The following is a 40,468-nucleotide window of genomic DNA, read 5'->3' on the forward strand; positions in this document are numbered from 1 at the left end:
TATTTGCAGAGCACCAACCGATGACGGCGATTGTTGATGCCGCCCGGAATCTATTCGCTGGACGAATCGTTGGCGCGACCATTTGGCAAGCAGGCGTGTGGTTGATCGGATTAATCCTAGTTTTTGGGTTGATGTCACGCCAACGTTATCATAAAATATTCCTGAATCAGTAGCCGCCACGAAGATTTGGTTCGATGAGATGAACGGCGAGACTTGCGTAAAATTGGGGTTCGCTGGTAGATTTTGATTGCGGCCGCTGTTCATTATAAAATGACCGTGCAATCAAAAAGACGACCTTCAAGAAATTAATCTTGAGGATCGTCTTTTTGATTGCAAATTTATACATCTAATAATTGTTGATGGGTACCAGTTCCCGTAAAACAAGGAAAGGATGACTGTCTGGACTAACAAATGTTCTCCTTGAAGAGACAATTTGTTAAAATTTCTCAGCTTTCAATTCAAAGCAGCATCTTCAACTGAATGACTAACTATTTTTCAACTTTTAATCTAGATTTTTTCCCAATCCTTACCCCAAATCAAAGCCATTGCGCCTTCACCGGTATGAACACCAACAACTGGACCGATGATGCTGCCTTCGAAGGTTACATTAGGATAGCGCTTGGACAAATCAGCAATCCATTCTTGTTTAGCCTCTGGTGCGTTGGCGTCAAAAACGGTCGCACGAATTGGATACGTCTTATCTTTAATAGCGTCGCCAAAGTGCGTTGCAATCCATTCATAGGCCCGTTTTGTTTGTCGTTCTTTAGCAATTGCAGAAATAACACCTTTACCAGTGTGATCGACATCCATGTCAAGAATCGGTTTAATTTTCAATAAACCGGCTACGAAACTGGAAGCATTATTCAAACGGCCAGTTCGCTTCAAGTGGTTGATATCATCAACCATGAACAAAACATGAGTCGTTTCCCGCAAGTCATAAAGTGCCTGCATGATTTCATTAGGTTGTGCGCCAGCAAACGCCATTTTACCAGCAAGCAGGGCCGCATAAGCGGTACCAGCACAAGTAATATGTGTGTCAAATGGATAAACTTTAATCCGCTTTTCTCGTTCGGCATACGCGGCCAAGTTATCATAATAAGAACTAATCCCACTAGAAATTGACGGCACAATCACAGCCTCATAGCCATCTGCCACAAGTTCTGTCACCTTTTGTTCGAGTTCACCAATCGATGGTTGAGAAGTCGTTGGCAATGTTTTCTCAGTTCGTAAGCGTTCGTAGAACTGTTGTGAATTAATGTCGATCATGTCGCGCAATGTTTCATTGCCCCAGAGAATGGGGATCGGCAAAACCTGAATTTTGTATTGCGCTGCTTGTTCAGGCGTTAAATAAGCAGCACTATCTGTAACAACCGCAACTTTCATTTTAAGTAAAACCCCTTTATAATCTGATCAAATAAATTTTACCATATCTTACCACAAACAAGTACACTTGCCAAAAACGATGCTGAAATTGATGGTGGTGATCTGTAATGTTTAGCTAAGTTAAAAATTTCTTTTTGAGTACTAGGATCTAAAACTGTTATTCTGTGGTTCTCCACTGTCACTAAATTAACATGCTGGTAACTAAAACTATTATGTCGAGGTTCTTCGTGCCTACGGAAAATGCGCTGGTGGAACGCTGCGAGCATTGGTTTGAGCCGAATGAAACCCAATTCGTCTCAAACTCAAGCTTTCTTGTAAATGGTAAACCATTAACAAGAATTCCGCGGCTGACCGCGATTTTCCTCCGGCATTGATAAAAAAGATGATATGGCGTGATTTAATAGTGGCTTTGTGCTCCTGAAATTAGAAGGCAGCTCAACCACTCGTCAATTCAGCGCTTGCGCAAAGGTTGCCATCTTGTTAAATTAGTGGCGGCGAAAGGATACCGCTCAGTAGTGACATTATTGTTGCAACTTTAGTTGTTACAATAAGGCTTGTCTTGGAGACAATTTTGTAAAAATTGGCTTCAAGCAATGCCCACTACGTTCCAGCGCTAAGTATTCTTTCGCCGCCACGGCAACGCGCACGTTCCATCTGCAACCTTTGCACAGGCACGAAGAATCGCAACACAACAGTTCTAGATCTTGTCATTTCATCAATTCACGCAGGCACGCGATCTAACAGTTTTAGTTGCCACTGATCATCGTTGATAAATGGCCTGTCGTGCCAACTGATGTGCGGCGCGGTTAGCATTATCGTTAACCATTTTAACTAGAAACAATGGGAATTGATCGGTCACTGCTAAAATCGCAGCCGTTTCCAAGCCGTAGTGCTTCGCATAACGTTTCTCCAGACTATCCTTGACAATCTTACTATCTGTTTGCAAAACGACTGTAGCGGCTTGTTGGGCATATCTGGCCGCGATCAATTGAACCCCTTGCAAAACCGCCTGAAATTCGGCGTGATGATTATCTTGATAGGGCAATGCCAATCCTAGTTGTTCATCGATCGTTTTTTCAGAATTGTACAAGTGAATGCCAATTCCCGTCAATTGCTTAGCGTCATCAACTGAAGCATCTGTTGCTAACCACAGCATTGTTTCACCACCTAATCTTGAAACTTACATTAAATTTCTCGATGATATTTTCATGATACTATTTTTTTCGTTATACTGTCATTATATCGCAATATCCCACGATTATTTCGTGAATGCGAACATTAGCGCCAGTCTATGCTAAAATATTCAAGTGAGGAAAGTTATGTCTAAAAATAAAAAATTCTATTGTCAACCGTTAACTTTGAACCGACTTAACTTATGGCTGTGGGTTACTTGCTTGTTATTGTTGGGAATTATTTTACAACTGGAACAGACTGACACCATTAACTGGCTCAGCCTTGTTTTGGCTGGGGCTTTTGTTGTCCTTGCGGTTCATCTGGTGCTCAGCAGTTTCATCACAGTTAGCGCGGGAAAAATGCAATTACATTTCCCATTTAGTCGCCAAGCTTTGGTATTAAGCAAGCAACAAGTCGCGCAACTAACGACGACGCCCCACACCATTGAAATCGAATTAAGTCACCATAAATTTTCTTATCGTTATTTAATGACGGCTAAACGTCAGACCGCGTTACTTAAATTGTGGAAGGAGCAATCATAAAGATGGAAGATATCGCTATTGCCCAACAGAACGTCCCAGAACCGATTGAAAAAATTGCCGAGAAAATCGGCTTAACGACTCAAGAAATCGAACCTTACGGCCACGACAAGGCTAAATTACCCTTGGCTGCCTTAACTAAACTAAATCAAAATCCTGCCGGCAAATTGGTACTGGTGACTTCAATCAACCCCACACCAGCAGGCGAGGGGAAATCAACGGTTCTAGTTGGTTTGGCTGATGCGTTACGCCAGCGCCACCAAAAGGCTGTGATTGCGTTACGTGAACCATCGCTGGGTCCAGTGATGGGAATGAAAGGCGGTGCTACTGGTGGTGGTTATGCCCAAGTGATGCCAATGGCCGATATTAATTTGCACTTTACTGGTGATATGCACGCCTTAACTGCCACAGTCAATACTTTGGCCGCTTTAATTGACAATCACATTCATCAGGGGAACGCCCTGCAGATTGATCCTAAGCGAATCATCTGGAAGCGCGCCTTAGATATTAATGATCGAGCATTGCGCGAGATTGTGATTGGCTTAGGGAAGCCAGCTAACGGTGAAATGCGGCAAGATGGCTTTGATATTACGGTTGCCAGCGAAATGATGGCCGTTTTATGTTTAGCCACTAGTTTAGCTGATTTGAAACAGCGAATTGCTAAAATTTTAATTGGTTATACTTATGATCGTGAACCAGTTTATGTGGGTGATTTAAAAGTCGCCGGTGCATTGACCGTGCTTTTGAAAGATGCGATTAAACCTAACTTAGTGCAAACTTTGGAACATACACCGGCAATTATTCACGGTGGACCTTTCGCTAATATCGCCCATGGTTGCAATAGTATTTTAGCTACGGAAGCTGCGATTCATGCTGGTGATTATGCGATTACTGAAGCCGGATTTGGTGCAGATCTTGGTGCAGAGAAGTTCCTTGATATTGTCACACCTAAGTTATCGAAAACACCCGATGTCATCGTCGTTGTAGCCACTGTCCGCGCTTTGAAATATAATGGCGGTCAACCGCTCGCTGAACTTAAAGAAGAAAGTGTCAAGGCCTTAGAACGGGGCTACGAGAACTTGCATCGTCATCTACAAAACATGCAACGCTACGGGATTCCTGTTGTGGTAAGCATTAATCATTTCACATCTGATTCTGAGAACGAATTAGCAGTGCTTCAAGATTTAATCAGTCAAGAAGGATTGGTCAGTGCGATTACTGACGTTCATGAAGAAGGTGGCCGTGGTGGTTTAGCCTTAGCTGATTTAGTGATGGAAGCTGCTGAAGATGAAGTACCAGATTACAAGCGTTTATATGATGATGGCGAAGCAGTAACAACTAAAATTCGCACGATTGCGCAGAAAATTTATGGCGCCGCTGATATCGAATTAACTGGTCCGGCTAAAACCCAATTACGTCAAATTAAACGGCATGGCTGGGATAAATTACCAGTTTGTATTGCCAAAACACAATATTCATTTTCAGATCAACCTAAACTTTTGGGCGCACCAACTGGGTTCACATTAACCATTCGCGAATTAATACCAAAGTTAGGTGCAGGTTTTATCGTGGCAATGGCGGGGAGCGTTTTAACCATGCCTGGTTTGCCGACACACCCAGCTGCTGAAAAAATCGATATTGATGCAGATGGAAAAATTAGCGGCTTGTTCTAACACAAATAAAATGTAGGGGCAAATGATGTACACACTTATTCTAATTATCGGGGCCGCTGTTGTCGGCGCCGATCAACTTTTAAAAACTTGGATCACCAATCATATCGCCTTTGGTCACGCAGAAACAATTGTGCCTGGTTTATTATCCATGACCAAGATTCATAACACTGGTGCGGCTTGGAGTAGCTTTGAAGGCAAAACTTGGTTCTTTTACATCGTGACGTTAATTGCTGTGGCCATTATTTTACCGTTATTGATTAAGGCTTGGCTTCAAAAAACTAGTCTCGTTTACTATACGGGCCTAGTTTTGATGTTGGCTGGCACAATTGGCAATTTTATCGACCGCGCGCGCCAAGGTTTTGTCGTTGACATGTTCCAATTAGACTTCATTAATTTTCCTATTTTCAACATTGCTGATTTGGCGTTAACGGTTGGTGTGGTGCTACTATTTATCTTCGTTATTTTCCTTGATCGAGATGAGGAGGATACTAATGCCTGAATACACGGCAAGAATTGACCAAGAGACTGGTCGAATTGATAAGGTGGCCGCTGAATTATTTTCAGAAGTCAGCCGTTCTCAAGTTCAAACGGCGATTAAAAATCAACGACTACAAGTTAACGGTCAAGTCGTTAAAGCCAAGTATCAAGTGCAGCCGGCTGACGTGATCACGTTAGTTTTACCTGAGCCAGAACCGATTGCCGCGCAACCGGAACCAATGGATCTGGATATTGTCTATGAAGATGATCAAGTCATTGTCGTCAATAAGTCACAAGGCATGGTCGTTCATCCAGCACCGGGGCATTTGCATGGCACGTTAGTTAATGGCTTGTTGGCGCATGGCCAACTTTCGTCCATTAATGGCAAGATTCGTCCCGGAATCGTTCACCGCATCGATCGCGATACTTCGGGTTTGTTAATGATTGCCAAAACCGACGTTGCCCACAAGTCATTAACGGAACAATTAAGGCAAAAAACTAATTTGCGTGAATATGTAGCTCTAGTTCATGGTGTGATTTCGGAAGAGACGGGGACAATTAATGCACCGCTAGCCCGTGATCCGAAGAATCGCAAACGTCAAGCGATCGTTACCGGCGGCCGCAATGCCGTCACTCATTTCAAAGTAGTCGAACGTTTTGCGGATTATACCTTAATTCGTTGTCGTTTAGAAACCGGGCGCACACACCAAATCCGTGTTCATTTACAGTATATTAAACATCCCGTCGCCGGCGATCCTTTGTATGGACCGAAGAAAACTTTACCCGGTCACGGACAATTCCTGCACGCTGCCAAACTAGGTTTTATTCATCCAACGACAGGCAAGTGGCTCGAGTTTGAAGCACCGTTACCAGATATTTTCGCAGAAACTTTAGCACAATTACGCTCGGGTGAACCGATTAGATTAGTACCGAATAACGGTCGTTAAACAGCAATAAATAGTTGGATAGCAACTGTTTGTGTCTACAGCGTTCTTACTACAGTGTCAATTTTAGTATTGGCTCGAACTGGTAGTCACCAACAATTATTAGGTATTTAGTTCGCGCAATGCGTGCTTAATTGACAATGAATCATCACAAAAAGAAGTCGAGAAAAAATCTCGGCTTCCTTTTATTTTAGATTATTGTGACACCAAGACCTGATTTAAAATAACTCGCTATGCTGTTCTGATCAAAACGCTGGTTCTCAGAACTTTTCTTTTTGCGGCAACGATTATGTTGCCACTTAGATGATTTGAAGACATGCCCTAGTTTTAGTCAGCATTTTTATTTAACCGCTAATTATTGCCGTAATTTAAACTTTAGGACGGCCGGATTGTGATCTGAATATTGAAATTGTGTATCGGCAATGTGTACTGACTGCGCTGAAACATTAGGGGAGAGAATGAAGCCGTCGACTAAGGTTATAAAAGTGCGCCCCTTTTTGTAAGGCTGATCCATTCCCCGAACAGACGGCACAGCGGCCGCGGCTAGACCAGCAGTAGGAACTGTAAAACCTTGAGGTAACTCACTAAACGGAAATAAGTGGGTCCAAGTTAAACCCGACTTTTGTGAATTAAAAATTTGGGCGCTATTTTTCAATAAGCGGTGATTGTAGTCACCGCCAATAATAACGTAGTCACCGTTTTGATAGGCGTTTTCTGCATAAGCAAATAACTTTTTGAACTGTGCTTTTTGAATACTTTGATCCTTCGTGAAAGCTGATAAGTGGACGTTGATGAGTTGTAATTTACGGCCATTGACAACTGGTACTTGTGTCACAGTGAAGCAGCGATCCAGATCAGTCAGTTTGGTCACATTCGTCGCAATTGGCAGCGAGTAGCGTTGTGCCTGCACTACTTTTTTATTACTTAATGTTACCAGACCAGATTTAGCGGCACCAATCGGATCGTTGAAAGGGTAAAAAAGATAGGGAGTATCATAATTTTGACCATAAACGCGTGCATGACTCTTTCGAAAGGCATTTGTTAACAAGTTGACTTCATCCACGTTACGAGAACGTTGACCCCAACGATCAACCTCCTGAAAGAACGCAAAATCGGGTTGGTTGGCCCTCGTCGTCTTGATCACACCGGCAAGATTACCCTTAACTGCCGCAGTACTACGCGCTTTAGATTCTGTGCCGCCATCCATGAAGAAACTGTCTTTAGGCGTGTACGCACCATAGCCAATATTATAAGTTTGCACCGTATAATTAGTGCCAGTTTTAACCTGCGCGGTTTGATTAGCGACTGGTTTAAGCACCATTTTTGCCGGCAAACGATAGTAAGTAGCAAACACGTAAACTAAGTAGCCCGCCACCACAACTAAAAACACACCAAGAATTCTCAATAACCATTTCAACCAACGTTTCATGTTCTAACTCCCTTTGCCCAAAAATCGATTAACGTTGGTAATCGTATAATAATGCCGGATTGATGTCAAAAATATCGCTATGAGTATTACTTTAAGCCGGATGAAAACTGATTCGTCTCAAACTTGGTTATGAATGTTAAGATCTAAAACTGTTATGTTGCGGTTCTTCGTGCCTGCGGAAAATACGCTGGTGGAACGCTGTGGGCTCGACTTTAAGCCAATCTACGATTGTCTTAAAGCTCGGCCTTGTCGTAAATGGTAAACCATTAACGACAATATCACAGCTGACCGCGATTTCCCTCCGGCACTGAGTAAAGAGATGATATGGTGTGATTTAACTGCAAGTTTGTACTTCTCAAAATTTTATGAGGAAATTCAACCACTCGTCAATTCAGCGCTTGCGCAAAGGTTGCCCTCTCGCTTGTTTAGTGGTGGAAAATAAATACCGCTCAGTAGTGACATTAATGTTAGCAATTTATTGCTTACATTAAGGCTCGCATTTGAGACGATTTGTCCTGCAATCGACTCAAATCGATGCCCACTACGTTCCAGCGACTAGTATTTATTTTCCACCACGATACTCGCACGTTCTATACGCAACCTTTGCGCAAGCGCGAAGAACCGCAACAAAACAGTTTTAGTGTTCGCCGTCACGCTAGCGCACTATATTTCATGACGTCTTTTTGCAAAAGTACAAAAGCAACTGCTACGACAAATATTTCGCAAGTGTACTTGCGAGATACAGTTGAACACTTTTGGGACTTGACATTCAAAAAGTAAACCTTTACACTTAGTTTCAATTAAGTCCTTTAATTTAGTCCCGTGAGGCTGAGAAGGAATTCGACTTTTTTAGGTAATCATTGTCTAATTCTGAAAGTTTAATCATGCCTCATGACTAGTTATTGGTCATGGGGCTTTTATTATGCATCGAAATAGGAGGAATGATTGTGGCAAAGGTTGTGATGGATCAGGCGGCGCTGCGCCGGGTACTAACGCGAATGACTTACGAAATAATTGAGCAGAACCGGGGTCTAGGCGATTTAATGATTGTGGGGATTGAAACGCGGGGAGCGTATTTGGCTCAGCGGATCGGCCAGCAAATTGAACAACTTGAAGGTAAACAGGTACCTGTGATCAATTTAGATATTACGAATTACCGTGATGATCGTCCTATTGATGCGACAGTTGCCAAACCAAAACTAGATTTGGGCGTTGAGCAGAAGAATCTCGTTTTAGTCGACGATGTCCTTTATACTGGTCGGACAATCCGCGCGGCCTTAGATGCGTTGATGAGTAACGGCTGCCCGCAAAAAATTGCCTTAGCCGTTTTAATCGATCGTGGGCATCGTGAACTGCCGATTCGGCCTGATTTTGTGGGGAAGAATATTCCGACTGCTCATGATGAATCAATTAGTGTGCAGATGACTGAAGTTGATGCTAGTGATCAAGTTGTTTTGAATTAAATTACCACAAATTATAATGATATTTTGGAGGAAATAATATGCCAGCTAATCAACATCATGATGAAATTGTTTTAGACATTGAAGATCGGCCTAAATTCGGACCCTGGGTCGCGTTATCCATTCAACATTTGTTCGCGATGTTCGGCTCGACGGTCCTAGTGCCAATTTTAGTCGGGTTAGATCCCGGGATTGCGTTGTTCAGTTCGGGTGTGGGGACGTTGTTGCATATTCTGATCACTAAACGTAAAATTCCCGCTTATATGGGTTCTAGTTTTGCTTTTATTATCCCAATGCAATCCTTAATGAAAACAGTTGGCTATCCGGGAATTTCTCAAGGGATTATCTCGGTTGGCTTGGTCTATGTGATCGTCGCGGCTATTATTTCCCGAATTGGCTCTGATTGGATTGATAAAGCTTTGCCACCAATCGTTGTCGGTCCGATTGTCATGACGATTGGCTTGTCCTTAGCAACTTCTGCGGCTAACAACGCGACATTAGACGCTCATGGTCACTACAATGGCAAAATTTTACTCGTTGCGTTACTCACATTGTTAATCACGATCGTTTTCAACATGTACTTGAAAGGTTTCTGGGGTGAAATTGCCATTCTTCTTGGGATTATTGTCGGTTATCTTTTAGCCTTGGCCTTTGGTCTGGTGGATTTAACTCCAGTTGTTGAAGCTCATTGGTTCAAAGCACCAAATTTTGAATTGCCATTCGTTAATTACAAGCCGAAGTTTTACTGGGGTTCGATTGCCATGATGGCGCCGATTGCTTTCGTCACCATGACTGAACATATGGGCCATTTGATGGTTTTAAACGGGCTAACTGGGCGCAACTTTTTCAAAGATCCCGGCTTAAATAAGACCTTGACTGGTGATGGGACCGCGTCAATCTTTGCCGGTTTAGTTGGTGGCCCGGCGATTACCAGTTACGGTGAAAATATCGGGGTCATGGCCATTAACCGAATTTATAGCGTCTGGGTCATTATTGGTGCCGCCACTTTCGCCGTTTTATTTAGTTTTATTGGCAAACTCAGTGCCTTAATTCAAAGTATTCCTGGTGCCGTTCTCGGCGGTATTAGCTTCTTGCTCTTCGGCGTCATCGCCTCGAGTGGCTTACGCATTCTAATTGAAGAACATATCGACTTCAATAAGCGTCGCAACTTAATGATAGCGTCTAGTATTTTGATTATTGGCGTCGGCAACGTTACTTTGCAATTAGGGACTTACCAATTCACCGGTGTCGCCTTGGCAACTATTATTGGCATTATTTTGAATTTAATCTTGCCTCAAGAAGCAGCCAGTGAAAAATAAAGCAGATCGTTGATTCCGAGATGTTGAGCTTCTTCGTGCCTACGGGAAATGCGCTAGTGGAACACTGCGAGTATTGATTGGGGCCGAATAAAAAACTGATTTGTCTCAAATGCAAGCTTTGTTGTAAGTGGTAAACCCTAAAACTGTCATGTTGAAGCTTCTTCGTGCCTACGGGAAATGCGCTGGTGGAACGCTGCGAGCTTGATTTGAGCCAAATCAAAAACCGATTTGTCTCAAATACAAACTTTCTTGTAAGTGGTAAACCACTAACAAGAATGCCGCGGCTGACCGCGATTTTCCTCCGGCACTGACAAAAGTGTGTTAGTGCCGTCCTAACTACAATTTTGCGTCTTAAAAAAATTGGAAGTGATTTAAACACTTGTCAGTTCAGCGCTTGCGCAAAGGTTGCCATCTTACTCGATTAGTGGCGGCGAAGAAATACCGCTCAGTAGTGACATTATTGTTGACGATTTATCGGCTACAATAAGGCTCGTATTTGAGACGATTCGTCCTTTAATCGGCTCAAATCGACGCCCACTACGTTCCAGCGTTACGTATTTCTTCGCCGCCACGGCAACGCGCACGTTACATGAGCAACCTTTGCGCAAGCGCGAAGAATGACAACATAACAGTTCTAGTTGACACTAACTTAATCAGCAATGAACACGCCACATTCCCTGAGGTACAAAGAACCACAAGTTCAACGACCAGTTCACTTTTTTACGATCACTAAGTTAGCAAGCGACTGATCAGAGCAAGTAGGTTATAATAGAGATAATTTAAAACGTGACAATCAATTGATTGTCCGTTTTTGTGTGCCTAGCTATGATCAGTGCCGGACGCGATGAAATTTTAACCATAACTGCTCATATAGGGGAGTTGGATAATTTGAAACGATATTTAATTTTAGAAGATGGGACAGTTTTTCCCGGAGAAGCGTTTGGTGCCACAACCAATACGACAGGAATGTTGACGATTTATACCGGCGCAACTGGTTATCAAGAGGCCATTACGAATTACGCTTTTACAGGCCAAATTTTAGCCTTTGCGGCGCCACAACAGGGAGCTACTGGCATTAATCGTGATGATTATGAAGCAATCGGTTCGGCAATCAAGGCTGTCGTGATCGGTGAGAATTACGATTTGAACACACACTGGCATTCACAAATGACGTTGAACGATTTTCTCACTGAGCAGCGTATTCCCGGCCTAATGAATGTGGATACGCGTCGTCTGTACCGTCACATTGCTAAGTTTGGCAATATGAAAGCTAGTATTATGGACACTCATGATGAACACGCGCATGATCAAATTAAGGCGTTAGTTGTTGCCAATAATCAAGTGAGCCAGGTCTCGACCAAACAACCATATCCGAGCCCCAACATTGGCAAAAATGTCGTGGTCATCGACTTAGGGCTGAAAAATACTTTACTGCGGGAATTGTCAAAACGGCAGTGTAACGTGACGGTTGTGCCTTATGATACCAGTGATGCCATCATTAATAGCTTAGCACCAGATGGCGTCTTAATTAGTAATGGCCCCGGTAAACCTGAGGCGCTAGCTAAAACGATTGCGACCGTTAAAACGATTCAAAATCGTTATCCTATTTTTGCAATTGGTTTAGGTTTCGCAATTGTTGTCTTAGCCAATGACGTTGCGGTGAGAACGCGCACATTTTCCCGGCATCGCCTTAATCTGGCTGTTCAAGAAAAGATTACGCAAGATATTAATCTAGTTTCGCAAAATAGTAATTTTTATTTAACGACGACGGATGCTATTGGTGATTTATTGAGTACTTATGTCGCCATTAATAGCGATGAAATCGTGGGAATTCGCCATCGTTATTTGCCAATTTACGCGGTGAATTTCGATCCAGAAGCTGCTCCTGGTCCTAAAGATGGCCTGCATTTCTTCGATGACTTTCTGGAATTAATGGAGGCGAACATTGCCCGCAGAAAGAGGGAATTCTAATGGTCAAACGCACAGATATTAATAAGATTTTAGTGATTGGCTCTGGCCCTTTTGTCGTCGGTCAAGATAGTGAATTTGATTACTTAGGTACTGAAACTGTCACGACTTTGGCCGCTGCTGGTTATCAAGTGATTCTGGTTAACTCTAATCCCGCCACTAGCATGACTAATAGTTATCCGAATTTACGCGTTTACTTGGAACCGTTGACGGAGAAATTCCTTTCAGAAATTATCCGCAAAGAACTGCCAGATGCGATTTTAGCTAATGCCGGCGGCCAAACAACGGTTAACTTATTAACGCAATTACAGCACAACGGTGTTTTGAAACGACTACAAATTAAAATCATCGGTCCCAGTCTGCATACCTTTCAACAGGCAACGAGTAGCAAGGATTTCCATCAGTTACTGCAACAAGCTGATTTACCGACAAATCCCACGCTGACACTCACACCAGACGACGATATCACGCACCAAGTTACGCAATTAGGGTGGCCAATTATGATTCGGCCCATTAATTCAATTGGCGGTACCGGCGGCGGTATTGCTGAGAACCAAAGTGAACTAGTGGAGATTTTTGAACGTGCCTTGGCTATTTCACCGATTCATCGCGTTACTGTGACCCATAGCTTGGCTGGTTTAAAAGAAATCGAATTTGAGATTTTACGCGATCACGCCGATCAAGTCAGCGCGTTATTTAATTGTGAGCAATTAAATCCGGTTGGGATTCATTCTGGCGACTCCATTACTTTTGCGCCGATTCAAACCTTGACCGATCGCGAGGTTCAACAATTACGCAATGCTGCCATCAAAATCACCCGCCAATTGCAAGTGATTGGTAGTTGCAATGTTCAGTTTGCTATAGATCCCAAGAATGGTAAATTTTGGATTTTAAAAGCAACACCACGACTGGGACGAACGAGTGCCTTTGCCGCCAAAGCACTAAATTATCCACTTGCTAAGGTGGCTGCCTTATTAGCGGTTGGTTATCGGTTAGATGAAATTGATCATCCGTTCGAAAAAGGTGCGACGGCGTTAGTTGAGCCAGCTTTTGATTACTTAGCCGTCAAAATGCCGCGTTGGCCCTTCGATCGTATTTCTGGAGCCGATCGTGCGTTAGGTGCAGAAATGAAGTCTACCGGAGAAGTAATGATCTTAGAGCGTAGCATTGAAGCTGCGATTCTCAGAGGTATTCGTGCTTTAGATATGCGCACTGATCATTTGGTTCAAGGCAAGATCACAATGCTTTCTGATGAAGAGTTGACCGCTGGTTTAATCTATCCGACCGATGAGGAAATCTTTTACCTCGCTGAAGCACTGCGTCGTGGTTATACCGTGGAAGATTTAAGCCATCTTTCAAAGATCGATGCCTTTTTCATCGCCAAGATTCAGCATATCATTGAATTAGAACGACAATTAGTCGAGCAAAAGGCCGATTTGACCGTGTTGAAAAATGCTAAACGCTATGGCTTTTCTGATTTAGAAATAAGTCAACTATGGGAAGTCACGGTTGATCAATTGGTCGCCTTGCGCCAAGAAGCTGGTATCACGATTGGTTTTCAAGAAATAAACGCCATTGCCGGCAGTCCTTTAGTTCATTCTCAATATTATTTCTCAACTTACGGCACCGAAAATGAAGTCGTGTGTGAACAAAGTGGCGATAAAGTTCTAATTATTGGTTCTGGCCCATTTGAAGTTGGGCAGGGGAGTGAAGTTGATTATGTCACGGTGCAAAGTTTATTGACGATGCGGCGACTAGGCTTCCAGACGATTTTATTGAACAATAATCCTGATGCCTACTCAACTAGTATCGGTGTGGCCGATCGAGTTTATAATGCCCCCATCAATTTAGAGGCAGCGATCAATATCGCTCAAGTTGAACAACCACGTTATGTCATTACCCAACTTGGTGGTAAATCCGCTAGTAAATTAACGAGTGGACTGACTGCGGCCGGCTTTAATGTTTTAGGCGCTTCTGCAGCCGCCTTAAATAATGTCCACCAACCGGCGAAATTACAAGATTTATTGCAGCAATTAGATTTCAGGGGACCAATCGTTAAGGAGATCCAATCACCGGCTGAATTTACGACTTATTTGGCTGACCCAGCAGCGATTCCTTTTCCAATTTTAATTCACCCTAATCCAGCCCATATTTTTTCGCCAACTGAAGTGCTCAACAATCATCATGATTTACAACGGTACGCGCAACAATTCCAGCGTGATCCGGAGAACTTTCCTTTTACCACACGGGCATTTCTCAGTGGCAACAAGTATGAAGTTGATGGAATTTATGATGGTCAGCAAATTCTGATTACCGGGGTGTTAGAACATTTAGAACATTCGAGTTTGCATTCCGGCGATGTGATGACGATTACGCCGGCGCAGAATTTAACCGCCGAAATGTTGCAGCGCATGCAAGATGTTTTCATTAAAGTTGGGGCGACTTTGGGGACAATCGGCTTTATGAACATTCGCTTCTTAGTGAAACAAGATCAACTTTATGTCTTAGCGATAGATTTGAAAGGAAGTCGTAATTTAGCCTTTCTTGATAAAACAGTTCCCGAAAAAATCATCGCCCTGGGTGTCCGTGTCTTAATGGGCACGACTTTGCAAGAATTGGGCTTTGCATCTGCGGCGACACTAGTTCCTCAAGGAGTTCACGTGAAGATGCCTGTTTTCTCATTTACGAAATTAAACAAACGGGAAAAACTAGCAGAAACACAAATGAAAACAACTGGCGAGGCAATTGGTACTGACTTCACCTTTGAAAAGGCCCTTTATAAGGCGCTAGAAGCCTCTCGACAACCATTGCCAGGGTTTGGTCGAATCCTGTTTTCAATTGCCTCACATGACATGACAGTCGGTTTAGAGATGGCCCAACATTTCAAGCGACTAGGATATCAAATCGTTGCTACAGCCAAAACTGCTGCTGCCTTTCAAGCGGCTGGCTTGGTCACTGATTTGGTTAATGAAATTGGTGAAACGCAACCCAATATCGACACCGAAATTAGTACGGGTAAAATTCAAATGGTTATCAACACCGCTGAATGGCGAGGACCGGTTAGTGTGCTCGGAGCAATACTCCGTGAAGTCGCCGTCATGCATCATGTGCCACTAATTACAACGATGGATGAAGCACAGGCTATTTTAACCGTCCTAGAATCGCGGGCATTCGCCATTGAACCTTTAGTTGAAAAAGAAGACTGATCGGCTTTTTGTGGAGTATTCTTCGCACCTTTTCAAAAGCTGTGAGGCGCCGTGATATGGAAACTAAAACTGTTTTGTTGTGGTTCTTCGCGCTGGCGCAAAGGTTGCTCATGTAACATGCGCGTTGCCGTGGCGGCGAAAGAATACTTAGCGCTGGAACGTAGTGGGCGTTGCTTGAAGCCAATTTTTTGCAAAATTGTCTCCAAGACAAGCCTTCTTGTAACAGCCAAGGCTGCAACAAGAATCTCACTACTGAGCGGTATTCTTTCGCCGCCACTTAGCCAGCAAGAGGGCAACCTTTGTGCAAGCACTGAATTGACTAGTGGTTGAACTGCTTTTGATTTTTAGAAGCGCAGATTCGCTGTTAAATCACACCATATTATCTCTTTCATCAGTGCCGGAGGGAAATCGCGGTCATCCGTGGCCTTCTCGTTAGCGATTTATCGCTTACGAGAAGGCCGAGCTTTAAGACAATCGTGGATTGGTTTAAAGTCGAGCCCACAGCGTTCCACCAACGTATTTCCCGTAGGCACGAAGAAGCACAAGATAACAGTTCTAGGTCTTAGTGTTTATAATAAGGTTTGTATTTGAACCGAATTATTTTTCATTCGGCTCAGACCAATGCTCGCAGCGTTCCACCAGCGTATTTCCCGTAGGCACGAAGAAGCTCAACCTAACAATTCGACGAGCCAGCCAATTTTGCTAGCTATAGTCAAATCTAAGCGCCAAGTCAAAAAAGGTTCTGATTCAATTTTCACTGAATCAGAACCTTTAATTTACACTTATTTTTGATGCCGCATTTGCTCAACTAATTCACGTTCTGGCGTGACGTACAAGGTTTTTTGCCCGGTGAAAATGACAAAGCCTGGCTTGGCGCCATTGGGTTTATGAATTTGTTTCACCTTGACATAGTCAACTGGTACCTGGCTCGATGCGCGGGCCTTGGAGAAGTAAGCGGCTAGTTTAGCTGCCTCTAAAATTGTCGCCTCACTGGGATCGTCAGATTGGATGATCACATGTGAACCTGGAATATTCTTAGTATGCAACCATAAGTCAGTTTTACGCGCCTTTTTCAACGTTAATTGATCGTTCTGGAGATTATTCTTACCAACGAGAATTGATGTTCCATCACTGGCGTAGAATTGTTCAGCGGGGTTGATTTTAACTTTGGCTTTCTTTTTCTTCTTGTCGGCGCGAATAATTCCTTGCTGCTCCAATTCAACGCGAATATCTTCAATATCTTTCGGTTCGCCAACTTCAACTTGAGCTAAAACACCCGTCAAATAATCAAGTTCAGCTTGCGTTTCCTCTAGTTGTGTCTTAACGTAAATGATCGCGTTCTTATCCTTTTGATAGCGGGTGAAATATTTCTGCGCATTTTTGGCCGGGGTTAGGGCAGGGGACAATCCGATTGTCAGTGGCCGATTGTCGTCATAAAAATTCGGTAGCGTCACTTGCTTAGCATGTTCAGGTACCTCGCGCAAATAAGTCATTAAGATCTCGCCTTTAATTCGAACTTCATCGGAATTTTGTGCGCTAGCCATTGTTTGTTGTAATTTTTTTAACTTTTTTTGATTTCGTTTAATCACGGTATTCAAACGTTGTAACAAGTTGCTAGCCAGTTGGTGTTTCCGGTCAGATTCGGCTTTCTGTCCAAAGAAACGATCCAACATGCCACTTAAGGTTGTAAAATTGCTAGTAACTGAATCAGTAAACGTTTGATAGGAAATCGCCGCGAACTGTAACTTGTGATTTTGTTGACCGATGGTTGGTTGAACGTGGTCAAAAGTTTGCCAGAAATTTTGGACAATGGCAATCATTTCGGTTGCCGAACGCGCAGTTTTCGTACGGTCAGCTAATTCCGTGGCGGTGTCTGTTCCTAAACCTTGGAAGAAATTCTGCCAAACGCGGGCCGGCTTGTTCTTCAAGTCGTGAAGTTGTAACCAGACTTGATCCCAATCGGCGGTCGCAATCTCGTTAGCAAAAGGATCGAATCCGCTGGATAATTCAGGTTGTAGATACTGAGCACCAGGCATTAACAGGCGATAACGGTTTTGATCAGGCGAAACGTGTTTGATTAATTCAATCACCCGATTAGTTGCTTGTTCAATTAAAAAGATATTGCTGTGCCGTCCCATCATTTCCACAACTAATAACAAATCTTCTTGATCACCAAGTTCGTCACGAGAACGCAGTGAAATTCTTAAAATTCGATCATTTTCAACTTGTTCAATGGATTCAACACTCGCATTTTCTAAATATTTACGCAGTGTCATGACAAAATTAGGCGCAGTTTTAGGATTAGCATAAGGAATCTCGGTAATTTGAGCGCGGGCAAGACTAGGATTAGCCGAGAGTAGTAGGGGATAATTATGACGGTGGCTGCGAATCGTGACGATAATCTCTAGCGGATAAGGTTGTTGAATTTTAACAACTTTACCACCAACAAAAGTCGTCACGAGTTCTGCAGTCATCGCATGTAGAAACGTTCCATCAAATGACATGTTAAATTCCTTTCGAGTTGTAAGTCTAGGAAGTACGAGTTTTACGGTTAAGTAATTTTACTGTATAATCATACTATTCAAGTAAAATTTGGTAGCTATTATCTACAAACTAGCTTTGAAAATTTCTGAATTAATATGTGATTAAAGGCTTTATAAATAAAACCGAACCTATCATATTCTATCATAAAGTCACGTCAGTACCCAGTCACACTAACTAGGAATGTTGCACAGCCATTTAGGAAGAAAAAATATTCGGATGCACAAGTTTATTTTCGAAGATACTGAAAGAATTTACAAGATCTGCGGCTATTTAAATATTGACCTTGGCATCTTCAACGGTTTTGTCTGAGCCGACTTTTTATTGATGATGGCTTCAATGATTGGCATTGGCTTAATTCTGTTCGCACTAATGCCATAGACTAATCGCAGAATGCCGATTAACTCAATGCTACAAAAGCGGCCGTAATAACTCGCACCATCGCTTCAAGGGGGAATTTCTAGATTGAAAATTGCAATTGTTACCGATAGCTCGGCTTATTTACCAGCCGAAGAAGTTACTAAATACCAAATTAAAGTCGTGCCAATTCCAGTAATCATTGATAATCAGGTTTATGAAGAAGGCGCCGATTTGACGACGGCCGAATTTTACGACAAGTTACGCAATGCTAAAAGTTTTCCCAGCACCTCTCAACCAGTTTTAGGAGATATGCTGCGGCTTTATGAAGATTTAGCCAATGAAGGTTATGATACTGTTCTGTCGATTCATCTAGCCAGTACGATCTCTGGATTTTACAACACCTTAATCACAGCAGCACCAGAAATTAACAGCATCAAAGTTATACCTTATGATTCTGGCATCACCGTTCGTTTAATGGGTTATTTAGTCATCAAGGCCGCCGAAATGGCCCAAGCAGGCAGAACCGCCACTGAAATTATTGCCGAGTTAAATCGTTTGAAGCAAACCATGAATGAAGTTTTCATCGTGAATGATTTACAAAACTTAGTGCGTGGCGGACGCCTTTCTAATTCGGCGGCTTTCATTGGGTCAATGTTGAAGATCAAGCCGCTATTAACGTTCGATGAACAATCGAATAAAATCGTTGCCTTTGAAAAAGTTCGTTCGCTAAAAAAAGCCTACAAACGTGCAGAAGAACTTTTTACCGAGGCGTATCAACAAACGACGGTGCCCTTGCGACTAATGATCATTCATGCTAACGATTTGCCGGCCGCTCAAGCATGGCAGACTGAACTTCAAGCCAAGTTCCCTGATTTAACGACTGAGATCACTTACTTCGGACCAGTCGTCGGCACTCATTTAGGTGAAAGAGCAATCGCCCTGGCCTGGATCAAAGATATTTTCGCATCGTGATAACCAAAACGCCAATTACCAGAACGCCAATTAATTGTAAAGAAGTTAGTGATGATGAAAGAGAATAAATATGATGACGCTGAATTTTTCGCGGCATACAGCAAGTTTCCCCGTTCCGTTGATGGCTTGCAAGCAGCGGGTGAGTGGCATGAGTTTAAGCAGTTATTACCCAATTTTACCGATCAGCGTGTTTTAGACATTGGTTGTGGCTTTGGCTGGCACTGTCGCTATGCCGCCGATAATGGTGCCCAATCGGTTTTAGGAATTGACCTATCCGAAAAAATGCTCCAAGTTGCTGCCCAAAAAACTAACAATCCGAAAGTTCACTACCAGCAAATGGCCATGGAAGATTTAGATTTTGTACCGAATAGTTTCGATGTGGTGCTCAGCTCGTTAGCATTTCATTACACACCTAATTTCAGTGATATTTGTCGAAAGATCAACGGTTGCTTAACGGCTAACGGTAAATTTATTTTTTCAGTTGAACATCCTGTTTTTACAGCGGAAGGTCATCAAGATTGGGTCTATGATCAGCAAGGTAATCCGAAATATTGGCCTGTTGATCACTACTTTAACGAAGGTCAACGTGATGCGATTTTTCTTGGTCAGCACGTGACGAAATATCACCGCACGCTAACGACTTATCTCAATACGTTGTTGCAGACTGGATTTAATCTCACGAAGATTGTCGAACCGATGCCCGCAGCAGACCTACTTGCAACTGTTCCCGGCATGAAAGACGAACTCCGCCGGCCGATGATGCTATTAGTTGCTGCAGAGAAAACTAAGTAGAATTTGACCTGGCATGCTCTAGTATTATGGTGATAAAAAATACTTAGTGCTAGGCATTACTGTTTAAAAAAGTGGAAACTAAAACTGTTATTTTGCGGTTCTCCGTGCTCGCGCAAAGGGTTGCTTATAAAACGTGCGAGGTGCCGTGGTGGAAAATAAATACTTTTCGCTGGAACGTAGTGCGCGTCGATTTGAGCCGATTGAAGAACAAATCGTCTCAAATACGAGCCTTATTGTAGCCGATAAATCGTCAACAATAATGTCACTACTGAGCGGTATTTATTTTCCATCACTAAGCTAACAAGATGGCAACCTTTGCGCAAGCGCTGAGTTGACGTGTGGTTGAAGCACTTCTAATTTTCAGGAGTACAAATTTGCTATTACATCACACTATATCATCTCTTTAGTCAGTGCCGGAGGGAAATCGCGGTCAGCCGCGGAATTGTTGTTAGTGGTTTACCACTTACAACAAAGCCGAGCTTTAAGACAATCTCTGATTGGCTTAAAGTCGTGCTCGCAGCGTTCCACCAACGCATTTTCCGTAGGCACGAAGAAGCACGACATAATAGTTTTAGGACTTAGTATTTCCCACAGGCACGAAGAAGTACGACATAACAATTTTAGAATTTAGTATTTATAATGATCTTGTTAATTAAATTTTCAAATGGCCCCAATACGACACTATTAACTTAGTGTCGTATTTTTTTACAACATATGAGCTTTGAATATTGGTTTTTCTGCTAAAGGCCTTATAATCAAGATGTACAAAGATCTAATACCGCAATAGACAAACAGGTTGTTATATTGCGGATAAACTCAGCGCAACATAATTTGATAAGGAGTGATTTTAATGTTACGTAAAGCTTATATGATCGGTGCCGGCATTGGTAATCTAGCAGCTGCAATTTATTTGATCCGTGATGGTCATTGGCAAGGTAATCAAATTGCCATGTTTAGTTTGGAAACGCACGGTGCGAATGATGGTGCCGCAGTTAGTGATTATGAACATGAGTATGGTAATCAACCACTTGGTAACAATAAAGGTTTCTTGGCTAAAGGCGGTCGAATGCTCAACGAGGAAACTTATGAGAACTTATGGGACGTTTTACGTTCTGTTCCTTCAGAAGACCATCCTGGTTGGAGTGTTACTGATGATATCTTGAATTTTGATCACGCTCATCCAACTCATGACGTTGCTCGTTTAATGGATAAAACTGAAGGTATCCGCAATCATGGTGGTAAGAACGACTATCGTCATATGCAGTTTAACAACCGCGATCGGGCCCGCTTAACAGAGCTCATGATGATGTCAGAGAGTAAAGAAGAACGGCTTAACGATATTAGTATTGAAGAATGGTTTAAGAATACGCCGCATATTTTCACAACTAACTTCTGGTATATGTGGGAAACAACTTTTGCTTTCAAGCGCCAAAGTTCAGCAATGGAATTGCGTCGTTACATGAACCGGATGATTCTTGAATTCAGTCGTATCAACACATTAGCAGGTGTCACACGCACACCATACAATCAATATGAGAGTATCATCTTACCAATGCGTCATTTTCTAGAAAAACAAGGCGTTATTTTCAAAAATAATATTAAAGTCACTGAATTATTATTTGCAGACTCACCACTGCGGGATAAAATCACGGTGACAGGTTTGAAATATGAAACAGTTAATACCAAAGAACCAAAAACGGGCACAATTCAAATCGACCCTGACGATTTTGTCTTTGATACGAATGGTTCAATCACCGATAGCAGCTCGATTGGTGATATTGATACACCAATTAAAGAGAATATGGAATATGCACCATCAGCCATGCTTTGGAAGAAGGCAACCGAACATTTCTATCAATTGGGGCATCCTGACAAGTTCTTTAACGATCGGGAACAATCCGAGTGGTCTAGTTTCACGGTAACGACTAAGAATCACTATTTACTCGATCAAATTAGCCGTATTACCACACAACAACCTGGTCATGCCTTGAATACGTTTATTGACAGCAATGAATTATTATCAATCGTTGTTCATCATCAACCACATTTCCGCGCTCAAAAGGAAAACGAGACAATTTTCTGGGGCTACAGTTTATATCCACGCCAAACTGGTGACTATGTTGCTAAACCATTCATCGAAATGACCGGTCGCGAAATGTTAGAGGAATTAATTGGTCAATTAGCAGCAATCGATCATAGTTCAGACAACATTCGCAATCATGTCGATGAAATTATGGACAGCGTGATTAACGTTATTCCAGTCTATATGCCTTATGCGAGTGCCTTGTTCAATCAACGTGCCAAAGGTGATCGTCCAGCAGTTGTTCCAGAAGGATCAACGAACTTGGCCTTCATTAGTCAGTTCGTAGAGATGCCGTTTGATATGGTCTTTACAGAACAATATTCATTCCGTGCTGCTCAAGTTGCCGTTTATCATTTCTTAGGTATTCCAGAAAGTCATTTAACCAAACTTCATCATTATGAAAAGAGTCCTAAAGTAATGGCTCGCGCGACTAAGACAATGTTTAGATAGTGATGCTTAAAAAGTAGAAGGAAAGCTGCATTGTATTTGTTGATTAATCTAGCAGTTTGAGTTCAAGCTTTTATTCCAATACAATTTAAATAAAAAGAACTAGGATTTTTGTCCTAGTTCTTTTTATTTGGCCAGCGTTTGAACAAAGGTATAATAAAGAAAGGTTGATGTTTCAATAGATTAACTAAGTGAAATCGATAATTTCATTCTGATAGTTTTAAAGTCAAACAGTATCAGAAAGAACAATCAGATCAAAGAATTAGGGAGGTCTCTTATGAAAACATTTCAATTGCGTGATGGATTAGTATTACCACAAGTTGGTTTTGGCACCTATCGGTTAAACGGAGCTATTGGTGTTAATACAATTGTCTCAGCATTAAATACTGGTTACCGTTTATTAGATACTGCCTTTAACTATGAAAATGAGGGAGCGGTAGGTGAGGCAGTGCGCCGTAGTGGTATTCCTCGTTCAGAAATTTTAATTTCTTCTAAACTACCAGGTCGTCATCATCATTATCAGGAAGCCTTGAATACAATTCAAGAGTCACTTTATCGCGCGGGGTTAGATTATTACGACTTGTATTTGATTCATTGGCCCAATCCGCAAGAAGACCATTACGTTGAAGCTTGGCGAGCATTGATTGCTGCGCAAAAATTTGGCTTGATTCGTTCTATTGGTGTTTCCAACTTCTTACCAGAACATTTGCAGCGCTTAGCAGCTGAGACTGGTATTTGGCCAGTTGTGAATCAAATTGAATTACACGCATACTTCAATCAGGCAACACAGCGAAAATTCGATCATGAACATCACATCCTTGATGAGGCTTGGAGTCCATTAGGCCGGGGTAATAACGAAATAAACGAACCGATTTTTCAAGAATTAGCCAGTAAATATCATAAAAATGCTGGTCAGATTATTTTGCGTTGGCAAACACAACTCGAAGTTTTACCAATTCCCAAATCAAGTCACTTAACTCGACAAAAAGCCAATTTAGATATTTTTGATTTTAAGTTGACAGATACTGAAATGGCAGCGATTAATCAATTATCTAAAGCAGATGGCCGTTTAGCTGATCAAGATCCTGCTATCTATCAAGAATTCTAACAAGTGTTTTAATTAAAAAGAACAGTCACTCCAAGAAAATCAGAGTGACTGTTCTTTTTAATTTTGATTGTCTCTTGAGTCCGTTGACTAAAACGCATTTTCAATTGCTTCTGAGCCGTTGACAAACGTATAAATTTCACCAATAGTCTGCGAATTGTCAAGGACAGCCGCAATCACCGCTGCAACATCACCACGAGTAACCGTTAAATCACCGGTTGGCGCCCCACTCAAATTAATTTCACCGGTAGGGGGGTAGCATCAGTAAGCGTACCTGGGCGTAAAATCGTATATTGCAAATTCGTACGTAATTGTAACCACTGATCAGCATAATACTTGGCCACATAATAACCACGAATTGAAGAATCAGCCCAAAAGTCACGCTCGCCAGTTCCCAACGCACTAACCATTACGAAACGTTTGACGAAGGTTTGTTGTGCAGCCTCCATCGTTTTAACAGCACCATCTAAGTCAATGTTCAGTGTTCTGTTTTGACCACCGCGACCGCCAGAACCTGCCGTGAAAACAATTGCGTCTGGCTTAATGGTTGTCATCACTTGAGCCATTTCGGCAACTGAACCCATTAAATCATAAGCAACCGGAATACCACCAAGTTGTGCCAACTCATCATTTTGTGATGCATCACGAACGGCAGCATAGACCTGATTACCTTGATCAGCCAACAGTTTCGTCGTTAATTGACCAACATGACCATGTGCACCAATAATTAGAATTTTCATTTGTTATGACCTCCAGAATTGATCTTTATCTATATATTATAAGATTGATCTTTATCTATATATTATAAGCGTACCCATCTTTTAAATAAAACGCACGTTAAAAGTTCTGTTAAGTTGATTCAACGTCAAAATAAAATGTAGAGATACTAAATCTACCTAATTATGTTGTCATGCTAAATTATCTTCGGATTGAGTTGAATTAAGATTGAATAAGTAGGGTAGAGATAAAAACATGCGAACAAATCAAATGATTCGTTTTAGTTAACATAATATATATTATTGGAAGAATTGTTTAAAATAAAATACGCTCGATCTTTTGACATGCTTTTTAAATACTAATATGTTTTGACCTTCTTTGCTACTCAAATTCGAAATTAATTAAGTGGCTTCTTCCCACTATCACAATATTTTAATTTAAAGCATTTCAGTCATTGACTTTATTCGTCTGATTTCAAAATATGAAACAACTTGATCGACTTAAGATTTTTATTCTTGATTATCAAACCTGATTATTAAAAATTCTATTCAAATATCTTCTATCTTCCTTCGAAATAAGTATAAATCATAATGTCTTTACCATACTAAACTAAATTTTACCACACTAAAAAAGTCACCTTATTTGAAAAACTACGGTGACTTTTTTAGTGTTATTTCTTATTTCTTGATTGGTTGTTTCTTGGCAGCGATTAAAGCATCGTTAACGCATTGGGCGAATAATATATTACCTTGAGCGTTGCCACCGAAGTGTGTGCCATCACTGCCTTTGAAAACTTCTGGATGTGCTTTGGCCAATGAATTCCAGTCGGCAATGGTAATCCAGGGATATTTTCTAGGTAATGTTCGTTCATAAACAGCTAATTTTTCAGAATTATATGTGGCATTTGCTGATCCGTCGTGCGGCGTCATTAAAATTAGATGATGACCTTTTCCCAACGAATTAATAACTTTGTCTGTTTGTAATTGCCAGTCATTCAGTGCGTTGGTGCCAATGGCAATCACGACATATTGACGTAAAATGTGATTCTTTTGCTGATTCATCATGACCTTATAGGCTAAGTCCATCGTTCGATTACCTGCTGCATCAATCGAACTGTTTGCCACGTGAGCGCCTAAATATTGACGTGTTCCCAATGTCACACTATCGCCGATGATTGACACGCCTTTAGGGACGGCATTTAAAATACTTTCTTCTTCAGCCTGGGCTTTTTCCAATGCAGTTTTAGCAGCGAGTTTCTTTTTACGTGCGATAGCAGCCTGCTTCTTCGCTTCAATTGCGGCGAGAACTGATTGATGAGCGGTCTTTAGTTGATCTGCATCTTGGTACAAGCTACCAGTCCAAAGATTGGTCTCTAAACTCGTCATTGTTGGCGCAGCATAAGCTGTATATGCGGACACGACAGTTAAAGCAACCACAATGACTGCCATAATAATTTGAACAAACTGCTTTTTTAAAGCCTGCGTGATGCGTTGATCTTGCAGAGGTAAGGCTTTGCCGGCAATTAATGGTTCTAAGATATAATACGATAATGCCGAAAAGAATAATGAAAACACCAGCGTTAAAATAACAGCTAAATTAGTGGTTACAACGTGCGAAAAGATCACAAAAAACGGCCAATGAAATAAATAAACACTGTAGCTTGTATCCGCCAAGAATGAAATAAGTTTAGGTTCAGCGACCGTCGGTGTTTTCTCATGGAGTATTCTCGCTGCGTAAATCATCACGCATGCGAGTAGACTTGCAGCTAGAAATCCGTAGAAATAAGTTGTGCGCTGATCAAATTGTAACGTGAAACTTAGTCCGAGTAAGGTCATGAAACTTAAAACTAGCACCACAATCGCAGCCGGTGCTGACCATCTTTGAACGCTAACCTTAAAACGCGTGGACGTTTCGCGAATGCCGACTAAGATTCCCAGACAGCTACCTAAAAAGAATGGGAAGCAATGAGTTAATGTTGAAAAATAAACCGGTGAAAACTCTTTGAGATGTAACGAACCAATAACCATAGCCGCAAAACTAGCAATTAAAAATATACTAGACAATACAAATAGTGATAATTTAAAAATAAGTAGTGCTCTTGTTGTGCTTCGCTGTTGTTGACCATGCTTAATCAGCTTAGCGATAACGAAGGCGCATAAACCCCAAATAATGTAATAATGCATTTCAACCGCTAATGACCACGTATGGACAAACAAATGGGGAATGAAGTTAGTTTCATAACTCCCCCCTGTTGCAATTTCATAAAAATTAGTCGTAAAGCCTAAGGCTGCAGTAATTTGTTTACCAATATCAGTGACGTAATCGCGACTAATTAAATACGTAAAAGGTATGACCAACAAAATAGATAATACCAATGGTGGTACGATGCGATAAAAACGTCGCCGATAAAATCCTTGTAAATTAAAACCGTCGTGGCGATGAAACTCATCAATCATTAAGGCGGTAATCAAATAACCAGAAAACGTAAAGAAGATATCAACGCCAATAAAACCACCAGGTAACAGATTCTTAAAAAAATGATAGGTTAATACTAGAATCAGCCCGGTTATCCGCACAAAACTAAACCATTTTATTCTCATGGCCGCTCCAAGACCCCATTCTTATATTTACCGATCACTTGTTGCTGTGCATTCAATATCTGACCTTGCTCGCTAATCGCGCCAGACTTGAAGTGGCCAGAATAAAGCCAGCCTTTAGTCGCGGTATATTTGCCAACACCATTGAATCGACCATCAACAAACTGACCCACGTAAGTCCCCTGGTTAGCAATTTTTAAAGTGCCCTGTCCATTAAACTTTTGATGCGCCACTCGACCTTGATAACTGATCTTACCTTGATCCAGTTGCACTTGCGCTGGTCCACTGTAATCTGGCCAAAAACTATAAATGGCACAAGCAATAACAGCCAAGATTGTCAGTAACTCTAAAAAATTTCGTCGTGAAAAACGCGGCTGTTTGACAGCAGAACTTGCTGCTGTCGTCCGCCTTGAATTATCCCCCACTGCTGATTCCCCTATATTTTCTTCAACATTAAGTTAAAACTGGGACAAAAATCTCAGTTTCTTTATTTTGGTGTCGTCATGAGCCAAGCGCCTGAGTTTTAACGATGTTATTAATCAACAAACTCAATTCTGTTCTCGCCTCAGCTTAACTTATACATTTCAACTTATAAATAAATTTCATTTCAACCTGGAAAATTATTGCTGAATTGCTTAATACTACGCGTATTCTGATTAATTAAGGCGATCCTCATCGGATGTCACCCGCACGTTTTTAAATTGATGATGTTTATCAACTAAGACTTTAAAACCACCCTGTAGGACGCGCTTTGTTCCTGGGTTCAATGGTTTCTCAATCCAGGTTGCATCTGCAATACTGAATTCGATTTCTGATGCATCTTCATAGGTCGCACGAATTGAAGTCACGACGCCATAAAATTCTGTCTGAACTTTCGTTGCCTTGCCAAATTGATTCACAAAATCATTTTGTTGGAAAAATTTGGCTTTGTTATTGGTAATTAAGACTAGATCAAGATCTGATTCTGGCTTCTGTGTACCACGAGCATATGAACCCACTACGATTAAGCTATCAATATCTTCATCATGCTGACCCCAGTCAACTAACTGACTTTCCAGCTGCTGCAACAAACTGGCATTATTTTGATCAAAGTAAGTTGCCAGGTCAGTTTCATCTTTACTACGCAAATAAGTTAATGGTACTTGATCGAGCGCCAATAGAGGTTGATAGTTAAAATTCAATTTATCTCCGACCAGTTTTAGGGCCGTGTTCTCTAGTTGGGTCATGGTCTTCAATGACGCATAGATAGCGTTAGTGCTACTAGTATCAAAGGTGTCTAACACATGTCTTTGCACTTTAGGTGGCAAGAATTTCAAGGTTTGTTGATTTTGCTTACCGTAGCTGCGTTCGAAACCATGATTGGTAGCCACGCCCCAAGTTAACATTCGAATTAATTCCTCGCGCGTTAGATTTAAATAAAACTGGGCTAAGAAATTTTCTTGACGCACTGTTGCTTTAAGTGTGTTGACAAATTCCCACCAGAATTCCTTCACTGAACTGCTAAACATCTTTTCAGAAGGACGATCTAACCAATATTGCCGATCGTTAGGATGTAATGACTCTGTCACGCGACCATCCTTATCACCAACGATACGTGTTAATGTATCTTCAGATAAATAGCCTTTTAATTGCTGTAAAGGTCGGAACTGCCAATCAATCCGCAGTCCGCTCTGGTATAGAACTAAGAAATTATGGCGACCAGCAAGATCCAATTCCTCAGGTGGATAAAGTCCGTCATGACCTGGCTCAGTCGCTAAGAGAATCTCGCCGAATTGATCCATGAATGAGTGATCGTTCACATATTTAGCAACGTTGTCCGTAAAAAAGACCACATCATAATCTTTAAACTTATCGTCTAAGACATTAGGATTAGTACGGGAGCCATTCAGACCAAATACACGAATATCTTCATTGTTATTGAAAAAATTCTGAAACTTTAACATCATTTGTTCTTGTTTCAAAGTAATTCTCCTTTTTAAATTCCACATTTCAATGCAATCAATCAACGCCCACAATATACCACAATCAAGATGCTCATGGTCAACAAAAAAGAGGCCAGCAGACTTAGGTCGCTTACCTCTTATTTTAACATATTCAGAATTAAAATTAGTATGCTTCTGTTAATTGTGGGACGATTTGTTTCTTACGTGAAACAACGCCAGGAAGCAAGACGCGATTGTTAACCACTTGCTTGTCAAAAGCCTTTTCAAAAGCAGCAATACCGGTTTCAGAACCGATGACAATAGCTTCCGAGTCACTATTTAAGATATTCGTCATTAAGAGGACGAATAAATCATAATTTTCGGCAGCATTCTCATCGTTAATGACGGCTTCAAACGCAGCTTGACGAGCTAGGACGCTGTCTAAATCAACAGTGTTTACTTGAGCAACACGTACTTTTTTGCCTTTAAGTTCAAAGGTCTTGGCATCCATATCCACTAATGCTTGCTCAGACTTGCTAGAAAGATCAGTTCCAGCCTTCAACATGTCTAAGCCATATGTCTCATAATCAACATCAGCAAGCTTAGCAAGGTCTACAACTGCGTCACGATCCGTCTGCGTTGTTGTCGGTGACTTGAAGAGTAAAGTATCAGAGATGATTGAAGAAAGCATGAGACCCGCAATTTTGGCGGGAATAGTGATACCATTCTCATGATATAACTTCCAAATTACCGTACTGCAACAACCCAGCGGTTCTGCACGATAGAAAATTGGGTCAGATGTATTAAAGTTATTGATGCGATGGTGGTCAACAACGTGAGTTACTGTGACATCAGCAATGTCACTGACACTTTGTTGTGGTTCATTATGATCGACTAACATGACCTTGGTAACTTCATCACTCGCACGTGTGATTACTCGTGGTGCCTCTTGGTTGAAGTGTGCTAAAACATATTTAGTTTCTTCATTCGGTTCACCCAAGGCAACCGCTTCTGTGTCGTAACCGAGTTGTCTTTGCAAATAAGCATACGAAATTGCTGTACAAATTGCGTCAGTATCTGGATTTTGATGTCCGAAGACCAATTCTTTTGCCATTACTATAAAACTCCTTTTTAAATCAGATAAGTCTATTTTACCCCAAAACTGTGAGATTCGACATCACTTAAAACAGATAAATAATCTTTTTTGCTAAAAAACTTGTCCCATTCTTCGAAGAATAGTTTAATGCGAGGAATATTAATCTTGTCATTGCGGTAAACAAACGACATATCAAACGAGATTGCAGGATCAAATTCAGCATGATGCATCGTGATCTCGTGTTCATGAGCTAAAAAGAAAGTATAAGGTAAGGCAGTGACGTAATCACGAGCTTGAGCAAAGCGAATAATTGAAAATGGTGACGTAAATTGACCCTTAATTTCGGGTTCATCTACCATTTTATTCTTAAAGACTTCAGTCAATAATTGTGAAATGAAGTAATCTGGCGGATAACCGACCCAATTATTCTTGGCAGCCGCAGCTAATTTAACCTTTTTGCGATTGGCAAGTTTATCATTATGATGTAAGAAAACCAAATGATCGTCTGAGATCTTCTTCGTTGCATAAGCGCGCCAGTTCTTAATACTCTCGTCTGGAACATACATCACTGCGAGATCAATCTGATTGTTCTCTAACCGATCCCAAATCTCGTGACGCGTCAACAAGTCGAAGCTGATTTTGACGTCAGGATACAACTCATTGAAATGAACGAAGAACCGCTCAAAACCAATTGTTTCCATTGAGGATAAGAAGCCAATGCTAATGGGACCTTCAGTGGCACTGGTTGATTGTTGAACCTTGTCTAACGCACTATTGACGATTTCAAAAATCTGCTGTGTCGTTGCGAGCATTGTCCGGCCGGCATCAGACAAATAGAGTTTCTTGCCGATTGAAAAGAAAACTGGTGCGCCGACAGTCCGTTCAAGTTTCTTAATTTGTTGCGTTAAGGCAGGTTGAGTAATTCCTAAGATTTGCGCAGCTTGCGTGTAATTCATGGTTTCAGCAAGTTGCAGAAAATATGTCAATGTCTTAGATGCGAAGAGATTTTCCTGTCGCGTCTTCATATACGTTCCCCCGTTGATATTAATATAAACTTTATCATTATAATAATATAAGTCTAAAAAAAGAGCAACCAAAATGGCCGCTCTTTTAACAATTAGCTTAACTTATTACGCATTAATGGGATAAGTGCGCCAACCTTGATAATCATCGACGTGCAAATAATTCTCAGCATTGACGACTCGATCATGAGTTGGTGGCTCGATTCCCTTCAACGGATAGTCAATTCCTAAATCTTCGTATTTAACAACACCCATTGTGTGGTAGGGTAAAATTTCAACCTTATCAACATAATTCAATGTTTTAATATATTCGCCTAATTCTTTAAGATTCTCGTCAAAGTCTGTTCGTTCTGGTACCAAGACGTGACGGATCCACATATGGTGACCATTCTCAGACATATATTGAATCATGGCCAGAATCGGCTCGTTATTAAAGCCGGTTAAGCGTTTATGCCGATCAGTATCAATCTGCTTGATATCGACCATTGAAACGTCGGTTACAGCCATTAGGCGCTTAAACTTATTAAACCAGGGTTGTTTATAAGTGAAAGGCTGACCACATGTATCAAGACAAGTATTGATTCCCAGTGCTTTAGCCTTGGTGAATAAATCAATTAGAAAGTCAATCTGCAGTAGTGATTCACCACCACTACACGTGATGCCCCCCTGCTTGCCCCAAAAAGCGCGATATTTAGCAGCTTCTTGTAATAGTGTATCCGCATCGATTTCATCACCAGTACCGATATTCCAAGTGTCAGGGTTGTGGCAGAATTCGCAACGCATGCGACAGCCTTGTAAAAAGGCAACAAAACGAATACCAGGTCCATCAACAGAACCGAACGTTTCGATAGAGTGAACATAGCCGATCACTGGTTTAGTTACAGTTGCAGTCGCTGTATCCATGAAAATCATCCTTTCCAAAAGCAAACAATCCGTGTGAGCAGCACTGATTGGTCTCACTCATTATCAATTGTACACTAGACAACAACTGTTTTAAATCAAATCAATGAATTGTCGTGTCTAAACACAATTAGTCTTATTTCACAATTCTCTTTCAAGAAAGCAAAAGGAACCTGGGATAATATCCCAGATCCCTTTCGTCAAAAAATGTGAGTGTACTTAATTCAATTAAAGCAACGATTACATTTCTTCGAAGTAAGTCCGTGAAATGACGTCATCTTGTTGTTCCTTAGTTAAGTCTGCGAAGTAGACACAATAACCAGAAACACGAACGGTTAATGTTGGGTATTCTTCTGGGTGCTTTTGAGCATCAATTAAAGTCTCACGGTTGAAGACGTTAATGTTCAAATGCATACCTTCATTTTCCATATAACCATCGATCATGTTAACTAATGTCTCTTTACGAGCTTCATCATCATGACCAAGTGTATTTGGTGTGACACCAAATGTGTTAGAAATACCATCAGTTGCGTAATGGTATGGCATCTTAGCTGTTGAAAGTAATGATGCTAATGCACCGTTCTTTTCAGCACCGTAAGCTGGGTTAGCACCTGGTGAGAATGGTTCGCCCTTTTGACGGCCATTAGGTGTTGTACCAGTGTTCTTACCATAAACAACGTTTGATGTAATTGTCAAGATTGATGTTGACAATTTAGCACCGCGATAAAGATGATGAGTGTTCATCTTTTCGTAGAAATGTTGTACAAGCCAAACACCAATTTGGTCTGCGCGATCATCATTGTTACCGTAACGTGGATAATCTTCATTATCAGCTTTGAAGTCTACAGCAGTACCCTTCTCATCACGAATAACTTTAACATGTCCATATTTAATAGCAGAAATAGAATCTACAGCATGTGAGAAGCCTGACAAACCAGTAGCAAATGTTCGGTCAAGACGAGTATCCTTCAAAGCCATTTGTGCTGATTCATAATAATACTTGTCATGCATGTAATGGATTGCGTTCAATGAGTTAACATAAACATCAGCTAACCAGTCCATCATTGGATCAAGTTTCTTCATGAATTCATCATAGTCGATATATTCACTAGTAATTGGTGCATATGCAGGTCCAACTTGTTCTTCGGCAATTTCATCAACACCACCGTTGATTGTGTAAAGAATTGTCTTAGCCATGTTAGCACGAGCACCGAAGAACTGCATACCAGTAGCAATAGGTTGTGCAGATACACAGCAAGCAATACCGTAGTAATCTGTTCCCCATTCGTCTTTAAGCATTTCGTCGTTTTCGTATTGAATCGTTGAACTTGTGATCGAAACTTCAGTCGCATACTTCTTGAAGCCTTCAGGCAACTTGTCGTTCCATAACAATGTAATGTTTGGTTCTGGAGCAGCGCCCATGTTTTCCAATGTCTTCAAGAAACGGAAAGCAGTCTTGGTAACATGATGACGGCCGTCCATACCAGTACCAGCAAGTGTTAAAGTGGCCCAGATTGGATCACCTGAGAATAATGAGTTGTATTCTGTTGTCCGGATAAAGCGAACCAAACGTAACTTCATTACTAAATGATCAATTAATTCTTGTGCTTGCTCTTCGTTTAACACACCGCGCTTCAAATCACGATTGATATAAGCTTCGATTGTCGTGTCAATACGACCAACGGACATAGCAGCACCGTTTTGAGTTTTAACAGAAGCTAGGTAACCAAAGTAAATCCATTGAATAGCTTCTTGAGCAGTTTCAGCTGGTTTACTGATATCGTAGCCGTATTCAGCAGCCATTTCTTTCATTTGGCTTAAGGCACGATATTGTTCTTGAACTTCTTCGCGGAGTTGGATGACTTCGTTAGTCATTTCACCGTCACCAATGTTAGCAAAGTCATGAGCCTTAACAGCCATTAACTTATCGATACCATAGATGGCAATCCGTGGAAGATCTGGAATTAAACGGCCACGTGCATAAGCATCTGGCAAACCAGTAACGATCTTGTAGTGACGAGCTTTACGCATAGCAGGTGTATAAACATCAAAAACACCTTGGTTATGAGTTTTGCGGTCTTCAGTGAAGATTTTGTGCATTTCAGGATCTGTCTTGAAACCATAAGCAGTTAATGCATCTTCAGCCATACGGATACCACCAAATGGCATGAATGCACGTTTCAAAGGCTTGTCAGTTTGCAAACCAACAATTGTTTCAAGATCTTTGTCGAGATAGCCAGCTTTATGTGAAGTGATTGTTGCAACAATGTTATTGTCAGCGTCTAAGACGCCACCAACTTCACGTTCCTTTTTCTTAAGATCCAGGACAATTTTGTTTAGTTTAGTTGTAGCATCAGTTGGACCAGCCAAGAAAGACTCGTCGCCATCATATTGGACCAAGTTTCTGTTGATGAAATCGCGAACATTGATTGTCTTTTGCCAATCGCCACCGACAAAACCTTCCCAGTAACTAGGAGTGGCTTGTTTTTCCATCTGTTTCATTGTGTGCCTCCATGTATATATAAGTTTTACAACACTTTTTACATCCTTAGTATAACATGCCACAACAATAATGCAAACCTTTTCTTAGATTTTTCTCAAAAAATGTAAGTGCTTAGAATTCCGTTAAAGCTGCCTTTCTAATTCAAAAATGGAAATCAGCCTAATTATTACATGCTAATTTCATTGATTTCTTTCATTTGTTTTATAACAGTTTTTAACTGCTGTTTCACAACAGCAAATATTCTACACAGCGCTGTTTTTACCTACTTAGGCAATAAAATAAGACTGGTTATTTGTTAATTGTTTAACGAAATAATCAGTCTTAGCTAAATTGTTTTATGATTGGTTTTCATTAATTGGCGGTCTTTGATAGACCATTTCCAAGTTTAATGGGCTGCTAATTAAACTTGAGTTGTGGGATCGTCTAACTGTTCTGTTAATAATTCGATGCGAATTGGTGCACCAACTTGTTCTGAATCCAAGATAAAACTGCCATTTGAATACCGATCATTCGTCGGAACGTCCGCTGTGTGTAAAGCAACGACCTCATTTTGATTCGTATAAATATTGATCTGTTGATCGCCACCTAATAATAGTTGGGTCGCCACAATCTCATGCGGATAACGTTTTAATTGGCGCAAGACTTGCAATCCGCGCAACGCCCGATTGCTTAATGGTAATTCAGTAAGTGGCATCTTCTTGAAGGCACCGCGTTGTGTCAAAATACCAAGCATTGGCCCAGCACCGACTTGTTCTTTGGTCAAGGCCCAAGCGTTAACCAACACATCGCCATCTTTTAAATTCATTCCTTTGACACCAGCGGCCTTAGCCCCAACGACCGGTACATCGCTTAATGCGAAATGCAAGCCGTAAGCATGGCGACTGAATAAGTAAATTTCTGCAAAGACTGCTTCTTCAGGCAACAAGTATTGGACGTTGAGTACTTGAGCATCAGCTTGCTTCAATTTAATTACGGTTTGCGGTCGTGTCCGGTATGTCCGTCCAGGCAATAGATTATCAAAATCAACCTGTTTAACATAACCATCAGATGTGGTCAGCACAAATTGGCCATTTTGATTCAAATCAGAATAAACGTAAGCCGCTAAAACCGACTCAGCAGCATCTAAACCGACATCTTGTGAGAGATGTTGGCCCATATCTTTCCACTTACTGTCGTTAATCTCATGAACCGGCCGATAGATTAAATTACCCTTAGTTGTGAAGATGAACAAATGATCTAAGGTATTAACACTGCCCTCAAAAATTGGAAAGTCTTCAGTCTTTAAGCCATTATCGGCAGCGCCAGTTGCTTGATAAGAACGCAAGCTACTACGCTTGATATAGCCATCATGACTCACTAACAATTCAACTTCTTCAGAAGTAACCATCACACTAGTGTCAATATTTAACGACTGCACTTTTGCTTCAATCGTTGTTAAACGTTGACCGGGAAAATCATGTTTAATTTGTTGCAGTTCTTTTTTAATGACACGATCTAAGGTTTTTGCATCACCTAAGATTTTTTGATAACCAGCGATCTGCTCGGAAAGTTCTTGATGTTCAGCTTCCAATGCAGTGACGTCGGTATTGGTCAGCCGATAAAGCTGTAAGGAAACAATCGCCTCAGCCTGTACTTCAGTAAATTGATATTCCTTGATCAAATTTTGTTTGGCGTCACCTTTATTTTTACTACCACGAATAATTCGGATCACTTCATCGAGAATTGACAACGCCCGAATTAAACCTTCAACAATATGTTGCCGTTTTTGAGCCTTTTCCAAGTCGAATTGAGTTCGCTTGGTAATAACGTCGCGTTGGTGCGTCAAGTACGCATCTAGTGCTTGTTTCAAACCGATTTGTTGGGGACGAAGATCGGCGATAGCAACCATATTGAAATTATACGAAATTTGTAAATCAGTATTTTTGAACAAGTAGTTCAGAATACCTTCAGCGTCAGCGTTGCGTTTCAATTCAACGACGATCCGCAAACCAGTGCGGTCAGTTTCGTCACGTACTTCGGAAATGCCATCCACTTTTTTAGTGACACGCAGTTCATCAATTTTTTTAACTAGCAGGGCCTTATTCACTTCGTAAGGTAACTCAGTGATGATAATTTGTTGCCGTTGGCTGCGCATGGACTCAATTGCCGTCTTAGAACGTAGGACCACGCGACCGCGTCCAGTTTGATAGGCTTCTTTGACCCCTTCCGCGCCTTGCAAAATACCGCCAGTGGGAAAATCCGGGCCAGGAATGAACTGCATCAAATCGTCTAAGGTTGCATCAGGATGCGCCATTAAATAAACGACGGCATCAATTACCTCGCCTAAATTATGAGGTGGGATTTCCGTCGCGTAACCTGCTGAAATACCTGAAGAGCCATTAACCAATAAATTGGGGAAATGGGCCGGCAAAACAGTTGGTTCCTCAGTCGTATCATCAAAGTTTAAAACCATGTTAACGGTCTTTTTATCAATATCACGTAAAAGCTCGCCGGCAATTTTACTCAAACGAGCTTCGGTGTAACGCATAGCAGCCGGCGGATCACCATCCATTGAACCATTGTTACCGTGCATTTCAATTAAGGGTTCGCGTAATTTCCAATTTTGGCTCATTCGGACCATGGATTCATAGATTGAACTGTCACCATGGGGATGGAAATTACCCATGACATTACCCACCGACTTAGCCGACTTCCGGAAGTCATGATCATATGTGTTACCATCTTGGTTCATGGCAAACAAAATTCGCCGCTGAACTGGTTTTAAACCATCACGAATATCTGGTAAAGCCCGTTCTTGAATAATATATTTGGAGTAACGGCTAAAACGTTCACCCATAACGGTTTCAAGTGATAATTCTTCAATTTTTCCTGTTTGATCAGCCATTAACTTCACTCACCTTTATGATGTTCAACTTGTTTCAAAAGATCTTGTTCACCGGTGCTCACCTGATGCGCATCGTCTGCAGCAGTGGTATCTAAAATACTTCCTGCTTCATTCATCGTGAATTTAACATTTTGTTCAATCCAGCGTCGCCGGGGAGCAACTTTATCGCCCATTAGCGTTGTAACTCGCTTCTCAGCCAAAGTTGCGTCGGCGACTTTAACGCGAATTAACGTTCGTGTCTCGGGATTCATGGTTGTTTCCCACAACTGATCGGCGTTCATTTCACCTAAACCTTTGAAACGTTGCAAGCTATATCCTTTACCCATGGCTTTAACACTTTGGGCCAATTGATTTTCAGTCCACGCGTATTCAATTTTACTTTTTGCGCCATGCCCCTTTTGCAGCTTGTACAATGGTGGTAACGCAATATAGATTTTACCGGCATCAATTAATGGTCGCATGTAGCGGTAAAAGAAAGTCAGCAACAGAATCTGAATATGAGCACCATCATCATCGGCATCGGTCATGATGATGATTTTATCGTAATTACTATCTTCAACCTGAAATTCAGAGCCGACCCCGGCGCCGATGGTGTAAATCATCGTATTAATTTCTTCATTCTTGATAATATCTTGTAACTTAGCCTTTTGGGTATTCAAAACCTTGCCGCGCAATGGCAAAATTGCTTGGAAACGACGATCACGACCTTGCTTGGCTGAACCACCGGCAGAATCACCTTCGACCAAATAAAGTTCGTTCTTTTTAGGGTTACGTGATTGAGCTGGCGTTAATTTACCGGATAAGAGCCCATCATTTTTCTTACGCTTTTTACCATTACGACTTTCGTCACGTGCCTTGCGGGCAGCATTGCGTGCTTCGCGAGCTTTAATGGCTTTGCTAACCAGCATTTGGGCCAAATCACCGTTTTCCAACAGATAAAAAGAAAGTTGTTCATAAATTAAACTATCAACTGTTGAGCGAGCTTGAGGCGTGCCTAGACGCCCTTTCGTCTGGCCCTCAAACTGGAGAATTTCTTCCGGGATACGCACTGATAGGACACAACTTAAGCCTTCCCGCACATCACTGCCTTCCAGATTTTTGTCTTTCTCTTTTAAAAGGCCAACTTTGCGGGCATAGTCGTTAAAGGCCTTAGTCAGGCCCGATTTCATGCCGACTTCATGAGTACCACCATCACCAGTCCGCACATTGTTAACGAATGAAATAATGTTTTCTGAATAGCCATCGTTGTATTGACCAGCAAATTCGATTTCGATCTCGTCACGCTTGCCTTCGATACTAATGACATCAGACAGCGTGTCTTTATCTTCGTTTAAATAACGGACAAACGACTGCAAGCCATCATCAAATTTGAAAACATCGCCGCGTTCTTCAGCGCCACGCTTATCCGTTAAGGTGATTTCTAAACCTTTCAACAAAAAAGCAGATTCCCGCAAACGTTCAGCTAATGTTTCATAATTAAAGTTTGTTGTTGAAAAAATTTCTGGATCCGGCATGAAAGTTAAAGTGGTACCGGATTTAATTTTAGCTCGACCAACCTTTTTCAGTGTGCCTTGGGGATGACCACCATTAACAAATTTTTCTCGATATAATTCGTGGTCACGTGCCACTTCAACAATCAGCCAGCTGGACAAGGCATTAACGACGGATGCGCCAACGCCGTGTAAACCACCAGAAGTCTTATAATTATTCTCAGTGAACTTACCGCCAGCATGTAAAACGGTTAAAATAACTTCAATTGTTGGTCGGCCAGATGCATGCATTCCAGTTGGCATGCCACGACCCTGATCGCTAACTGTCAAACTGCCATCCGCATTAATAATAATTTCAATCTTTGAGCCAAAACCAGCCAGAGCCTCGTCAACAGCGTTATCGACAATTTCGTACACTAAATGATGCAGTCCGCGCGCGTCAGTGGAACCAATATACATCCCTGGCCGCTTGCGAACTGCCTCTAAACCTTCTAATATTTGAATTGAACTATCATCATATTGTGCTTTTTTTGCCATGTTACCCTCCATTTGCCTTATGTCTTCGTTAAGACGAATGTATGTTCTATTGCATTAGATTAATTGTTTTAACAACGTCTGTCAATTATTGACAGCACACTAATACTAAGTTAATCATAAAACTGCCTTGATTAGCTATACTTTTTAGGAGAATTCTTAAATTTTTAAGGAAACTGCCAATCAACAAACGATTCATGGTACAATTAAGCGCAATTATATCGGAGGAATCAATTTGAAATTCGCAATTCTATTAATTCTAGCATACATTATCGGATCTTTTCCCTCAGGCGTGGTGATTGGCCAGCTTTTTTATCAAAAAGATATTCGCCAATACGGTAGCGGTAATATTGGTACAACTAATACTTATCGCGTTTTAGGACGAAAAGCCGGCACCGTTGTTTTGTTTTGTGATATTTTAAAAGGATCGTTAGCCGCTGCCCTACCAATCTGGTTTGGGTTAACCCCACCCCATTATTTAGTTTTAATATTTGGGCTGGCCGCAATTTTAGGCCATTCATTCCCAATCTTTTTGAAATTCAAGGGCGGCAAGGCAGTCGCAACCAGTGCAGGAATTCTGCTGACTTATAATCCGCACTTTTTCGTGATCGCTGTCGCAATTTTCGTCGCTATTCTCTGTATTTCCAGCATGGTCAGTATGGCAAGTATGTTGGGAATGGTTCTAATCACTTTAGCTTCACTTTATTATCAAGACTGGTTCTTAACGCTGGTCGCCTTTGCGTTAACGCTCTTTATCTTTTATCGGCACCGCGAGAATATCAAACGGATTCGCGCACACAATGAAAATCTCGTCCCCTTTGGTTGGTACTATCACCATAGGAAAAAGGAATGATCTGCACTATGCCCTGTCAAGTTGACAGATGAAATAATATAAAATTGAATTTGTCTCTAAGCGGCTTCACTCCAGTATT

General features: G+C 41.4%; 32 protein-coding genes (1 of these 32 running past the window's edge). 16 read left to right on the plus strand and 16 right to left on the minus strand.

Annotation, left to right across the window (positions count from 1 at the left end; all coding sequences use genetic code 11):
* Window positions 1-173 carry the 3' portion of an ABC transporter permease gene (locus EKM65_RS04470; RefSeq protein WP_125605932.1) on the plus strand. Its footprint begins 601 nt before the window's first position, so the window shows 173 of its 774 coding nt (coding positions 602-774); its start codon lies beyond the left edge, outside the window; it ends in the stop codon at window positions 171-173.
* Between the two features lie 334 nt (window positions 174-507).
* On the opposite strand, the gene EKM65_RS04475 is transcribed toward EKM65_RS04470, so the two are convergent.
* Together EKM65_RS04475 and EKM65_RS04480 are read right to left on the minus strand one after the other, a co-directional pair.
* Entirely contained in the window at window positions 508-1,383 is an 876-nt protein-coding gene (locus tag EKM65_RS04475; RefSeq protein WP_125605935.1) for a DegV family protein, read from the minus strand.
* Window positions 1,384-2,143: 760 nt separating this feature from the next.
* A complete protein-coding gene (locus EKM65_RS04480; protein WP_125605938.1) occupies window positions 2,144-2,539 on the minus strand; it encodes a reverse transcriptase-like protein in 396 nt (131 codons plus the stop codon).
* Window positions 2,540-2,702: 163 nt separating this feature from the next.
* On the opposite strand from EKM65_RS04480, the gene EKM65_RS04485 reads away from it, so the two are divergent.
* Genes EKM65_RS04485 through EKM65_RS04500 form a run of 4 tightly spaced genes read left to right on the plus strand, consistent with a single transcriptional unit; the run spans window position 2,703 to window position 6,192 of the window.
* Window positions 2,703-3,098, plus strand: a complete 396-nt coding sequence (locus EKM65_RS04485; protein WP_125605941.1) for an EbsA family protein — start codon at window positions 2,703-2,705, stop codon at window positions 3,096-3,098.
* A 2-nt stretch (window positions 3,099-3,100) separates the two neighbouring features.
* The gene (locus tag EKM65_RS04490; protein ID WP_125605944.1) at window positions 3,101-4,768 is read left to right on the plus strand and encodes a formate--tetrahydrofolate ligase; all 1,668 of its coding nucleotides are present in this window, start codon (window positions 3,101-3,103) and stop codon (window positions 4,766-4,768) included.
* 25 nt (window positions 4,769-4,793) lie between these two features.
* Complete coding sequence (gene lspA / locus EKM65_RS04495; protein ID WP_404803125.1) at window positions 4,794-5,267, plus strand: signal peptidase II; 474 nt, start codon at window positions 4,794-4,796, stop codon at window positions 5,265-5,267.
* Window positions 5,260-6,192, plus strand: a complete 933-nt coding sequence (locus tag EKM65_RS04500; RefSeq protein WP_125605949.1) for an RluA family pseudouridine synthase — start codon at window positions 5,260-5,262, stop codon at window positions 6,190-6,192. The genes lspA and EKM65_RS04500 overlap by 8 nt, the downstream gene beginning before the upstream one ends.
* 352 nt (window positions 6,193-6,544) lie before the next feature.
* Here the strand turns inward: EKM65_RS04500 and EKM65_RS04505 are convergent, their stop codons facing one another.
* Entirely contained in the window at window positions 6,545-7,618 is a 1,074-nt protein-coding gene (locus tag EKM65_RS04505; RefSeq protein ID WP_125605953.1) for an endonuclease/exonuclease/phosphatase family protein, read from the minus strand.
* 947 nt (window positions 7,619-8,565) lie between these two features.
* Between EKM65_RS04505 and pyrR the strand changes: the two genes are divergently transcribed.
* Window positions 8,566-9,081, plus strand: a complete 516-nt coding sequence (pyrR, locus tag EKM65_RS04510; protein WP_164506815.1) for a bifunctional pyr operon transcriptional regulator/uracil phosphoribosyltransferase PyrR — start codon at window positions 8,566-8,568, stop codon at window positions 9,079-9,081.
* A gap of 38 nt (window positions 9,082-9,119) precedes the next feature.
* Window positions 9,120-10,397 carry a solute carrier family 23 protein gene (locus EKM65_RS04515; protein ID WP_125605959.1) on the plus strand — a complete coding sequence of 426 codons (1,278 nt, stop codon included), beginning with the start codon at window positions 9,120-9,122 and terminating at the stop codon, window positions 10,395-10,397.
* Window positions 10,398-10,810: 413 nt separating this feature from the next.
* Here the strand turns inward: EKM65_RS04515 and EKM65_RS11195 are convergent, their stop codons facing one another.
* Window positions 10,811-10,969 (minus strand): hypothetical protein, encoded by a 159-nt coding sequence (locus tag EKM65_RS11195; protein ID WP_164506816.1) that lies wholly within the window; start codon window positions 10,967-10,969, stop codon window positions 10,811-10,813.
* A 316-nt stretch (window positions 10,970-11,285) separates the two neighbouring features.
* Between EKM65_RS11195 and EKM65_RS04520 the strand changes: the two genes are divergently transcribed.
* The 3 genes from EKM65_RS04520 (at window position 11,286) to EKM65_RS04530 (ending at window position 15,901) form a co-directional block, all read left to right on the plus strand.
* On the plus strand, window positions 11,286-12,368 hold the full coding sequence (locus EKM65_RS04520) for a carbamoyl phosphate synthase small subunit (RefSeq protein WP_125605962.1): 1,083 nt from the start codon (window positions 11,286-11,288) through the stop codon (window positions 12,366-12,368).
* On the plus strand, window positions 12,368-15,571 hold the full coding sequence (locus EKM65_RS04525) for a carbamoyl phosphate synthase large subunit (RefSeq protein ID WP_125605965.1): 3,204 nt from the start codon (window positions 12,368-12,370) through the stop codon (window positions 15,569-15,571). Before EKM65_RS04520 ends, EKM65_RS04525 begins: the two co-directional genes overlap by 1 nt.
* 129 nt (window positions 15,572-15,700) lie before the next feature.
* Entirely contained in the window at window positions 15,701-15,901 is a 201-nt protein-coding gene (locus EKM65_RS04530) for a hypothetical protein (RefSeq protein ID WP_125605968.1), read from the plus strand.
* A gap of 452 nt (window positions 15,902-16,353) precedes the next feature.
* Here the strand turns inward: EKM65_RS04530 and EKM65_RS04535 are convergent, their stop codons facing one another.
* Window positions 16,354-18,075, minus strand: a complete 1,722-nt coding sequence (locus EKM65_RS04535; RefSeq protein WP_125605971.1) for an Rqc2 family fibronectin-binding protein — start codon at window positions 18,073-18,075, stop codon at window positions 16,354-16,356.
* A gap of 502 nt (window positions 18,076-18,577) precedes the next feature.
* On the opposite strand from EKM65_RS04535, the gene EKM65_RS04540 reads away from it, so the two are divergent.
* From EKM65_RS04540 to EKM65_RS04555, 5 genes are all read left to right on the plus strand, one after another.
* Entirely contained in the window at window positions 18,578-19,444 is an 867-nt protein-coding gene (locus tag EKM65_RS04540) for a DegV family protein (RefSeq protein WP_125605973.1), read from the plus strand.
* 54 nt (window positions 19,445-19,498) lie between these two features.
* The gene (locus tag EKM65_RS04545; protein ID WP_125606023.1) at window positions 19,499-20,236 is read left to right on the plus strand and encodes a class I SAM-dependent methyltransferase; all 738 of its coding nucleotides are present in this window, start codon (window positions 19,499-19,501) and stop codon (window positions 20,234-20,236) included.
* Between the two features lie 148 nt (window positions 20,237-20,384).
* Window positions 20,385-20,537 carry a hypothetical protein gene (locus tag EKM65_RS11200; RefSeq protein WP_164506817.1) on the plus strand — a complete coding sequence of 51 codons (153 nt, stop codon included), beginning with the start codon at window positions 20,385-20,387 and terminating at the stop codon, window positions 20,535-20,537.
* A gap of 549 nt (window positions 20,538-21,086) precedes the next feature.
* Entirely contained in the window at window positions 21,087-22,769 is a 1,683-nt protein-coding gene (locus EKM65_RS04550; protein ID WP_125605976.1) for an oleate hydratase, read from the plus strand.
* Window positions 22,770-23,043: 274 nt separating this feature from the next.
* Window positions 23,044-23,874, plus strand: coding sequence for an aldo/keto reductase (locus tag EKM65_RS04555; RefSeq protein WP_125605981.1), 831 nt, complete (start codon window positions 23,044-23,046; stop codon window positions 23,872-23,874).
* Window positions 23,875-23,961: 87 nt separating this feature from the next.
* Here the strand turns inward: EKM65_RS04555 and EKM65_RS11440 are convergent, their stop codons facing one another.
* The 11 genes from EKM65_RS11440 to parE form a co-directional block, all read right to left on the minus strand.
* Window positions 23,962-24,105: a hypothetical protein gene (locus EKM65_RS11440; protein ID WP_225420399.1), complete on the minus strand. Its 144-nt coding sequence runs from the start codon at window positions 24,103-24,105 to the stop codon at window positions 23,962-23,964.
* The gene (locus EKM65_RS04560) at window positions 24,102-24,611 is read right to left on the minus strand and encodes an NAD(P)H-binding protein (RefSeq protein ID WP_225420400.1); all 510 of its coding nucleotides are present in this window, start codon (window positions 24,609-24,611) and stop codon (window positions 24,102-24,104) included. The genes EKM65_RS11440 and EKM65_RS04560 overlap by 4 nt, the downstream gene beginning before the upstream one ends.
* Window positions 24,612-25,265: 654 nt before the next feature.
* Window positions 25,266-27,188: an acyltransferase family protein gene (locus tag EKM65_RS04565; protein WP_125605984.1), complete on the minus strand. Its 1,923-nt coding sequence runs from the start codon at window positions 27,186-27,188 to the stop codon at window positions 25,266-25,268.
* A complete protein-coding gene (locus tag EKM65_RS04570; protein ID WP_164506818.1) occupies window positions 27,185-27,610 on the minus strand; it encodes an MORN repeat-containing protein in 426 nt (141 codons plus the stop codon). The genes EKM65_RS04565 and EKM65_RS04570 overlap by 4 nt, the downstream gene beginning before the upstream one ends.
* A gap of 231 nt (window positions 27,611-27,841) precedes the next feature.
* Window positions 27,842-29,146, minus strand: a complete 1,305-nt coding sequence (locus EKM65_RS04575) for an aminoglycoside 6-adenylyltransferase (protein WP_164506819.1) — start codon at window positions 29,144-29,146, stop codon at window positions 27,842-27,844.
* A gap of 145 nt (window positions 29,147-29,291) precedes the next feature.
* The gene (locus EKM65_RS04580; RefSeq protein ID WP_125605993.1) at window positions 29,292-30,221 is read right to left on the minus strand and encodes a manganese-dependent inorganic pyrophosphatase; all 930 of its coding nucleotides are present in this window, start codon (window positions 30,219-30,221) and stop codon (window positions 29,292-29,294) included.
* A gap of 32 nt (window positions 30,222-30,253) precedes the next feature.
* The gene (locus tag EKM65_RS04585) at window positions 30,254-31,228 is read right to left on the minus strand and encodes a LysR family transcriptional regulator (RefSeq protein WP_125605996.1); all 975 of its coding nucleotides are present in this window, start codon (window positions 31,226-31,228) and stop codon (window positions 30,254-30,256) included.
* A gap of 105 nt (window positions 31,229-31,333) precedes the next feature.
* Entirely contained in the window at window positions 31,334-32,128 is a 795-nt protein-coding gene (gene pflA, locus EKM65_RS04590) for a pyruvate formate-lyase-activating protein (protein WP_225420401.1), read from the minus strand.
* Between the two features lie 237 nt (window positions 32,129-32,365).
* Window positions 32,366-34,627, minus strand: a complete 2,262-nt coding sequence (gene pflB / locus EKM65_RS04595) for a formate C-acetyltransferase (RefSeq protein WP_125605999.1) — start codon at window positions 34,625-34,627, stop codon at window positions 32,366-32,368.
* A gap of 401 nt (window positions 34,628-35,028) precedes the next feature.
* Window positions 35,029-37,512 (minus strand): DNA topoisomerase IV subunit A, encoded by a 2,484-nt coding sequence (gene parC, locus EKM65_RS04600; RefSeq protein WP_125606002.1) that lies wholly within the window; start codon window positions 37,510-37,512, stop codon window positions 35,029-35,031.
* A 5-nt stretch (window positions 37,513-37,517) separates the two neighbouring features.
* Window positions 37,518-39,539, minus strand: a complete 2,022-nt coding sequence (parE, locus tag EKM65_RS04605; RefSeq protein ID WP_125606005.1) for a DNA topoisomerase IV subunit B — start codon at window positions 39,537-39,539, stop codon at window positions 37,518-37,520.
* Between the two features lie 232 nt (window positions 39,540-39,771).
* Here parE and plsY point away from each other — a divergent pair, with 232 nt between their 5' ends.
* Window positions 39,772-40,389, plus strand: coding sequence for a glycerol-3-phosphate 1-O-acyltransferase PlsY (gene plsY, locus EKM65_RS04610; protein ID WP_125606008.1), 618 nt, complete (start codon window positions 39,772-39,774; stop codon window positions 40,387-40,389).
* Window positions 40,390-40,468 lie beyond the last annotated feature (79 nt).

Origin of the sequence: Lapidilactobacillus bayanensis, from assembly GCF_003946695.1 — a bacterium.
In the GTDB taxonomy this organism is placed as follows: Bacteria; Bacillota; Bacilli; order Lactobacillales; family Lactobacillaceae; genus Lapidilactobacillus; species Lapidilactobacillus bayanensis.

Coding starts and splice junctions, on each gene's coding strand:
- EKM65_RS04475 (WP_125605935.1), bottom strand. CDS start 1,383: ATGAAAGTTGCGGTTGTTACAGATAGTGCTGCTTATTTAACGCCTGAA.
- EKM65_RS04480 (WP_125605938.1), bottom strand. CDS start 2,539: ATGCTGTGGTTAGCAACAGATGCTTCAGTTGATGACGCTAAGCAATTG.
- EKM65_RS04485 (WP_125605941.1), top strand. CDS start 2,703: ATGTCTAAAAATAAAAAATTCTATTGTCAACCGTTAACTTTGAACCGA.
- EKM65_RS04490 (WP_125605944.1), top strand. CDS start 3,101: ATGGAAGATATCGCTATTGCCCAACAGAACGTCCCAGAACCGATTGAA.
- lspA (WP_404803125.1), top strand. CDS start 4,794: ATGTACACACTTATTCTAATTATCGGGGCCGCTGTTGTCGGCGCCGAT.
- EKM65_RS04500 (WP_125605949.1), top strand. CDS start 5,260: ATGCCTGAATACACGGCAAGAATTGACCAAGAGACTGGTCGAATTGAT.
- EKM65_RS04505 (WP_125605953.1), bottom strand. CDS start 7,618: ATGAAACGTTGGTTGAAATGGTTATTGAGAATTCTTGGTGTGTTTTTA.
- EKM65_RS04515 (WP_125605959.1), top strand. CDS start 9,120: ATGCCAGCTAATCAACATCATGATGAAATTGTTTTAGACATTGAAGAT.
- EKM65_RS04525 (WP_125605965.1), top strand. CDS start 12,368: ATGGTCAAACGCACAGATATTAATAAGATTTTAGTGATTGGCTCTGGC.
- EKM65_RS04535 (WP_125605971.1), bottom strand. CDS start 18,075: ATGTCATTTGATGGAACGTTTCTACATGCGATGACTGCAGAACTCGTG.
- EKM65_RS04545 (WP_125606023.1), top strand. CDS start 19,499: ATGAAAGAGAATAAATATGATGACGCTGAATTTTTCGCGGCATACAGC.
- EKM65_RS04550 (WP_125605976.1), top strand. CDS start 21,087: ATGTTACGTAAAGCTTATATGATCGGTGCCGGCATTGGTAATCTAGCA.
- EKM65_RS04555 (WP_125605981.1), top strand. CDS start 23,044: ATGAAAACATTTCAATTGCGTGATGGATTAGTATTACCACAAGTTGGT.
- EKM65_RS04560 (WP_225420400.1), bottom strand. CDS start 24,611: ATGAAAATTCTAATTATTGGTGCACATGGTCATGTTGGTCAATTAACG.
- EKM65_RS04565 (WP_125605984.1), bottom strand. CDS start 27,188: ATGAGAATAAAATGGTTTAGTTTTGTGCGGATAACCGGGCTGATTCTA.
- EKM65_RS04580 (WP_125605993.1), bottom strand. CDS start 30,221: ATGGCAAAAGAATTGGTCTTCGGACATCAAAATCCAGATACTGACGCA.
- EKM65_RS04585 (WP_125605996.1), bottom strand. CDS start 31,228: ATGAAGACGCGACAGGAAAATCTCTTCGCATCTAAGACATTGACATAT.
- pflA (WP_225420401.1), bottom strand. CDS start 32,128: ATGGATACAGCGACTGCAACTGTAACTAAACCAGTGATCGGCTATGTT.
- pflB (WP_125605999.1), bottom strand. CDS start 34,627: ATGAAACAGATGGAAAAACAAGCCACTCCTAGTTACTGGGAAGGTTTT.
- parC (WP_125606002.1), bottom strand. CDS start 37,512: ATGGCTGATCAAACAGGAAAAATTGAAGAATTATCACTTGAAACCGTT.
- parE (WP_125606005.1), bottom strand. CDS start 39,539: ATGGCAAAAAAAGCACAATATGATGATAGTTCAATTCAAATATTAGAA.